Here is a 57,050-nt window from a genome sequence, read left to right as displayed (position 1 = left end):
GTACGGCGATTCGCGTCGTCGCGCAGCTGCGTGAGCGTCGCATCGGCGAGCGCCTCGGGCGTCGCGAAATGCTGCAGCAGCTCGGGCACGACGAAGCGCCCCGCCAGGATGTTCGGCAAGCCGACATACGGCAGGTAGCCCTGCCGGCGCATGATCTGCCCGGTCAGCCAGGGCACCTTGTACGAGATCACCATCGGCTTCTTCAGCAGCGCGGCTTCCAGCGTGACGGTGCCACTCTTCACGAGGATCGCGTCGGCGGCCGTCATCGCGACCTGCGAGCGGCCGTCGGTGATCGTCAATGCGAGTTGCGGATGGGCGTCGACGAGCGGCTGCAGCAGTTCGCGCAGCGCGGGCGTCGCCGCCGGCATCACGAACCGCACGCCGGGCTCACGCTGCTGCATCAGCGCCATCGCCGCGAAGAACGTCGGGCCGATCAGTGCGATCTCCGAGCGCCGGCTGCCCGGCAGCACCGCGATCACGGGGCCGTCGGCCGGCAGACCCAGCGCGATGCGCGCGCCGTGCGTGTCGGGTTCGAGCGGGATGTCGTCGGCCAGCGGGTGGCCGACGTAGGTCGAGGCGACGCCGGCCTTGTCGAGAATCGCCGGTTCGAACGGAAACAGGCACAGCATGTGATCGACGGACTTCGCGATCTTCTTGATCCGGCCGCCGCGCCACGCCCAGATCGACGGGCACACGAAGTGGATCGACGGGATGCCCGCGTCGCGCGCGGCCTGTTCGACGCTGAAGTTGAAATCGGGGGCGTCGACGCCGATGAACGCGTCCGGCCGCTCGGCGAGCAGCTGGCGCTTGAGTTCGCCGCGAATCCGCAGGATCTCGGGAATCTGGCCCAGCGCCTCGACATAGCCGCGCACGGTCAGCTTGTCCATCTGCCAGTGCGAGTCGAAGCCCTGCGCGATCATGCGCTGCCCGCCGATCCCGTAATACTGGGCCGATTCGGGCAGCCGCTCGCGCAGCCCGCCGAGCAGCGACGCCGCGAGCAGGTCGCCCGACGGCTCGCCAGCCACCATCGCGAGCCGGAGCTGATTGGTCGGGAGCGGCATCGCTTAGCGGATGATGCCGCGTTGCGACGCGTCGATGAACTCGACGAGCGCCTTCACCGGTGCATCGCCGTCGCCGCCCGCTCCCGCGAGCTCGCGCAGTTGCACCTTCGCCTCCTCGAGCGACAGGCCGTTCTTGTACAGCACGCGGTACGCGCTGCGCAGCGCCGAGATCGCATCGGCCGAGAAGCCTCGCCGGCGCAGCCCTTCGACGTTGATCCCGTGCGGCTCGGCCTTGTTGCCCGCCGCGATCACGAACGGCGGGATGTCCTGCACGAGCGCCGACGCGCCGCCCAGCATCGAGTGCGCGCCAATGCGCACGAACTGGTGCACGCCCGACATCCCGCCGATGATCGCGAAGTCGCCGATCTCGACGTGACCGGCCATCTGCGCGTTGCTCGACAGGATCACGTTGTTGCCGACGCGGCAGTCATGGCCGATGTGCACGTAGGCCATGATCCAGTTGTCGTCGCCGAGCGTCGTCACGCCGACGTCCTGCACGGTGCCCGTGTGGATCGTCGTGAATTCGCGGATCGTGTTGCGGTTGCCGATCACGAGCTTCGTCGGCTCGTCCTTGTACTTCATGTCCTGCGGACGACCGCCGACCGACGCGTAGTGGCCGATGCGGTTGTCCTCGCCGAGCGTCGTATGGCCTTCGATCACGCTGTGCGAGCCGATCGTCGTGCGCGCGCCGATCGTGACGTGCGGGCCGACGATCGCGTACGGGCCGATCTCGACCGATTCGTCGATCTGCGCGCCCGGCTCGACGATCGCGGTAGGATGAATCCTGGTCATGCGCCGTTGCCTCTCGATATGATGTGTCGCGTTGCTCGCGTTACGTTATCCATGCGTGCCGCGTCGCTCAGGGCGCCGCGTCGGCCGTCTTGACCGTGCACATCAGTTCGGCTTCCGCCGCCACCTTGCCGTCCACTTCCGCCACCGCCTTGAACTTCCAGATGCCGCGGATGTAGCGCTCGAACGTCACGTTCAGAATCAGCTGGTCGCCCGGTTCGACCACGCGCTTGAAGCGCGCGCCGTCGATCCCGACGAAGTAATACAGCGTGTTCTCCGGATCCTTCGGCTGCTCTTCCGCGAACGTCAGCAGCGCCGCGGCCTGCGCGAGCGCCTCGAGGATCAGCACGCCCGGCATCACCGGCCGCTTCGGGAAATGCCCCTGGAAGAACGGCTCGTTGATCGACACGTTCTTCAGCGCTTTGATCCCTTTGTGCGGTTCGAGTTCGAGCACGCGATCGACGAGCAGAATCGGGTAGCGATGCGGCAGCAGCGTGAGGATCTTGTGGATGTCGAGGTTGATTTTTTCAGTGCTCATGATGGTTCGTCTCACGCAGAGGCTGCGCGGTGGTGATGCAAAGGCTGAAGCGGGCCGCCGCGCGGCCCAGTCTGGCAAACCGGGCCGGTTGCGCTGGCCGTGCCCGGTTCGTGGTCTCGCATGATGCGCTCAGGCGTGGGTGCCGCCCTGGGCGGCGAGCGCGGCTTCGAGCGCCTTGATGCGCTCGCGCAGCTTGTCGAGGTTGCGCACGAGCGCGGCGCTCTTGTTCCATTCGCCGTGGTCGACGGCCGGGAACGCGCTGGTGTAGATGCCGGCTTTCGGCAGCGACTTCGATACGCCCGACTTCGCGGTGATGATCACGTAGTCGCCGAGCGTCACGTGGCCGGCGATCCCGGCCGCGCCACCGATCATGCAGTGGCGGCCGATCGTCGTGCTGCCCGCGATGCCGGCGCTGCCGGCGATCACGGTGTACGCGCCGATCCGGCAGTTGTGGCCGATCTGGACCTGGTTGTCGATCTTCACGCATTCCTCGATGACGGTATCCGCCATCGCGCCGCGATCGATCGTCGTGTTCGCGCCGATTTCGACGTCCGGGCCGATCGTCACGCCACCGACCTGCGGGATCTTGACCCAGCTGCCGGTGCGCGCGTCGCCGTCGCCGACGAAATCCGGTGCGAAGCCGAAGCCGTCGGAGCCGATCACGGCGCCCGCATGGACGATCGCGCGCGGGCCGATCTTGCAGCCGTGGTACACCGATGCATTCGGATAGAAATGAGAGCCGGCGCCGATCGTCGTGCCGCGGCCGACGAATACGTTCGCGTCGAGCTGCACGCCGTCTTCGATCACCGCGCCGGCCTCGATCGTCACGTGCGGGCCGATCACCGCGGTCGCGGCGACCGTCGCGGCCGGATCGATCGTCGCGCTCGGATGCACGCCGGCCGCGCGCGGCGGCGTGGCCAGATCGATGAACATCTGCGCGACGCGCGCGAAGTACGCGTACGGATTCGGCGTCACGATGAAATTGCGACCGGCGGCGGCCGCGCCCAGCTTTTCCAGATCCTTCGGTGCGATCAGGACCGCACCGGCACGGGTCGATTCGACCTGCGACAGGTACTTCGGGTTCGCGAGGAACGCGAGCTGTTGAGGGCCCGCCTGGTCGAGCGGTGCGAGCCCGCCCACCTTGCACTGTGCGTCGCCGGCGATCTCGCCGCCGAACCGTTTTACGAGTTCCTCAAGCGTCAATGCCATTCGTCGTCTGCTCCGTTCAGTTCGTCGAGCCGGACGCGAGCGCCTTGAGCACCTTGTCGGTGATGTCGATGCGCGGGCTGACGTACACGGCTTCCTGCACGATCAGGTCGTAATTCTGCTGCTCGGCGATCTGCTTGATGACCTTGTTCGCCTTGTCCAGCACGGCCGCCAATTCTTCGTTGCGACGCTGGTTCAGGTCTTCGCGAAACTCGCGCTGCTTGCGCTGGAAGTCGGTATCGAGCTGCGCCAGATCACGCTGCTTCTGCGCGCGATCGGCCGCCGACAGCGACGTGCCGTTCTTGTCCAGCGAATCGGACATCGACTTCAGGCGTGCCGCCAGGTCCTGCAGATCCTTGTCACGCTTCGCGAACTCGGCTTCGAGCTTCGTCTGCGCCGCCTTCGCGGGTGCCGACTCGCGCAGGATCCGATCCGAATTGACCGCCGCGATGCGGGCGACGTCCTGTGCGTGCACCGTTGCCGCGCCCAGGGCCAGCGCAACGGTCAGCGCGCACATCACTCGTTTCGAAAACTTACCGGTTAGCAAAATTACCCTCTCGTTGCTGTTGTCATGCGTTCGTTCAGAACGCCGTCCCGATCTGGAACTGGAATTTCTGGTACTGGTCGCCTTCGTGCTTCTGCAGCGGGAAGCCGAGGCTCAGCTTCAGCGGGCCGATCGGCGAGATCCACGCGAGACCCACACCGTAGCCGTAGCGCAGGCCGTTGGCGCCCGTACTCGTGCCGCCCGGCGCGTTGCCCCACACGTTACCGCCGTCGAGGAACGTGAACACGCGCAGCGTGCGGTCGTAACCGGTGCCCGGCAGCGGGAACGTCAGCTCGATGTTGCCGACCAGCATCTTCGAACCGCCGATCGGGTCGTTCGTCTTCGTGTCGCGCGGGCCCAGCGAGCTCGGCTCGTAACCCCGCACGGAGCCGATACCGCCCGCGTAGTAGTTCTTGAAGATCGGGTACGGGTTGCCGATACCGTTACCGTAGCCGCCTTGCAGGTTCAGGCCCAGGATGAAGCCGCGCGAGAACGAATAGTAGTACTGCGCCTGCAGGTCGGCCTTGTAGTACTGGATCTTGCCGACCGGCACGCCGTATTCGATGTTCGCCTGCGTGAAGTAGCCGCGGCTCGGAATCAGCGCGCTGTCACGCGCGTCGCGCGACCATGCCACCGTCAGCGGCACCGTGTTCGACACGCGGCCGAACTCGTTCACGTAATCCTGGTAGCTCTGCGGCGTGTTCGAATCGACGTCGAGGCGGTTCTGCTCGAAGCCCGCACCGAAGTACACGGTGTCGACTTCCGAGAACGGAATGCCGAACTTCAGGTTGCCGCCCGCGCTGATGATCCGGAAGCTCGAGCTCGTCGAGTAGTAAAGCGGCTGGTACGTGCGGTAGTAGACGTCCGTGATCCGCTTGATGCCGTCGACCGTGAAGTACGGGTCGACCTGCGTGACGGTCAGCGTGCGGTAGCTCTTCGCGGTGTTGACGTTCACCGACAGGCTCGTGCCCGAACCGAACACGTTGTCCTGCGACACGCCGGCCGACAGCACGACCTTGTCCGTCGACGAGAAACCGGCACCCAGCGTGATCGCGCCGGTCGGCTTTTCGTCGACCTTCACGTTCACGTCGACCTGGTCGTTCGTGCCGTCGACCGGCACCGTCGTCACGTCGACGTTGGTGAAGTAGCCGAGGCGGTTCACGCGGTCCTTCGACAGCGCGAGGCGGTTCGAGTCGAACCACGAGCTTTCGAGCTGGCGCATTTCGCGGCGCACCACTTCGTCGCGCGTGCGCGTGTTGCCGACCACGTTGATGCGGCGCACGTACACGCGGCGGCTCGGATCGACGACGAGGTTCAGGTTGACCTTGTGGTTCGCCTGGTCGATGTCCGGCTGCGCGTTGACGGTCGCGAATGCGTAGCCGTATTCACCGAGCTTGTCGACGATCGACTTGGTGGTCTGCTGCAGCTTTTCGGCCGAGAAACGGTCGCCCGGCTTGATCTTGATCAGCTTGTTGAGTTCGGCCTCGCGATCGAGCAGGTTGCCCGACAGCTTGATGCCCGACACCGTGTACGGCTCGCCTTCGTGCAGCGTGACCGTCAGGTACATGTCCTTCTTGTCCGGCGAGATCGACACCTGGGTCGACTCGATGTTGAACTCGAGGTAACCGCGGTTCAGGTAGTACGAGCGCACCGCTTCGAGGTCGCCCGTGAGCTTTTCCTTCGAGTACAGGTCGTTCTTCGTGTACCAGGAGAACCAGTTCGGCGTCGACAGCTGCATCTCGTCGCGCAGCGTGCTGGTGCTGAACGCCTTGTTGCCGATGAAGTTGATCTGGCGGATCTTCGCGCTCGGGCCTTCGGCCACCGCGAACAGGATCGACACGCGGTTCGCGTCGACCGGCGTGATCGTCGTCTTGACCTCGGCCGCATAGAAGCCGCGCGTCAGGTACTGGCGCTTGAGCTCCTGCTCCGCCTTGTCGACGAGCGCCTTGTCGTAGTAGCGGCCATCGGCGAGGCCGACCGCGCGCAGCGCCTTCGTCAGGTTGTCCTTGTCGAATTCCTTCGTGCCGGTGAAGTCGATCGACGCGATGGCCGGACGCTCCTGCACCTGCACGATCACGACGTTGCCCTGCGTGGCGATGCGCACGTCGTTGAAAAAGCCCGTCGCGTACAACGCGCGGATTGCTTCGGATGCCTTGTCGTCCGTGAAGGTATCGCCCTGCTTGATCGGCAGATAGGCGAACACCGAACCCGCTTCGACGCGCTGCAGCCCCTCGATCTTGATGTCTTGCACCACGAACGGTGCCGCTGCATGCGCCGCGAGGCCGTGCGCGGCGAGCGCGGCCGCTGCAACTGTCTTAGGTACAAAGCGATGAGGTTTGAACAACATGCATCCCCAATATTTAGCTGCATCAAATCGGGCGGCTGGCCAGCGGCCGCCGCCTGACGCTTCAGAAATGGATTAACCGAGCCAGATCGTTGAACAGCGCGATCGCCGACAATGCGACGATGCAGATCAACCCGGCTCTTTGCAGAATCAGCTGCCAGCGCTCCGAGACGGCTTTCCCGGTCGCGGCTTCAACCGCATAATATAACAGATGCCCCCCGTCCAAAACGGGAATCGGCAACAAGTTCAGGACGCCAAGGCTAATGCTGACAAGGGCGAGGAACGACAGGAACGCCGACGGACCGAGCCGCGCGCTCTTGCCTGCGTAGTCGGCGATCGTCACCGGGCCGGACAGGTTCTTCAGCGACGCGTTGCCCGTGATCATCCGCCCGAACATCTTCAGCGAATACACGGAAATGTCCCACGTGCGGTGCGCGCCGAGCCGCAGGCTCTCGATCGGCCCGTAGCGCACGTCCACCGACGGGGCGTGCATCGACAGCGCCGCGCCGATGCGACCGACCTGCTGCCCCGATTCGTCGTCGCGCTGCATCTGCGGCACGATCGCGACCGTCTGCGCGGCGCCGTTGCGTTCGATCTGCAGGTCGAGCGGCTTGCCCGCATGGTGCTTCACCGTGTCGATGAAGCGCGACGCGCCGCCGATCGGCTTGCCGTCGAGCGCGACCAGCTTGTCGCCGACCTTCAGGCCGGCCTGTTCCGCCGCGCTGCCCGGCTGCACCGACGCGACCGACAACGTGCCGCCGCCGGCCTCGAAGCCCAGATGGGCCATGAAGTCGTCGTCGAGCTGGCTGTCGGGTACGTTGCGGAGATCGACGCGGAAATCGAACGTCGCATTGCCGTCGCGCGCGCCGAGCACGACCTCGCGATGGTCGAACGCGGCCGACAGCAGCTTCCAGCGCAGGTCCGACCACGATCGCACCGGTTCGGACTCGCCGCCCTGCGCATTGCGGATCGACACGATCGTCTCGCTGCCGTCGAAGCCCGCGCGGGCCGCCGCGGTGCCGGCGGCCGGCGGCGCGACGATCGCGGTCGGTTCGGTCACGCCGGTGGCGAATACGAGGGAGAACAGCGCGATTGCCAGCAGGAAGTTCGCAATCGGCCCGGCCGCGACGATCGCGATGCGCTTGTAGACCGACTGGCGGTTGAATGCCTGGCCGAGCACCTCGGGCGGAATGCCGGGGCCCGGATCGCGCTCGTCGAGCATTTTCACGTAGCCGCCGAGCGGCAGCGCGGACAGCGTCCACTCGGTGCCCGTCCGGCGGCTGACCCAGCGCGCGACGGGCTGGCCGAAGCCGATCGAGAAACGCAGCACCTTCACGCCGCACCAGCGCGCGACGCGATAATGTCCGTACTCATGCACGACGACCAGTACCCCGATCGCCACCGCAAACGCGACCAGTTCGACCAGCACGTTCATGAGCACCCCATTCAGACAGTACGCTCCACGCGTGGCGCAGGCGCTTTCGCAATGATCGCGGCGGCGAGGCGGCGAGCCTCGGCATCCGCCGCGAGGACGTCGTCGAGCCCGTCGGGCGCGCGGTTCGGCAGCGTGTTGAGCACGGCGTCGACCGTCGCCGCGATCGCCATGAAGCCGATCCGGCGCTCGAGAAATGCTTCGACCGCGACTTCGTTCGCCGCGTTCAATGCGGCGCTCGCGATACCGCCTTCCTCGAGTGCCTTCAGCGCGAGCGCGAGGCACGGGAAGCGCGCGTAATCGGGCTTCTCGAACGACAGCTGGGCGATCTGCGCGAGGTCGAGCTGGTCGACGCCCGCGTCGACGCGCTCGGGAAACGCGAGCGCGTGCGCGATCGGCGTGCGCATGTCGGGGTTGCCGAGCTGCGCGAGCACCGAGCCGTCGCGGTACGACACGAGCGAATGGATCACGCTCTGCGGGTGGATCAGCACGTCGATCCGGTCGCCGGGCAACCCGAAGATCCAGTGCGCCTCGATCACCTCGAGGCCCTTGTTCATCATCGTCGCGGAATCGACCGAGATCTTGCGGCCCATCACCCAGTTCGGGTGCTTGCACGCTTCGTCCGGCGTGACGTCGACCAGCGTGGCCGGTTCGCGCGTACGGAACGGGCCGCCCGACGCGGTCAGGATGATCTTCGAGATCCCGCCGTGCTCGGCCGCGTCGCGCGGCATGCACTGGAAGATCGCGTTGTGTTCGCTGTCGACCGGCAGCAGGATCGCGCCATGGTCGCGTACGGCGTCCATGAAGATCGCGCCCGACATCACGAGCGCCTCCTTGTTCGCGAGCAGGATCCGCTTGCCGGCGCGTGCGGCCGCCAGGCTCGGCGCGAGGCCAGCCGCGCCGACGATCGCCGCGACCACCGTGTCGCAGCCGTCGCTCTTCGACACGTCGACGAGCGCCTGCGGCCCGTGCAGCACGACCGTCTTGCTGCCGGCCGCGCGCAGTTTGGCGTCGACGTGCGCGGCCGTCGCGGCATCGCCGACCACCGCCACTTCAGGCGCGAAGCGCAGACACTGCTCGACGAGCTTGTCGCCGTTGCGGTGCGCGGTCAGCGCATAGACCGAGAAGCGCTCGGGATGGCGCGCGACCACGTCGAGCGTGCTGTCTCCGATCGAGCCCGTGGAACCGAGCAATGTCAGACGTTTTTGCATAACAGGAATAATGGTTTAACCAAGCAGCAGCATCGCGAGCGGCAGCACCGGCAGCAGCGCGTCGACACGATCGAGCACGCCGCCGTGGCCCGGCAGCAGTCCGCTCGAATCCTTCACGCCCGCCTGCCGCTTCAGCAGCGACTCGAACAGGTCGCCGATCACGCTGTACGCGACCAGCAGCGTCAGCGCGGCCCATGCGCCGGGCATCCCGTAGCGCATGGCGAATGCAGAAAACAGGGTCGGTTCGAACGCATGCACGGCCATCGCGACACCGGCGACGGCCATCACCGCGAACCAGCCGCCGATCGCACCCTCCCAGCTCTTGCCGGGGCTGATCGTGATGGCCAGTTTACGCTTTCCGAAGGCCTTGCCCGCGAAGTATGCGCCGATATCGGCCAGCCAGACGACCAGAAGCAGCGACAGCACGAACGGCACGCCCTGCGCGCGGGCTGCCACGAGCGCATGCCAGCAGGCGGCGAACACGACGAGGCCGGCGGCCAGCAGGAACGGCCGCCACACGCCGCCCGCGAGGTCGGGCTTGCGCCGCAGCGCGAACGGGCCGACCAGCAGCCAGAACACGCCGGCCGCCATGAAAAGGGGACGGGACGATGCCGCATCGACGCCGAGCGGCGCGGTGGCCGCGAGCGTGAGCGCCGCGACGAGCGCATAGACGACCGGGCCGGCGCCGCCGAGCTTGAGCAGGCGCGCCCACTCCCACGCGGCGAACACGAGTACGACGCCGATCAGCGCACCGAACCCGGCGAGCGGCGCGAACAGCGTCACCGGCAGCAGCACTGCCAGCATCACGATCGCCGTGATCACACGGGTTTTCAGCATGAAAGGGAGTCGGCGTTCTGCGATTGCGGTTCGAGCTGCGCACTCGTGCGCCCGAAACGGCGCTCGCGCTCGGTATACGACGCCATCGCGTCGGCCAGTGCCGCGCCGTCGAAATCCGGCCAGTACTTGTCGGTGAAATAGAATTCGGCGTACGCGAGCTGCCACAGCAGGAAGTTGCTGACGCGCTGCTCGCCACCGGTGCGGATGAAGAGATCGGGCTCCGGCGCATAGGCCATCGCCAGGTGCGGCGCGAATGCATCCTCGGTCACTTCGATCTCGCGACCTTCGCGCACGGCCTGCTCGACGAGCTTCTTCGTCGCCTGCAGGATGTCCCACCGGCCGCCGTAGTTGGCCGCGATGGTGAGCGTCAAACGGGTATTGCGCGCCGTCTTGGTTTCGGCGCGGCGAATCAGTTCGCGGATGCGCGGCTCGAAACGGTCGAGATCGCCGACGACACGCAGGCGGATCCCGTTCGCATGCAGCTTGCCCACCTCGCGCTCGAGCGCGGTGATGAACAGCCGCATCAGGAACGACACTTCGTCGTTCGGCCGGCGCCAGTTTTCCGAACTGAACGCGAACAGCGTCAGGTACTCGACGCCGGCGCGCGCGCAGCCTTCGACCACCGCCCGCACGGCATCGACGCCGCGGGTGTGCCCCGCGACGCGCGGCAAGCGGCGTTCGGTCGCCCAACGGCCGTTGCCGTCCATGATGATCGCGATGTGACGCGGCACGACGCCGACGTCAGGCACGCGAACGGTAGAGCTGGTATAGGTCATGGCCGTTGAGACAGTAATGCGGGAAGAAGGCGGCGCGCGAGGACGGTCGTCAGACCGTCATGATCTCGGCTTCCTTGGTCTGCACGAGCTTGTCGACTTCGGCAACGTGCTTGTCGGTCAGCTTCTGCACGTCGTCGCTCGCACGGCGCTCGTCGTCTTCCGAGATTTCCTTGTCCTTCACGAGCTTCTTCAGCGCTTCGTTCGCGTCGCGGCGCAGGTTGCGGATCGCGACCTTGGCCGTTTCGCCTTCGCTCTTCACGACCTTGGTCAGCTCGCGGCGGCGCTCTTCCGTCAGCGCGGGCATCGGCACGCGGATCAGGTCGCCGGCCGTTGCCGGGTTCAGGCCCAGATCGGCTTCGCGGATGGCCTTCTCGACCTTCGCGACCATGTTCTTTTCCCACGGCTGCACGCCGATCGTGCGCGCGTCGACGAGCGTCAGGTTCGCGACCTGCGAGATCGGCACCATCGAGCCGTAGTAGTCGACCTGCACGTGATCGAGCAGACCGGTGTGCGCACGGCCCGTACGGATCTTGGCCAGATCGTTCTTGAACGCTTCGATCGAGCGCTGCATCTTTTGCTCGACGCCCTTCTTCACATCAGCGACACTCATTTCAACCTCCGAACCTTCAAACCTTCAAAGAACGCGGGCCCCGCCCGGCGCATGTCGCGCGCCGCGGCCGGCAACCCGCGCCGGTCGCCCGCATCCGCGGGAGTTTACACGTGGACGAGCGTACCTTCGTCCTCGCCCAGCACGATGCGCTTGAGCGCGCCCGGCTTGTTGATCGAAAACACGCGAATCGGCAGCTTCTGGTCGCGGCACAGCGCAAACGCCGTCGCGTCCATCACCTGCAGGTTGCGGCTGATCGCCTCGTCGAAGCTGATCGTCGTGTAGCGCGTGGCCGACGGATCCTTCTTCGGATCGGCAGAATATACGCCATCGACCTTGGTCGCCTTCAGCACGACTTCGGCGCCCACTTCCGAGCCGCGCAGCGCGGCGGCGGTATCCGTCGTGAAGAACGGGTTGCCGGTGCCGGCCGCGAAGATCACGACGCGGCCTTCCTCGAGCTGACGGATCGCGCGGGGCCGGATGTACGGCTCGACGACCTGGTCCATGCGCAGCGCGGACTGCACGCGCGCCTCGATGCCCGCGTGGCGCATCGCGTCCTGCAGCGCCAATGCGTTCATCATCGTCGCCAGCATCCCCATGTAGTCGGCCGTCGCGCGGTCCATGCCGGCCGCGCCGCCCGCGACACCGCGGAAAATATTACCGCCACCGATCACGACCGCGAGCTGCGTGCCGAGACGCACGACTTCGGCGATATCGGCCACCATCCGTTCGATCGTCGCGCGATTGATGCCGAAGGCATCGTCGCCCATCAGCGCTTCGCCGGAGAGTTTGAGGAGGACGCGTTTATAGGCATTGGACATAGGGGCTTCCGAGCGACGAGAGGATGACAACCACGAACTGTAGGGGCGAAATACTGATTCGGGCAAGCGCCGCCGACCGGACCGGGGTTCCCGGCCGGCCGGCGACGCCGCCGGCCGCGGCGGAGCGGACGCCCGCCGCGGATACTGCCTGACTGCTTACTGCTGCTTTGCTGCTGCGACTTGCGCGGCCACTTCGGCGGCGAAGTCGTCCTGGCGCTTCTCGATGCCTTCGCCGACGACGAACAGCGCGAACTTCTGCACCGCCGCATTCGCTGCCTTCAGCATCTGCTCGATCGTCTGCTTGTCGTTCTTCACGAACGTCTGGTTCAGCAGCGACACTTCCTTCAGGTACTTCTGGACGCTACCGTCGACCATCTTCGCGACGATTTCGGCCGGCTTGCCCGATTCCGCGGCCTTCTGCTCGGCCACGCGGCGTTCCGTCTCGATCAGTTCCGCCGGCACGTCGGCCGACGACAGCGCGACCGGCTTCATCGCCGCGATGTGCATCGCGACGTCCTTGCCGACCTGCTCGTCCGCGCCCGTGTACTCGACGATCACGCCGATACGCGCGCCGTGCAGGTACGTCGCGATCTTGTTCGCGGTTTCGAAACGGACGAAACGGCGGATCGACACGTTCTCGCCGATCTTGCCGATCAGCGCGAGGCGGACTGCGTCGACGGTCGAGCCGTCGAGCGGCAGCGCCGACAGCGCGGCCACGTCGGCCGGGTTCTGCGTCGCGACGAGTTCCGCGACCGTCTTCGAGAATGCGAGGAAGTCGTCGTTCTTCGCGACGAAGTCGGTTTCGCAGTTCAGCTCGACCAGCGCGCCCGCGTTGCCGCCGACGAACGAGGCGACGACGCCTTCAGCCGTCACGCGCGATGCGGCCTTGCTCGCCTTGTTGCCGAGCTTGACGCGCAGCAGTTCTTCAGCCTTGGCCAGATCGCCGTCGGCTTCCGTCAGCGCCTTCTTGCACTCCATCATCGGTGCGTCGGTCTTCGCGCGCAGTTCTGCCACCATGCTTGCGGTAATTGCCGCCATCATTCGCTCCTTGAGTCTGTATTCACAACGCCGCCCGCTTGGACGCGAACGGCCGAGATTCGTTTCCGGACCCGCGCCGATTCGGCGCGATCAGGTCCGGCGCACAAGCTTAAAAAAAGGGGGCCTGTTGAGAGCCCCCTTTTTGCGCCGGCTCGGGGCCAGTTACGCGTTTTCCTCGACGTACTCGTCGTCGCCGCGTGCGGCCTGGACCACTTCGTTGACCGCGTTCGCACGGCCTTCGAGGATCGCGTCGGCCACGCCTTCGGCGTACAGCGCGACTGCCTTGCTCGAGTCGTCGTTACCCGGGATCACGTAATCCACACCTTCCGGCGAGTGGTTCGTATCGACCACGGCGATGACCGGCACGCCCAGCTTGTTCGCTTCCGTGACGGCGATCTTGTGGTAGCCGACGTCGACGACGAAGATCGCGTCCGGAATGCCGCCCATGTCCTTCACGCCGCCGATCGACTTCTGCAGCTTGGCGATTTCGCGTTCGAACAGCAGCGCTTCCTTCTTGCTCATCTTCTCGAGCTCGCCCGCCTCGACTGCCGCTTCCATGTCCTTCAGGCGCTTGATCGACACCTTCAGCGTCTTGAAGTTGGTCATCATGCCGCCGAGCCAGCGTGCGTTGACGTACGGCATGCCCGCACGTTGCGCTTCCTGGGCGATCGTGTCACGCGACTGGCGCTTCGTGCCGACGAACAGGATCGTGCCGCGGTTCGCTGCCAGCTGGCGCACGTACTTCTGTGCGTCCGTGAACATCGGCAGCGTCTTTTCGAGGTTGATGATGTGAATCTTGTTGCGGTGACCGAAAATGAACGGAGCCATCTTCGGGTTCCAGAAGCGCGTCTGGTGACCGAAGTGGACACCCGCTTCCAGCATTTGGCGCATCGTAACTGCCATGTAAATTCTCCACGAGGGTTGGGTCTTAAGCCGGCTGCCGTACCGCCGCGCGAACCCGCCACGAAGGCGTGAATTCCGCACGGACGGCACCCTGGTTGCGCCGGCTTGCGATTCGGCACGCGCAAAACGCCCGTGCCGTAAGCCTTTCACCGCGATGCCGCCCCAACTTGGGGCAAATTCGGCATTTGGATATCGACTTAGCCAAAGAGTATAGCACGCGGATTTGTCCGCTCTCAAGTCGCTCGGCACTTTCGCTTGCCGCGCGGCAGCGGGCCGGGCAATCCGCGAAAACCCGCATCCGCGCGGCCCGCAGGGGCTGCGAGGCCCGCCATAAGGTGCGATAATCCGTCAATTCACCGCATTCCAGGCATACCTCGATGGCTATTACGCTCAAAAACGAACACGATATCGCGGAGATGCGCGTCGCCTGCCGTCTCGCGAGCGAAGTGCTCGACTTCATCACGCCGCACGTCGTCGCGGGCGTCACGACCGCCGAACTCGACCGCCTCTGCCACGAGTTCATGCTCAACGAGCAAGGCACGATCCCCGCGCCGCTGAACTACCAGCCGCCCGGCTATCCGCCGTACCCGAAGGCCACCTGCATTTCGGTCAACGACGTGATCTGCCACGGCATTCCCGGCGAGAAGGTGCTCAAGAACGGCGACGCGCTGAACATCGACATCACCGTGATCAAGAACGGCTATTTCGGCGACACCAGCCGGATGTTCATCGTCGGCGAGGGCTCGATCCTCGCGAAGCGCCTCGTGCAGACCACCTACGAATGCATGTGGCTCGGCATCGACCAGGTCAAACCCGGCGCGCATCTCGGCGACATCGGCCATGCGATCCAGAAGCACGCGGAGGCGCAGGGCTACAGCGTCGTGCGCGAATATTGCGGCCACGGCATCGGCACGGTGTTCCACGAGGATCCGCAGGTCGTCCACTACGGCCGTCCGGGCACCGGCATCGAACTGAAGGCCGGGATGATCTTCACGATCGAGCCGATGATCAACGCCGGCAAGCGCGACATCCGCACGATGCCCGACCAGTGGACGGTCAAGACCCGCGACCGCAGCCTGTCCGCGCAGTGGGAGCACACGGTGCTCGTCACCGAAACCGGCTACGAAGTGCTGACCGTGTCTGCCGGCACGCCGGCGCGCCCGGTGTTCGCACAGCCGGCCGCCGCCGTCTGAGCGCCGTCGCGCCCCGCCCGCCCCACTTTCGCACCTGAACGGCCGCCCATGAGCGCTCACGCTGCCCCCTCGCCCGAAGCGCTGTCGCGGCGCGCCGAATTCAAGGCCGCCAAGACGGAGATGCTCGAGCGCTTTCGCCGCGCGGCGAACGTCGCGTCGCTGATGCACGCGCTGTCGAAACTCACCGACGATGCATTGAAACGCGTTTGGGACGACTGCGGACTGCCCGCGACGCTCGCGCTCGTCGCCGTCGGCGGGTACGGGCGCGGCGAGCTCGCGCCCTATTCCGACGTCGACATCCTCGTGCTGCTGCCGGATGCGCACGACGCGGCGCTCGACGCGCGCATCGAGCGCTTCATCGGCATGGCGTGGGATCTCGGCCTCGAGATCGGCAGCAGCGTGCGCACGGTCGCGCAGTGCATCGAGGAGGCGTCGCAGGACGTCACGGTGCAGACCTCGCTGCTGGAAGCGCGCCGCATCGTCGGCAGCACCGCGCTGTTCGAGCGCTTCACCGTGCGCTACCACGAAGCGCTCGACGCCCGCGCGTTCTTCACCGCGAAGGTGCTGGAGATGCGCCAGCGCCACGCGAAGTTCCAGGACACGCCGTACAGCCTCGAACCGAACGTGAAGGAAAGCCCGGGCGGGCTGCGCGACCTGCAGACGATCCTGTGGATCGCACGCGCGGCCGGCTTCGGCAGCAGCTGGCGCGAACTCGACACGCGCGGCCTGATCACCGACCGCGAAGCGCGCGAGCTGCGCCGCAACGAAGGGTTCCTGAAGACGCTGCGCGCGCGGCTGCACGTGATCGCCGGGCGTCGCCAGGACATGCTCGTGTTCGACCTGCAGACGCAGGCCGCCGAAAGCTTCGGCTACCAGCCGACGCAGGCCAAGCGGGCGAGCGAGCAGCTGATGCGTCGCTACTACTGGGCCGCGAAAGCGGTCACGCAGCTCGCGACGATCCTGATCCAGAACATCGAGGCGCAGCTGTTCCCCGCGACGAGCGGCATCACGCGCGTGCTGTCGGCCGATCGCTTCGTCGAGAAACAGGGGATGCTCGAGATCGTCGACGACGGCGTGTTCGAGCGCCATCCCGACGCGATCCTCGAAGCCTTCCTGCTGTACGAAACGACGCGTGGCGTGAAAGGCCTGTCCGCCCGCACGCTGCGCGCGCTGTACAACTCGCGCGAGATCATGAACAACGCGTGGCGCCGCGATCCGCGCAACCGCGACACGTTCATGCGGATCCTGCAGCAGCCCGAAGGCATCACGCACGCGTTCCGGCTGATGAACCAGACGAGCGTGCTCGGCCGCTACCTGCTGAATTTCCGCCGCATCGTCGGGCAGATGCAGCACGACCTGTACCACGTGTACACGGTCGACCAGCACATCCTGATGGTGCTGCGCAACATCCGCCGCTTCGCGGTAGCCGAGCATGCGCACGAATACCCGTTCTGCAGCCAACTGATCGGCAACTTCGAGCGCCCTTGGGTGCTGTATGTCGCGGCACTGTTCCATGACATCGCGAAGGGCCGCGGCGGCGACCACTCGACGCTCGGGATGGCCGACGCGCGGCGCTTCTGCCGCGAGCACGGCATCGCCGGCGACGATGCGGCGCTGATCGTGTGGCTCGTCCAGCATCACCTGACGATGAGCCAGGTCGCGCAGAAACAGGACACGAGCGACCCCGAAGTCATCAAGCGCTTCGCCGAGGTCGTCGGCAACGAGCGCTATCTCACCGCGCTCTACCTGCTGACCGTCGCCGATATCCGCGGCACGAGCCCGAAGGTGTGGAACACGTGGAAGGGCAAGCTGCTCGAGGATCTGTACCGCATCACGCTCGCGGTGCTCGGCGGCGCGAACCCCGACGCGCATTCGGAGCTGAAGTCGAGACAGGAGCAGGCGCTCGCGCTGCTGCGCCTGGAAACCGTGCCGGACGATGCGCACCGCGCGTTGTGGGATCAGCTCGACGTCGGCTTCTTCCTGCGTCACGACGCGGCCGACATCGCATGGCAGACGCGTGTGCTGTACCGGCACGTGAACGCCGAAACCGCGATCGTCCGCGCGCGGCCGTCGCCGATCGGCGACGCGCTGCAGGTGCTCGTGTACGTGAAGGACCGCCCCGACCTGTTCGCGGGCATCTGCGCGTATTTCGACCGCAACGGGCTGTCGGTGCTCGATGCGCGCGTCAGCACGACGCGGCACGGGTATGCGCTCGACAACTTCATCGTCACGCAGACCGAGCGCGACGTGCGCTACCGCGACATCGCGAACCTCGTCGAGCAGCAGCTCGCGGCGCGGCTCGCCGAAACCGCCCCGCTGCCGGAACCGTCGAAGGGCCGCCTGTCGAGGCTGTCCCGGACGTTTCCGATCACGCCGCGCGTCGACCTGCGGGCCGACGAGCGCGGTCAGTACTACATCCTGTCCGTGTCGGCCAACGACCGGCCGGGCCTTCTCTATTCGATCGCGCGCGTCCTCGCCGAACATCGGATCGGCGTCCATGCGGCGCGGATCAATACGCTCGGCGAGCGCGTCGAAGACATCTTCCTGCTCGCGGGCGCCGGCCTGTCCGATAACCGCCTGCAGATCCAGCTCGAAACCGAATTGCTGCGTGCGATCGCAGTCTGAATGAATCCCAGCGTTTATGCGCACCAAATTAACCGTCAAGAATCCGAAGCCGGCGTCGCCGACTCGCGCCCCTGTCCGCTCCGGCAGCCTCGTCGCCCGCAAGGCGGTGCGTCCCGCCGCGCCGCCCGCAGGCGACAAGCCGGCCCGCCCGAAGAAGGCGCCCGCGGCCGCCGCCACCGGCGAGCGCTCGTTCAAGCCGCGCGGCGCCGCCGGCGCCGAACGCCCGGGCGCGGATCGCGCGCCGGCCAAGCGCGCGCCGCGTGACGGCGGTGCCGAGCGCGGCACGCGCGCGCCGTACCGCGACAATGCAGCCGGTGAAGGCGCGAAGCGCAGTTTCGGCGACCGTCGCACGTCGTCGGATCGCCCGCCGCGCCACGATGACGATGCGCGTCCGCGTCGCGCGGGTGGCGACGAAGGCAAGCGCCCGTCCTATCGCGACAACGCATCCGGTGAAGGCGCGAAGCGCGGCTTCGGCGAGCGTCGCACGTCTTCCGATCGACCGCCGCGCCGTGATGACGACGCACGTCCGCGCCGCGCAGCGGGCGCCGACGACAGCAAGCGTCCGTCCTACCGCGACAAGGCCGCCAGCGAAGGCGCGAAGCGCAGCTATGGCGACCGCCGTACGTCGTCGGATCGCCCGCCGCGCCGTGATGACGACGCACGTCCGCGCCGCGCAGCAGGCGGTGACGACAGCAAGCGCCCGTCGTACCGCGACAAAGCCACCGGCGAAGGCGCGAAGCGCAGCTATGGCGACCGCCGTACGTCGTCCGATCGCCCGCCGCGCCGCAGCGACGACGATACGCGTCCGCGCCGTGCAGCGGGTGGTGACGACAGCAAGCGCCCGTCGTACCGCGACAAGGCCGCCGGCGAAGGCGCGAAGCGCGGCTTCGGCGACCGCCGCACGTCGTCCGATCGCCCGCCGCGCCGTGATGACGACGCACGTCCGCGCCGCGCAGCAGGCGCCGACGACAGCAAGCGTCCGTCCTACCGCGACAAGGCCGCCAGCGAAGGCGCGAAGCGCAGCTTCGGCGACCGCCCCGCCCGCCCGGCGCGCGACGGCGACCGCCGTTCGTTCGGCGCGGTGAAGACCGCGCAACCCGTCAAGCGCGCGACGGCCGACGTCGACTACGGCGACGAAACGGGCCTGATGCGCCTGTCGAAGCGGATGTCCGAGCTCGGCATGTGCTCGCGCCGCGAAGCCGACGAATGGATCGAAAAGGGCTGGGTGCTCGTCGACGGCGAACGCATCGACACGCTCGGCACCAAGGTCCGCGCCGACCAGAAGATCGAGATCGACGAGCGTGCGAGCGCCGCGCAGGCCGCGCAAGTGACGATCCTGCTGCACAAGCCGGTCGGCTACGTGTCGGGCCAGGCGGAAGACGGCTACGAGCCGGCGGCCGTGCTGATCACGCGCGCGAACCGCTGGAGCGGCGATCATTCGCCGGTGCGCTTCTCGCCGCAACACCTGCATGCGCTTGCGCCGGCCGGCCGTCTCGACATCGACTCCACCGGCCTGCTGGTGCTGACGCAGAACGGCGTGATCGCGAAGCAGCTGATCGGCGAGCAGTCGGACATCGACAAGGAATACCTGGTGCGCGTGCGCTTCGGCGAACGACTGATCGACATCGACCAGCACTTTCCGGCGGAATCGCTCGCGAAGCTGCGCCACGGCCTCGAACTCGACGGCGTCGCGCTGAAGCCCGCGATGGTGAGCTGGCAGAACGGCGAGCAGCTGCGCTTCGTGCTGCGCGAAGGCAAGAAGCGCCAGATCCGCCGCATGTGCGAACTGGTCGGCCTCGACGTGATCGGCCTCAAGCGCGTGCGGATGGGCCGCGTGATGCTCGGCGCGCTGCCGCAGGGCCAATGGCGCTACCTGTCGGCCGACGAGACGTTCTGACCGCAGGCACCCGGTACGCCATCCAATGAAAAAGCCCGCTCGAGCGGGCTTTTTTCTTGTCTGCCGAAAACGGGCCGATCAGTCGTCGTCGGCCGGATCGAGCCCCGGGAACAGCACCTCGGTGAAGCCGAAGCGCGTGAAATCGGTGATCCGCATCGGATACAGCTTGCCGATCAGGTGATCGTATTCGTGCTGGACCACGCGCGCGTGGAACCCCTCGGCGACACGATCGATCTTCTGGCCGAACTGGTCGAAGCCGCTGTAGCGCACCTTCGCGTAGCGGCTGACGACGCCGCGCATCCCCGGCACCGACAGGCAACCTTCCCAGCCCTCTTCCATGTCCGGCGGCATGTACTCGATCTTCGGGTTGATCAGCACGGTTTCGGGCACCGGCGGCGCATCCGGGTAGCGGTTGTTGTTGCCGAAGCCGAAGATGATGATCTGCACCCCGATGCCGATCTGCGGCGCGGCCAGCCCGGCGCCGTTCGCGTGGTGCATCGTCTCGAACATGTCCGCGACGATCTCGTGCAGCTCGGGTGTATCGAACCGCTCGACCGGTTGGGCGACTTCGAGCAGGCGCGGATCGCCCATCTTCAGGATCTCGCGAATCATGGCGTATTACCCTCCAGGAGTTGGTGCAGACCGTCTTCGTCCAGCACGGGGATGCCGAGTTCCTCGGCCTTCGCGAGCTTGCTGCCGGCTTCGGCGCCCGCGACCACGTAATCCGTCTTCTTCGATACCGAGCCGGCCACCTTGGCGCCCGCCGCTTCGAGCATTTCCTTCGCCGCATCGCGCGTCAGATTCGGCAGCGTGCCGGTCAGCACGACCGTCTTGCCGGCGAGCACGCCCTGCGGCGCTTTCGGCGCGGGCGGCCCTTCCGGCCACGTGACCTTGCCCGGCGCGCGCAACTGCTCGATCACCGTCCGGTTGTGCTCTTCCGCGAAGAACTGGTGAATCGACTCGGCGACGATCGGTCCGACGTCGTTCACTTCGAGCAGTTCCTCGATCGACGCGTCCATGATCGGCGTCAGCGAGCCGAAATGCTTCGCGAGATCCTTCGCGGTCGATTCGCCGACATGGCGGATGCCGAGCCCGTAGATGAAGCGCGCGAGCGTCGTGTGCTTCGCCTTCTCGAGCGAATCGAGCAGATTCTGCGCGGACTTCTCCGCGAACCGGTCGAGTTCGGCCAGCGTCGCGAACCCGAGATTGAACAGGTCGGCCGGCGTGCGCACCAGATTCAGTTCGACAAGCTGATCGATGATCTTCTCGCCGAGACCGTCGATGTCGAGCGCGCGGCGTTGCGCGAAATGCCACAGCGCCTGCTTGCGCTGCGCCGGGCAGAACAGCCCGCCGGTGCAGCGCGCGATCGCCTCGTCCGGCAGGCGCTCGATCTTCGAGCCGCACACCGGGCATTCGGTCGGCATCACGAATTCGGCCGCGTCTGCCGGGCGCCGGTCGAGCAGCGCGCCGACCACTTCCGGAATCACGTCGCCCGCGCGGCGCACGATCACGGTGTCGCCGATCCGGATGTCCTTGCGGCGCACTTCGTCCTCGTTGTGCAGCGTCGCGTTGGTCACGGTCGCCCCGCCGACGAACACCGGCTCGAGGCGCGCGACCGGCGTGATCGCGCCGGTGCGGCCGACCTGCACGTCGATCGCGACGAGCTTCGTCAGCGCTTCCTGCGCGGGGAACTTGTGCGCGAGCGCGAAGCGCGGCGCACGCGACACGAAGCCGAGCCGCTCCTGCTCGTCGCGCCGGTTGACCTTGTAGACGACGCCGTCGATGTCGTATGGCAGCGACTCGCGCTTCTCGCCGACCTTGCGGAAGAAGTCGAGCAAACCTTCGGCGCCGTGCACGACCGCGCGCTCGCGGTTCACCGGCAGGCCGAACGCCTCGTACCAGTCGAGCAGCGCGCTGTGCGTGTCGGGCATCGGCATCCCGTCGAGCACGCCGATCCCGTACGCGAAGAACGACAGCGGCCGCTGCGCGGTGATCTTCGAGTCGAGCTGGCGCAGGCTGCCGGCCGCCGCGTTGCGCGGGTTCGCGAATTCGCGCTGCTCGGCCGCGCGCTGGCGTTCGTTCAGGCGTGCGAAATCGCGCTTGAACATCAGCACCTCGCCGCGCACGTCGAGCACGGCCGGCACGTGCTTGCCCTTCAGTTTCAGCGGAATCGAGCGGATCGTGCGCACGTTCTCGGTCACGTCCTCGCCCGTCGTCCCGTCGCCGCGCGTCGCGGCCTGCACGAACACGCCGTTCTCGTAGCGCAGCGAAATCGCCAGGCCGTCGAACTTCAGTTCGCACGCGTATTCCACGGGGTCAGTCACCGAGCCGGCGAGATCGGTCGCCTTGGCGAGCGCATCAGCGACGCGCTTGTCGAACGCGACGATGTCCTCGTCGGCGAAGCCGTTGTTCAGCGACAGCATCGGCGCATCGTGGACGACCGGCGTGAAGCCGCCGGCCGCTTCGCCGCCGACGCGCTGCGTCGGCGAATCGGGCGTCACGAGTTCGGGATGGTCGGTTTCGAGCTGCTGCAGCTCACGGAACAGCCGGTCGTATTCGGCGTCGGGCAGATCCGGCTGGTCGAGCACGTAATAGGCGTAGTTCGCCCGCTCGAGTTGGTCGCGCAGCCACGCGGCGCGCGCGTCGGGCTGGCTGGCTGGCGGTTCGGCTTGGGTTCGGGCCATGCTGGCGGCAGAGTCGTTCTGAAAAAAATCGGATGCCCGATTATCTCAGTTTGACGCCTCAGCGGGGCACGCAATGCGGGCCGGATGACGTGCTGCAGCGCACATGAAACGTGCTCGCCGCAGCGACGAACGACGGTGTCGAATACCGCCGTCCGCGCCCGGCGCGTTACTGGCTGAAGAGGCGGCGCGTGACCGGCGAACCGGCCGGGATGCCCGCTTCCTCGAGCTTCGCGTACAGCTTCATCAGTTGCTGCTCGATCGCGAGCAGCGTCGACTCCGGCAGCGGCCGGCGCGAGTCGTCGACGACGCGTGCGCCGATCCGCTCGGACAGCGACTTCGCGTAATCGCACATCAGCCGGAACGGCAGGATGTCCTCTTCGGCCACCGGCACGTCGAGCACCAGCGTGATCATGTTGCCGCCCTTGTACGTCAGGTCGTCGCGCAGGAAGTTCGTATCGCCGAACTGCAGCATGAACACCGGGTTCTGCTTCGCGTCGAGCTTCACGAAGCGCGTGCCGTCGCGCGACAGCAGCAGCCCGTCCTGCGACGCGACCGCCTGCACGTAGTTCGCGGACCACGGCGCACCGTCCGACATCACGTTGATCGACAGTTGCGCGTCGCACTGCGCGGCAAACGCGTCGAGCTCGCGCGCCATCGCGACCGTTTCCATCATGTCCGGGAATTCCGGCGCGCCGTCGATCGCGTCGGCGAACTGCTGGACGCCCGTCACGAATTCGGAGAATTCGAGCTCGTTCAGTGCGCCGCTGCGGTTCGCAAGCTGCGCGGCCGCGCGCAGCTCTTCGTAGCGCACGCCGTTCTGCAGCAGCTCCCACTGGCCGCCTTCCGGCTTGCCTTCGATGTGCACGGGCTTGCTGCCCGCGCGGCGCAGCCGCTGCGCGACCGGCAGGATCTTGTCGCCCGGCAGCGGGCCGGTGAGGCGGATCGGCACGATGCAGTCGATCCGGCGATCGACGATCGCGGGCGGCGCCGACGAGACCGTCGTCGCGGCCGGCATCACCGGTTCGGTCGGCTCGGCCGGTTCGGCCGCCGCGTCATGCGTGGCGGCGGGCACGGCCTCTTCGCCGGCAGCCGGTTCGCTCGATTCGGCCGACGTGTCGACGCCCGTCGCCTCGGCCTGCAGGTCGGCCGGCGTATCGGCCGGCGCGGCCCCGCCGAACGTCGGCTCGACGCGCGCGGTTTCGGCCGCCGCCGTCGCCGCCGCGACCGGCGCCGCGGGCTCGCGGCGCACCGGCTGACGCACCGGCTCGATGAACGGCAACTCTTCGTCGCGCTCGGGGCGGTTCATCGCCTCGGCCGCTTCTTCCGGCATCGGGCGCGGCATCCTGCGGCGCACTTTCGCGCCCTGCCATGCGTTGTAGACCACGACGCCGCCCACCACGACGGCGCCCGCGCCGATCAAACCGAGTGTCAACTCGTCCATGCACGCTCCATCAGCAATTCTTTTTCGTCGGGACCGCGAACGGGCGCCCATGCGCCGCGCGAACGCGGTCTGGTTTCGTCAAACGTCAATTCTGGGCAAAACCCGCGGCGGTTTCCATGTCCACCGCAACGATCCGCGACACGCCCTGTTCCTGCATCGTCACGCCGATCAGTTGCTGCGCCATTTCCATCGCGATCTTGTTGTGCGAGATGAACAGGAACTGCGTCTTGTCGGACATCGCGCGCACGAGATTCGCGAACCGCTCGGTGTTCGCGTCGTCGAGCGGCGCGTCGACCTCGTCGAGCAGACAGAACGGCGCCGGGTTCAGCTGGAACATCGCGAACACCAGCGCGGTCGCGGTCAGCGCCTTTTCGCCGCCCGACAGCAGGTGAATCGTCGCGTTCTTCTTGCCGGGCGGCTGCGCCATCACCTGCACGCCGGCATCGAGAATCTCGTCGCCCGTCATGATCAGCTTCGCCTGGCCGCCGCCGAACAGGCGCGGGAACAGGTCGCTGAAATGACGATTGACCTCGTCGAAGGTACCCTGCAGCAGCGTGCGGGTTTCCTGGTCGATCTTGTGGATCGCATCCTCGAGCGTCGTGATCGCGTCGATCAGGTCGGCCGATTGCGCGTCGAGGAACACCTTGCGCTCGCTCGCGGCCTTCAGCTCGTCGAGCGCGGCCATGTTCACCGGGCCGAGCGCGTTGATCGCGTTGTTCAGGCGCGTGACTTCGCCCTGCAGGTACGACGGCTTCAGATCCGGCGTGAGCTTCGCGGCCAGCGCGGCCTCGTCGACCTCGGCGGTCGCGAGCTGCTCGGCGAACTGCTCGACGGACAGACGCGCGGCCTGCTCCTTCAGTTGCAGCTCGGTGATGCGGTCGCGCAGCGGCTGCAGCGAACGCTCGGCGACGAGCCGCTGCTCGTCCGACGCGCGCAGCTTCGCGGTCAGGTCGTCGAGCTCGATCCGCGCGGCCTGCAGCGCCTCTTCCTTCACCGCGCGAATCTCGAGCGCGTCCTGCAGGCCGGTGTGCGCGGTCTGCTCGTTGATCGTCTCGAGTTCGGCGCGCGCGTCTTCCAGCGACGCGGCGACGCGCTCGCTCTGTTCGTGCGCCACCTGGATCGTGCGCTTGAGCTCGTCGATCCGGGTCACCGCATTGCGGGCGGCGAAGCGCGCGTCGTTCGCGCCGCGCTCCAGGTCGCGCGCTTCCTGACGCGCCTGCGTCAGCGATTCGTCGAGCGACTCGAACGCGAGCTGGTTGTCCTCGAAACGCGCCTGCAGTTCGGCGAGCTCGCCGTCGAAGCGCTCGAAATTCGCTTCCGACTCCGCGCGCAGCGCACGCTGCTCTTCGATCTGCGCGCCGATTTCCTCGAGCTCCTCGCGGATCTGCGTGCTGCGCTGCGTATAGCGTTCATGCGCCTGCGCGAGCTTCAGCACGTCCATCTGCAGCGCATGCACGCGCTGCGTCGCCCGTTCGGCCTGGGCCCGGACGTCGCCGAGCGCCTGCGTGGCCTGCGTGTGCGCGGCTTCCGCCCGCACGGCGGCCGTGCGCGCCTCGTCGGCGAGCAGCGCCTGCGCCCGCACCTGGCGCGCCAGGTTCTCGATTTCCTGCTGGCGGGCCAGCATCCCGGCCTGCTCCGAATCGGCGGCGTACAGCTGCACGCCGACACGCGTGACGATATGGCCGGCCTTGACGACGAACGCGCCGCCTGCCGGCAGCTGCGTGCGCGTCGCGAGCGCCTGCGCGACGTCGTCGGCGACATAGACGTTGCCGAGCCAGTCGTTCAGCACCGCGCGGATGCCCGCGTCGTCGATGCGCACGAGCGACAGCACCGGCCGCAGCCCGGCCACCGCGGCAGGCGGCTCACCGGCCGCGGGCGGCGCGTAGAACGCGAGCTTCGCGGGCGGCGCATCGCTCGCGAAGGCCTTCACCCAGTCGAGATTCGATACTTCGAGCGCGGCGAGACGCTCGCGCAGCACGGCCTCGAGCGCCGCTTCCCAGCCGGCCTCGACGTGCAGCTTCTTCCACAGACGCGGCAGCGCGCCGAGCTCGTGCTTGTCGAGCCACGGCTGCACCTTGCCTTCGGTCTGCACGTTCTCCTGCAGTTGCTTCAGCGCGGCGAGGCGCGCTTCGAGCTGGTGGATCTGCGCGGCCTCGGCCTGCACACGCTCCTGCGCGGCGCGGCGTTCACCGTCGAGGCGCGGCACCGTTTCCTGCGCGTCCGCCAGGCGTGCCTGCGCTTCCGCGAGGATCTCTTCCTGTTCGGCCAGCTGCATGCGCAGCTCTTCGAGTTGCGTCTCGTCCGGCGCGTCGAGCCCGCCCGCTTCGCTCTTCAGGCGCTCGTGGCGCTGCTGGAGCTGCTGGAGCTGCTGGTCGGCGTTGCGCTGGTGCGCGGCTTCGAGCTTCAGCGACTGCTCGGTCTGCGCGATCCGCGCGCGCTCGTCGTTGAGCTGCGCCTGCGCGTCGCGCCACTTCGCTTCGAGCGCCGGCAGCGCATCGTGCTTCGCGGCCGCGTTGTCCTCGGCGAGCGCGGCCTTTTCGTCGGCCATCGCGCGCGCCTCTTCGGCTTCCTCGAGCTCGTCCTGCGACTTCTCGGCCTGCGCGCGCCACTGCTCGCGCTGCGCGTTGAGCGCGGCGATCTGCGCCTGCACGCGGTTGCGCGATTCGACGATGAACTTGATCTCGGCTTCGAGGCGGCTCACCTCGGCATTCGCCTCGTAGAGCGCACCCTGCGCGCCCTGCATCGCGTCGCTCGCCGAGTAATGCGCGACGCGCAGCGTCTCGAGCTGCGCCTCGACTTCGCGCAGCTTCGCCGTCTGCGCCTCGAGGTCGATCTGCGCCTGTTCGATCGCGCGCTGCTGCTTCTGCTGCTCGCCGGCCGCCTCGTTCTTGCGCAGCAGCCACAAGAGGCGCTGCTTCTCCTCGCCGTCGGCGACGAGTTCCTTGTACTTGGTCGCGACCACCGCCTGCGCCTCGAGCTTCTCGAGGTTCGCGCCGAGTTCGCGCACGATGTCCTCGACGCGCGTCAGGTTCTCGCGCGTGTCGTGCAGGCGGTTCTCCGTTTCGCGGCGGCGTTCCTTGTACTTCGACACGCCGGCGGCCTCCTCGAGGAACACGCGCAGCTCTTCGGGCTTCGCCTCGATGATCCGCGCGATCATGCCCTGCCCGATGATCGCGTACGCACGCGGGCCGAGGCCGGTGCCGAGGAAGATGTCCTGGATGTCGCGACGGCGCGCCGGCAGGTTGTTGATGTAGTAGCTCGACGTGCCGTCGCGCGTCAGCACGCGCTTGACGGCGATCTCGCCGTACTGGCCCCACTGCCCGGCCGCGCGGCCGTCGGAGTTGTCGAAGATCAGTTCGACGCTGGCCCGGCTGCCGGGCTTGCGGGCGGTCGAACCGTTGAAGATCACGTCCTGCATCGATTCGCCGCGCAGCTCGGACGCGCGCGACTCGCCGAGCACCCAGCGCACGGCATCGATGATGTTGGACTTGCCGCATCCGTTCGGGCCGACCACGCCGACGAGCTGGCCCGGAACCTGGAAATGCGTGGGATCGACGAAGGATTTGAAGCCAGCGAGTTTGATCGAGCTCAGACGCACGGCGGTATCGGATGTGAAGAAGGTGTGAAACGGACGGGGCCGCACGGCGCGGGGCCGGAGAGCCCCTGCGCGCCACGCGCCCCGGAATTCAAAAACGGGGCCGCGCGCATCCCGCGTTGGCCCCGCAAACGGCTTCCATCATACCATCGCGCGTGCGCCGTCCCGACCGTCGCCGGGTTTGCCCGGTGCCGGCGCGGCACGATGGACCCGGCTCGACAGCAGCGTCGCCAGCACGATGCACGCGCCGCCCGCCCACTCGCGCGCGGTCGGCAACTCGTTCGCGAACACCCACGCCGACAGCGCGGTGATCACGATCTCGAACAGCATGATGATCGACGCGCGGTTCGCCGGCACGCGCGCGAGGCCGTACTGGACGAGCAGGTTGTTCGACGCCATCGTCACGCCGATCGCGGCGATGATCAGCGCGGCCACGCCGAGCTGGCCGCTCGCCGGCACGGCCGGCAGCCCTTCGAACAGCGACGCGATCGCGCCGAACACCGCCGCGCCGCCGAACAGCGTCGCGGTGCGCATTTCCGCGCGCATCTCGGGCAGCTCGCGGCTCGCCTTGATCACGAGCACGTTGCTCATCGCGAAGCTCAGCCCGGCGGCGAGACCGGCCCATTCGGCCGGGTTGGCCGGCAGCGGCAAGCCGAGCTTCGGCGACCACAGCATCAGCATCGCGCCGCCGATCGACAGCGCCGCCAGCCCCGCGCCGGCCCAGGTCAGCCGTTCGCGCAGCAGGAAGTGCGCGTAGATCGCGGTCCAGGCCGGGGTCAGGTAGAACAGCAGCATCACCCGCAGCACCTCGCCGTGGATCGTGCCCCATACGAACCCGAGGTTCGTCACGCCGGCCGTCACCGCGATGCCCGGCAGCACCCAGTGCCAGCGCAGCGTCGCGATCGTGCGGTGGCGCGCGACGATCACGAACAGGAACGCGACGAGGCTCGTCAGCGCGCTCGCCAGCGTGCCCGTCACGCCGAGCGACGCGAGGATCCGCAGCGGATACCAGATCAGGCCCCATACCGACGCGCCGATCAGGATGGCCAGCGTCGGCAGACTGCCGCGTACCGCGTTGTTCATTTGGTTCGATACCCTTTATTCGACCGGCCCGGCCGCCGTTCCGGCAGGCCGTGACCGCATTCCGTCACGCTATAATCGTCCGCTGCGACCCGCGCGCCCGACGCGCCCGTTCGCAGCCGCGCGGCGCGCCCGCCGCTTCTTTCGCTCCAACCGGCCGCGATGGCCGCTTCGCCCGTGAACCCTCGACTCGACTCGCTCCAGCCCTATCCCTTCGAAAAGCTGCGCGCCCTGTTCAAGGACGTGACGCCTTCCGGCGACCTCAAACCGATCAGCTTCGGCATCGGCGAGCCCAAACACGCGACGCCGGCGCTGATCCGCGACGCCGTGGTGGCCGCGCTCGACGGCCTCGCGTCGTACCCGGCCACCGCCGGCTCGGACGCGCTGCGCACGTCGATCGCGCACTGGCTCGAGCGCCGCTACGGGCTGCCGGCGGTCGATCCGGCCACGCAGGTGCTGCCGGTGTCGGGCTCCCGCGAGGCGCTGTTCTCGCTCGCGCAGACGGTGATCGACGCGCGCCCGGCCGCGGACGGCAAGAAGGCGATCGTACTCTGTCCGAATCCTTTCTATCAAATTTACGAAGGCGCGGCGCTGCTGGCCGGCGCCGAACCCTATTTCGCGAACAGCGACCCGGCCCGCAACTTCGCGTGCGACTACGCGGCCGTGCCCGATGAAGTCTGGGCGCGCACGCAGCTGCTGTACGTGTGCTCGCCCGGCAACCCGACGGGCGCCGTGCTGACGCTCGACGACTGGCGCGAGCTGTTCGCGCTGTCCGACCGCCACGGTTTCGTGATCGCGTCCGACGAGTGCTATTCGGAAATCTATTTCGATGAAGCGGCGCCGCCGCTCGGCGGCCTCGAGGCCGCGCACCGCCTCGGCCGCGGCTTCGAGCGGCTCGTGATGCTGTCGAGCCTGTCGAAGCGCTCGAACGTGCCGGGCATGCGTTCGGGCTTCGTCGCCGGCGACGCCGCGCTGCTGAAGCAATTCCTGCTGTACCGCACGTACCACGGCGCCGCGCTGTCGCCCGTCTGGCAGCACGCGAGCATCGCCGCGTGGAACGACGAGGCGCACGTGCGCGAGAACCGCGCGCTGTACCTGCAGAAATTCAATACGGTCACACCGATGCTCGCCGACGTAATCGACGTGAAGCTGCCCGACGCCGCGTTCTACCTGTGGGCCAACGTGTCGCGCACCGGCCTGTCGGACACCGAGTTCGCCCGCCGCCTGTACGCCGACTATAATGTGACGGTTCTGCCCGGCTCGTACCTGGCGCGCGATGCGCACGGCACGAACCCGGGCCGCGATTTCATCCGGATCGCGCTCGTCGCGGGCACCCCCGAATGCGTCGAGGGCGCGCAACGCATCGTCGATTTCTGCCGCGCTCTCGCGCGGTAAGACGTCCATCCCGATCAATTCCATCCATCTCCTGCGAAAACGAACATGTCGCAACAACTTCAGCAAATCATCGATACCGCCTGGGAAAACCGCGCCGAGCTGTCGCCGAAGGCCGCGCCCGCCGACGTCCGCGAAGCCGTCGCTCACGCGATCGAGCAACTCGACAAGGGTGCACTGCGCGTCGCCGAGAAAATCGACGGCAACTGGACGGTCCACCAGTGGCTGAAGAAGGCCGTGCTGCTGTCGTTCCGCCTGGAGGACAACGCGCCGATGCCGGCCGGCGGCTACTCGCAGTTCTACGACAAGGTGCCGTCGAAGTTCGCGAACTACACGGCCGAAGACTTCGCCGCGGGCGGCTTCCGCGTCGTCCCGCCGGCCATCGCGCGCCGCGGCTCGTTCATCGCGAAGAACGTCGTGCTGATGCCGTCGTACACCAACATCGGCGCGTACGTCGACGAAGGCACGATGGTCGACACGTGGGCCACGGTCGGTTCGTGCGCGCAGATCGGCAAGAACGTGCACCTGTCGGGCGGCGTCGGCATCGGCGGCGTGCTCGAGCCGCTGCAGGCGAACCCGGTCATCATCGAGGACAACTGCTTCATCGGCGCGCGCTCGGAAGTCGTCGAAGGCGTGATCGTCGAGGAAAACTCGGTGATCTCGATGGGCGTGTACCTCGGCCAGAGCACGAAGATCTACGATCGCGAGACGGGCGAAGTCAGCTACGGCCGCATCCCGGCCGGCTCGGTCGTCGTCGCCGGCAACCTGCCGTCGAAGGACGGCTCGCACAGCCTGTACTGCGCGGTGATCGTCAAGAAGGTCGACGCGAAGACGCGTGCGAAGGTCGGCCTGAACGAGCTGCTGCGAGGCGACTGATGGCGAAGCCGCACACCGTGGTCGTCTACGGCATTCCGAACTGCGACACCGTGAAGAAGGCCCGCGTGTGGCTCGACGATCACGGCGTCGAATTCGAGTTCCACGATTTCAAGAAGCTCGGCGTCAGCGCGCCGCTGATCGAAGACTGGCTGAAGGACGTGTCGCTCGACGCGCTCGTGAACAAGCGCGGCACCACGTGGCGCGGCCTGGACGACGCGATGAAGGCGGCTGCCGAAACGAAGACCGGCGCGGTCGCACTGATGATCCACAAGCCGTCGGTCATCAAGCGCCCCGTGCTCGTCGTCAACGGCCGCGTGAAATCGCTCGGCTTCGTGGCCGATCAATACGCGGCGCTGTTTGCCGCATAGGGTTGCCCGCGCTGCGCCCACGGGCGCCGCCCTGTCGCTGCCGGCCACCGCGCCGGCATTTTTTATCGAAAGTGGTCCGAACCATGTCCGCCACCCTAGCCCTTACCGAACAGCTGATCGCCCGCGCGTCCGTGACGCCCGACGACCAGCACTGCCAGCAGATCATGACCGAGCGCCTCGCCGCGCTCGGCTTCGAATGCGAGACCATCGCGTCGCACGGCGTGACCAACCTGTGGGCCGTCAAGCGCGGCACCAATGGCCGCGACGGCAAGCTGCTCGCGTTCGCGGGCCACACCGACGTCGTGCCGACCGGCCCGCTCGAACAGTGGACCTCGCCGCCGTTCATCCCCGCCCATCGCGACGGCAAGCTGTACGGCCGCGGCGCGGCCGACATGAAGACGTCGCTCGCGGCGTTCGTCGTCGCGTCCGAGGAATTCGTCGCGGCCCATCCCGACCATCGCGGCGCGATCGCGTTCCTGATCACGAGCGACGAGGAAGGCCCGGCCACCGACGGCACCGTGAAGGTCGTCGAACTGCTGCAGGCACGCGGCGAACGCCTCGACTACTGCATCGTCGGCGAGCCGACGTCGACCACCGAGCTCGGCGACGTCGTCAAGAACGGCCGCCGCGGGTCGATGTCCGGCGAACTGGTCGTCAAGGGCGTGCAGGGCCACATCGCGTATCCGCACCTCGCGAAGAACCCGATCCACCTGCTCGCGCCGGCGCTCGCCGAGCTCGCCGCCGAGCAATGGGACGCCGGCAACGAATACTTCCCGCCGACCACCTGGCAGGTGTCGAACCTGCACGCCGGCACCGGCGCGACCAACGTGATCCCCGGCCACGCCGACCTGCTGTTCAACTTCCGCTTCTCGACCGCGAGCACCGTCGAAGGCCTGCAGGCCCGCGTGCACGCGATCCTCGACAAGCACGGCCTCGAATACACGCTGAAGTGGTCGGTGAGCGGCCTGCCGTTCCTCACGCCGCGCGGCGAACTGTCGGGCGCGCTGGAACACGCGATCCGCACCGAAACCGGCATCACGACCGAGCTGTCGACGACGGGCGGTACGTCGGACGGCCGCTTCATCGCGCGCATCTGCCCGCAGGTGATCGAATTCGGCCCGCCGAACGGCAGCATCCACAAGATCGACGAGCACATCGAGGTGCGCTTCGTCGACCCGCTGAAGAACGTGTACCGACGCGTGCTCGAACAACTGATCGCCTGACGGAGCCTCGCATGACGACACCTTTTGCCACAGTCCGCGACCTGCTGCGCTACGCGGTCACGCGCTTCTCGAAAGCGAAGCTCGCGTTCGGCCACGGTTCCGACAACGCGTACGACGAAGCGGCCTACCTCGTGCTGCATACGCTCGATTTGCCGCTCGACACGCTCGAGCCGTTCCTCGACGCGCGCCTGTTGCCCGACGAAATCGCGGCCGTGCTCGCGGTGATCGAACGACGCGCGACCGACCGCGTGCCGGCCGCGTACCTCACGCATGAAGCGTGGATGCACGGCCACCGCTTCTATGTCGACGAACGCGTGATCGTGCCGCGCTCGTTCATCGGTGAACTGCTCGACGACGGACTGCAACCGTATGTCGCCGACCCCGAGCAGGTCGGCGCGGTGCTCGAACTGTGCACCGGCTCCGGCTGCCTCGCGATCCTCGCGGCGAGCGCGTTCCCGAACGCCGAGATCGACGCGGTCGACCTGTCGGACAAGGCGCTCGAAGTCGCGGCGATCAACGTGCGCGACTACGGCCTCGAAGATCGCATCGGGCTGCACCGCGGCGACCTGTACGCACCGTTGCCCGCGTTCCGCACCGACCCCGACTCGCGCTACGACGTGATCCTGACGAACCCGCCGTACGTGAACGCCGCGTCGATGGCCGCGCTGCCGCCCGAATACCGGCACGAGCCGGAGATGGCGCTCGCCGGCGGCGACGACGGGATGGACATCGTGCGACGTATCGTCGCCGAAGCGCACCGCTGGCTGCATGACGACGGCGTGCTCGTCGTCGAGATCGGCAACGAGCGCGAGCACGTCGAAGCGGCATTCGGCGGCCTCGAGCTCACGTGGCTGCCCACCAGCGCGGGCGACGACGCCGTGTTCCTGATCCAGGCGTCGGACCTGCCGCGCAAGGCCTGAGCGTTCCCCGCCCGCCCGCCGTGCGGCGCACCACTGCGTTGCACGGTTGGGTAAGATGCGCGTAGGCGGCCGCCCGGCCGCACGACCTGCGGAATCCCCTCGGGAGTCCGCTCGGGAGTCCTTTGCGCGCCCATGACCCTCGACTGGCTACATCTCGGCACCCTGATCCTGACCGTCCACGTGCTCGGGATCGTCGCGGCGTGCCACGCAATCATGAACACGCGTACGTCGCAAGGCGCGATCGCGTGGGCCGTCTCGCTCACGGCCATGCCGTACCTGACGCTCGTCCCGTACCTGTTCCTCGGCCGCAGCAAATTCTCCGGCTACGTCGACGCCCGGCGCCACGAGCTGGAAATGTTGCGCACGCACACACCGCGCTCGCCGTGGCGCACCACCGACGCGACCGACGGGCCCGCCGCCGACGCACTCGGCCAAGCTGCCGTACTCGCGCTCACGCGGCTCGGCGGCATGCCGTTCCTCGGGGGCAATTCGGTGCGCACGCTCGTGAACGGCGACGCGACGTTCTCCGCCATCCTGTCGGCGATCGACGCCGCGCGCGACTACGTGCTCGTCCAGTTCTTCATCGTGCGCGACGATGCGCTCGGCCGGATGATGCGCGATGCGCTGCTTGCTCGCGCGGCGGCCGGCGTGCGCTGCTGCCTGCTGTACGACAGCATCGGCAGCTTCGACCTGCCGCACAGCTACGTCGACGCATTGCGCCGGGGCGGCGTCGAGGTCCATCCGTTCGCGACCAACCGGAAATTCGTCAACCGCTTCCAGCTGAACTTCCGCAACCATCGCAAGATCGTCGTCGTCGACGGCAATCGCGCGTTCGTCGGCGGCCACAACGTCGGTGTCGAATATCTCGGCGCGAAGCCGCGCCTGTCGCCATGGCGCGACACCCACATCGAGATACGCGGCCCCGTGGTGGCGAGCATCCAGTACGTGTTCGCCGAAGACTGGCACTGGGCGACGCAGAAGCTGCCGCCGATCGCGCTACCGCCGCCCGCGCAGCCCGGCGACGGCATGCACTGCCTCGCGGTGCCGATGGGGCCGGCCGACAAGCAGGAAACCGGCTCGCTGTTCTTCGTCGAATCGATCAATGCCGCCCGCGAGCGGGTCTGGATCACCACGCCGTACCTGGTTCCGGACGAAGCCGTGGTTTCCGCGCTGAAGCTCGCCGTGATGCGCGGCGTCGACGTGCGCATCCTGATCCCGAGCCGGCGCGATCACTACGTCGTGTTCGAGGCGTCGAAGCTCTACGCGCGCGACCTCGTCGATGCCGGCGTGAAGGTGTTCCGCTACCGGCCCGGCTTCCTGCACCAGAAAGTCGTGCTGATCGACCGCATCGCGGCGGCGATCGGCAGCGCGAATCTCGACAACCGCTCGTTCCGCCTCAATTTCGAGGTCATGGTCATGACCGTCGACCGCGCGTTCGCCCACGAAGTGGAGGCGATGCTCGATGCCGACTTCGCGCAGGCCTACGAGGTCGATGCGGACGAATACCGGCAGTCGCCCGCCTGGCGGCGCATCGCGATGCACGTCGCGCGGCTGTTCGCGCCGATCCTTTGACGGCCAGCGCGAGCCGCCCCCGCACGATCCGCACCGGCGCGGCGCACGCCGCCCCGCGCCGTCACAGCAGCTTGTCGATGTCCGCCGCGATTTCGTCGGGCTTGGTGGACGGCGCGTAGCGCTTGACGATCCGCCCTTCGCGGTCGATCAGGAATTTCGTGAAATTCCACTTGATCGCCTTGAGGCCGAGAATGCCGGGCGCCGCGTCGGTCAGGTAGCGATACAGCGGATGCGCATGGTCGCCCTTCACGTCGATCTTCGCGAACATCGGAAACGTGACGCCGTAGTTGCGTTCGCAGAACGCGCCGATCTGCGCGGCGTCCCCCGGCTCCTGCTTGCCGAACTGGTTGCACGGAAAGCCGAGCACGAAGAAACCGCGCGCCGCGTACTGGTCGTACAGCTTCTGCAGACCCGCGTACTGCGGCGTGAAACCGCACTCGCTCGCGGTATTGACGATCAGCAGCACCTTGCCGCGATACGCGTCGAGCGATACCGGCGCACCGGCGAGCGTCTCTGCGCTGAACGAATACAGGGTGGACATCGGGCACTCCTTTTACGAAACCGGATCGACGTGGAGTCTAGGCGAAATTGCGCCGTTGCGGCATCCGCCGGACGGCCGATGCCCGGCGCGACCGGCGCGCGGTCTAGAATAGCGGTTTTGGCCAGCCATTTCCGCCGTGATCCGTTTCAATCAGTTCAGCCTTGCGCGCGGCACGAAGCCGCTGTTCGAGTCGACCTCGTTCGTGCTCAATCCCGGCGAGAAAGCCGGCCTGATCGGCGCGAACGGCGCCGGCAAGTCGACGCTGTTTTCCGTCCTGCGCGGCGAGCTGCACTCGGACGCCGGCGATTTCTCGATGCCGCCGTCGTGGCGGATCGCCCACGTGTCGCAGGAAACGCCCGCGGTCGACCGCTCGGCGCTCGACTACACGCTCGACGGCGATACCGCGCTGCGCGAGATCGAGGCCCGCATCGCCGCCGCATCGGCCGCGCATGACGGCGCCGCCGAAGCCGACGCGCACGCGGCGTTCGCCGATGCCGACGGCTACACCGCGCCGGCCCGCGCCGAAGCGCTGCTGCTCGGCCTCGGCTTCACGCTCGCGCAGACGCGCGAATCCGTCGCGAGCTTCTCCGGCGGCTGGCGCATGCGGCTGAACCTCGCGCAGGCGCTGATGTGCCGCTCCGACCTGCTGCTGCTCGACGAACCGACGAACCACCTCGACCTCGACGCGATCGTCTGGCTCGAAGACTGGCTGCATCGCTACCCCGGCACGCTCGTCGTGATTTCACACGACCGCGAATTCCTCGATTCGATCTGCAACGTCACGCTGCATCTGGAAAACCGCCAGGTGAAGCGCTACGGCGGCAACTACTCGCAGTTCGAAGTGCTGCGCGCGCAGCAACTGGCGCTGCAGCAAAGCGCGTACGAAAAGCAGCAGAAGACGATCGAGCACCTGCAGAGCTTCGTCGACCGCTTCAAGGCCAAGGCGACCAAGGCCAAGCAGGCGCAAAGCCGGATGAAGGCGCTCGAGAAGATGGAGCTGATCGCGCCCGCGCACATCGCGTCGCCGTTCACGTTCGAATTCCGCACGCCCGATGCCGCGCCGAACCCGATGATGGTGATGGAAGACGTCCGCTGCGGCTACCATGCCGACGACGGAACGGACATCCCGATCGTCGAGCGCGTCGCGCTGTCGATCCAGAACGGCCAGCGCATCGGCCTGTTGGGCGCGAACGGCCAGGGCAAGTCGACGCTGATCAAGACGCTGGCCGGCACGCTCGCACCGCTGTCGGGGCACGTGCGCGACGGCAAGGGGCTGACGATCGGCTATTTCGCGCAGCACCAGCTCGAAACGCTGCGCGAGGACGACTCGCCGCTCGCGCATCTGGCGCGGCTCGCGCCCGACACGCGCGAGCAGGAATTGCGCGACTTCCTCGGCGGCTTCAATTTCTCGGGCGACATGGCGACCAGCCCGGTCGGGCCGTTCTCGGGCGGCGAAAAAGCCCGCCTCGCGCTGGCGCTGATCATCTGGCAGAAGCCGAACCTGCTGCTGCTCGACGAACCGACGAACCACCTCGACCTCGAAACGCGCCACGCGCTGACGATGGCGCTCGCGCAGTTCGAAGGCACGCTGATCCTCGTGTCGCACGATCGCCACCTGCTGCGCGCGACGACCGACCAGTTCATGCTGGTCGCGAAGCACCGGCTGCAGCCGTTCGACGGCGACCTCGACGACTACCGCGACTGGCTGCTGCAGCACGCGGCCGAGCAGCGCGCGGCCGCCAAGGCCGACAGCGCGGCCGCCGCGGGCGCCGATCCGGGCGTCAACCGCAAGGATCAGAAGCGCCAGGCGGCCGAGGAACGCCAGCGGCTGTCGCAGCTGAAGAAGCCGCTGCAGAACCGCATCACGAAGCTCGAAAAGGAAATGGAAACGCTGCACGCTCAGAAGGCGCGCCTCGATGCGTTCGTCGCCGATCCGGCCAGCTACGAGGCCGCGCGCAAGACGGAGCTGACCGAGGCGATTCGCAAGCTCGGCGAGGTCAACACCCGGCTCGAGACGGTCGAGGCGGACTGGCTCGCCGTGCAGGAAGAACTCGAGCAGATCGGCTGAGCGCGGCCGCCGGCGCGCCATCAGCCGATGATCGCTTCATCGGTGGTGCAGCGCGTCGGGACGTCACCGCCCCACGAATCCGCCGGGCCGCGCCGCATCCGGAAACGATGAGGCCGGGCGCGCTGGCCCGGCCTCGTTTTCATTGCGTTTGACGTAGTTGCCCGGCCCGTCGGCCGGCCGCGCGAGCCGCTCAGCGGCGCGGCAGCGTGTCGCGCGGCATCTGCTCGTCGTCGCCCATCAGGTGCCGGCGCCCTTTGATCGGCCGGCGGATCGCCGCGGCGACTTCCGCTTCCGTCACATCCTCGGATACGACCTTGCGCGCCAGGCGCCCTTCTTCGTCGATCCATTCGACGATCCGGCATCCGCCGCCCCACGGCTGGCGAATCGGCTCCGACACGCGGCAGCCGCGCAGGTTGTAAAGGCGTCCGCCAGGCGCTTCCCCGTACGATTTCAACATAGGTTCCCTTCGCATTGCGCGGTTCGACAATCCGGCAAAGGATAGGGAAAAGCGATGTCCGGCGGGTTACAGCAGCCTACATATTCTTTACAGCGAATTACGCGACAGATCGCCGGGCGATGTACGGTCCGCGCGCGGGCCCGCGCCGCTCATTCAAGATCGCGCACGCGGTCGATCGCCTGCTCGAGCCGCTCGACGGCCATCACGTTCAGCCCTTCGATCGGCTGTTTCGGCGCATTCGCCTTCGGAATCAGCGCGGACGTGAAGCCGAGCTTCGCCGCTTCGCGCAGCCGTTCCTGCCCGCGCGGGGACGGCCGGATCTCGCCCGCCAGCCCCACCTCGCCGAACACGATCAGCCCTTTCGGCAGCGCCTTGTTGCGCATCGACGAGTGAATCGCCAGCAGCACCGCGAGGTCGGCGGCCGGCTCGGTGATCTTCACGCCGCCCACCGCATTGAGGAACACATCCTGATCGAAGGCCGCGATGCCCGCGTGGCGGTGCAGCACCGCGAGCAGCATCGCGAGCCGGTTCTGTTCGAGGCCGACCGCGAGCCGGCGCGGGTTCGGCACGTGCGCGGTATCGACCAGCGCCTGGATTTCGACGAGCAGCGGGCGCGTGCCTTCCTGCGTGACGAGCACGCACGACCCGGGTACGACCTGCTCGTGCTGCGACAGGAACAGCGCGGACGGGTTGGCTACGCCGCGCAGCCCGCGCTCGGTCATCGCGAACACGCCGAGCTCGTTGACCGCGCCGAAGCGGTTCTTGAACGCGCGCACGAGCCGGAACGACGAGTGCGTGTCGCCTTCGAAGTACAGCACCGTGTCGACGATGTGCTCGAGCACGCGCGGGCCGGCCAGGTTGCCCTCCTTCGTCACGTGCCCGACCATGATGATCGCGGTGCCCGACTGTTTCGCGATGCGCGTGAGCTGCGCCGCGCATTCGCGCACCTGCGCGACCGAGCCGGGCGCCGACGTGAGCGCGTCCGAATAGACGGTCTGGATCGAGTCGATGACGGCCACGTCCGGCCGCTCCGTATCGATCGCGGCCTGGATCTTCTCGAGCTGGATCTCGGCGAGCAGCTTCAGTTCGGCAGCCGGCGCGCCGCCGTCGAGCAATGCGAGCCGTTGCGCGCGCAATGCGATCTGCGCGGCCGATTCCTCGCCACTGATATAGAGCGCGCGCCGCTCGCTCGCGATATCCGCGAGCGACTGCAGCAGCAGCGTCGACTTGCCGATGCCCGGATCGCCGCCGATCAGCACGACGCCGCCCGGCACCAGCCCGCCGCCCAGCACGCGGTCGAATTCGCCGATGCCGGTGGAGAAGCGCGGGACGTCGGCGGCCTCGATGTCGGCGAGCCGCTGCACCGGCGCCCGCTTCGCGAGCGACTGGAACCGATGGGCGGCCGGCGACTCGGCGACCGATTCGACGAGGGTGTTCCAGGCCTGGCACGACGGGCACTGCCCCTGCCACTTCGGGGTCTGTCCGCCGCACTCGCTGCAGACGTAAACGGTTTTCTGTTTGGCCACGCGCGACGCCCTTATTCCGCTCGCACCGGCACACGGCCGGCGACCGCGCACATCAGCTCGTAGCCGATCGTCCCGCAATGGCGCGCGACGTCGTCGATCGGCAGCGCGTTGCCCCACAGTTCGACCCGCGCGCCGACGCCGGCCTGCGGGCACGGCGTCAGGTCGACGGTGATCATGTCCATCGACACGCGACCGACGATCCGCGTACGGATGCCGTCGACGATCACGGGCGTGCCTTCCGGCGCAACGCGCGGATAGCCGTCCGCGTAACCGCACGCGACCACGCCGATCCGCATCGGCGCCTGCGCGGAAAACGTCGAGCCATAGCCGATCGCCTGGCCCTTCGCGATCGTCTGCACCGCGATCAGCTCGGACGCGAGCGTCATCGCCGGCTTCAGCCCGGTATCCGCGATATCGGACGACAGCCCGGACGGCGACGCGCCATACAGGACGATCCCCGGCCGCACCCAGTCGAAGTGCGTATCCGGATGCCACAGCACGGCCGCCGAATTCGCGAGGCTGCGCGCGCCGGCGATGTTTTCCGCGCCGCGCTCGAACGTCGCGAGCTGCTCGGCGACGCCGCGCTCGTTGTCCGCGTCCGAAAAATGGGTCATCAACGTGATCTGGCCGATGCCGGGGCACGCGCGGGCGCGCTCCCACGCGGCGCGGTATTTCTCCGGCACGTAACCGAGCCGGTTCATCCCGCTGTTCATCTTGAGCTGCACGTTGACGGGCTTCGACAGCCGCGCCGTTTCCAGCATCCGCATCTGCTCGTCGTTGTGGACGGTCGTGGTCAGGCTGTAGCGGTCGATCACGTCGATGTCGGTCGAGCGGAAGAAGCCTTCGAGCAGTAGGATCGGGCCGGCCCAGCCGAGCTCGCGCAGCTTCACGGCCTCGTCGAGGTCGAGCAGGCCGAAGCCGTCGGTGCCGCGCAGGCCCGGAAACACGCGGGCGAGACCGTGGCCGTACGCGTTGGCCTTGACGACCGCCCAGACCTTGGACGGGCCGGCAAAGCGGCGGACGACGGAGAGATTGTTCGCGAGAGCGGCGGTGTGGATGGTGGCGGAGATCGGGCGCGGCATGGGAAATTTACGTAAAGACGCTTGCGAATCATCAGCTTACCGCGCCTTTTGAGCACCGAAGCCGACAATTTGCGGAACGATCGGGGAATCTTGCTAGTCCGAATTCGCGTATTTTCATGTTATAAAGCCGTGCGCACAACCCATTTCGAACGGAATAAGCCGATCGCATACCAGGCGGCCTACGCGGCCCTGCCGCAGCGACGAAAGCATCGCATCAGATGAAAAAAGGTTTTTACACCATCATGGCCGCGCAGTTTTTCTCGTCGCTGGCCGACAATGCGCTTCTCATCGCCGCCATCGCCCTGCTGAAAGACCTCCACGCCCCCAACTGGATGACACCGCTGCTGAAGCTGTTCTTCGTGTTGTCGTATGTGGTGTTGGCGGCGTATGTCGGTGCCTTCGCGGATTCGCGCCCGAAGGGCCGCGTGATGTTCATCACCAACTCGATCAAGGTGATCGGCTGCCTGATCATGCTGTTCGGCGCCCACCCGCTGATCGCGTACGGGATCGTCGGGTTCGGCGCGGCGGCCTACTCGCCCGCCAAATACGGAATTCTCACCGAGCTGCTGCCGGCCGACCGGCTGGTCGCCGCGAACGGCTGGATCGAAGGCACGACCGTCAGCTCGATCATCCTCGGCACCGTGCTCGGCGGCGCGCTGATCAGCCCGCACATCGCGTCGCACGTGATCGCGCACACGCCCGCCTGGATCGGCACGCCGGCCGAAGCCGCGATGGCGATCATCATGGCCATCTACGTGGTCGCCGCGCTGTTCAACCTGCGCATTCCCGACACCGGCGCCCGCTACCCGAAGCAGGAACGCGGCCCGGTCAAGCTGCTCACCGATTTCGCCGACTGCTTCATGGTGCTCTGGCGCGACAAGCTCGGCCAGATTTCGCTGGCGGTCACCACGCTGTTCTGGGGCGCGGGTGCGACGCTGCAGTTCATCGTGCTGAAGTGGGCCGAGGTGTCGCTCAACATGTCGCTGTCCGAAGGCGCGATCCTGCAGGCCGTGGTCGCGGTCGGCGTCGCGGCCGGCGCGATCGCCGCGGCCGCCCGGATTCCGCTGAAGAAGTCGCTGACCGTGCTGCCCGTCGGCATCGTCATGGGCATCGCGGTGATGCTGATGGCGTTCTACACGCGCGACCTGTTCCCGTCGCACTGGGCCGTGCACTTCGGCCATCTGCGCCTGCCGTTCTACCTGATCGTCGCCTACATCTTCCTGATCGGCGTCGGCGCGCTGTCCGGCTACTTCGTCGTGCCGATGAACGCGCTGCTGCAGCATCGCGGCCACGTGCTGCTGTCGGCCGGCCACTCGATCGCGGTGCAGAACTTCAACGAGAACCTGTCGGTGCTCGTGATGCTGTGCCTGTACGCGGTGCTCGTGTGGCTCGACGTGCCGGTCGGCGTCGTGATCGTGCTGTTCGGCACGTTCGTGTGCCTGACGATGTGGCTCGTGATGCGCCGCCACCAGGCGAACCAGCGTCAGTTCGACTCGGTCGCGCTGATCGGCGAATCGCGGCACTGACGCTACACTCTCCGTTTCCGTCCGCCGGCGCCGGGCCTCGAACCGGCGCGTTGCCCTCATGACGCACCCGATACCCAACATCCTGACGATCGCCGGCTCCGATTCGGGCGGCGGCGCAGGCATTCAGGCCGACCTGAAGACGTTCTCCGCGCTCGGCGCGTACGGCGCGAGCGTGATCACCGCGCTGACCGCGCAGAACACGCGCGGCGTGACGGGCGTGCATGCGCCGGACGCCGCGTTCGTGACCGCGCAGCTCGACGCGGTGTTCGGCGACATCCGCATCGATGCGGTCAAGATCGGGATGCTCGCGAACGCAATGATCGTGCAGGCGGTGGCCGACGCGCTGCGCCGTTACGCGCCGCGCTTCGTCGTGCTCGACACGGTGATGATCTCGAAGAGCGCCCACGCGCTGCTCGCACCCGATGCCGTCGACGCGCTGCGCGACACGCTGCTGCCGCTCGCGACGGTCGTCACGCCGAACCTGCCCGAAGCGGCCGCGCTGCTGAACGACGCACCCGCCACCACCGAAGACGAGATGGTGCGGCAAGGCCGCGCGTTGCTGCAGACGGGCGCCCGCGCGGTGCTGATGAAGGGCGGCCACCTGCCCGACGCGTCCGCCAGCCCCGACTGGCTCGTCGAAGCGACGCGCACCGTGCGGCTCGACGGCGCGCGCGTGCCGGTCAGCAATACGCACGGCACCGGCTGCACGCTGTCGTCGGCGATCGCCGCGCTGCTGCCGCAGCAGCCCGACCTCGAAAGCGCGGTACGCGAAGCAAAGACCTACCTGACCGGTGCGATCGCCGCGAGCGGCCACCTCGACGTCGGCCACGGCGTCGGCCCGGTCCATCACTTTCATCGCTGGTGGTGAGCGCCCGCTGACGCGGGGTCAGTGATCCTGCGCCGCGAACGCCTGCGCGCGCACCGGCCAGTCGTCGGGCACGACGAAACCGCGCGCCGTCTCGCGCCACGTGCCGTCACTACCCTTCTCATGGACCGCGATCAGATCAGGCGCTTGGCGCGTCGCCAGCACGGGCGGCAACGCCAGCGCGCGCGCCAGCGGCTCGGGCGCGAAACCCGCGTCGGCGGCAGCCCGCCGCGGCGCCAGCCACGCCAGTCTCGGCAACACGCTCCATGCCGCGCCGTCCCGCTGCGCGGCCGCCCACGCCGGCCACTGCGCGTGCGTCAGCCAGAAACCGCGCGGGTGATCCGGCGCGATTTCGGCGGACACCGGGGGCACCGGCGCACCGTGCGGATGGAACAGCCAGCCCTTGATGAACATCTGCGCATCGGACGGCGCGCCGTAGCCGAGCCGGGCAAAGCCGTCGTGTTCGCCGAGCCGCAACTGATGGTCGAGCAGCCGGCTGCGCTTGCGATCGAACCGGTCGACGAGATTGGGGCCGACGAAATCGGCGAGCGACGCGCCGTCGCGGACCGGCGCGCACAGATAACACTTCACCGCGAGTTCCCAGTGCAGGCGCCGGCCGTCCGGCGCATCGACGAGAAAATCGACTTCGCCGAGCGTGCGGCCGTTGCTGCGCAGTGGCAGATTGGCCGCGACGAGCCGCAGCGACGGCCCGTGCGTCAGGAAGTACTCGAGCAGGCATTCGGCGTAGCGGCCCAGCCGGGTGGGCCGAAATCCGTCGAGCGCGCGATGCAGCGGCCCCGGCTGCGCATCGAGCGCGGCGAGCCACGCCTCGACGGCCGCTTGGCCCGCCGCATCCGGCCATGGGCACGCGAGCGGCGCGCCCGGTACCGCGGTGAGCAGGCTCGGGCTGGCCAGCAGCCAGCCCAGATCGCGCACCGCGACGTCATGCAGCGTGTCGACGAATGCGAACGCCGCGTCGCTCGTCATTGCCCGGCCGGGCCGTTCGCGTCGGCGCCTTCCGCACGCCGGAACGTATTGCGCGCGAGGCACAGGTCGGCCCACGCCTTCGACTTGTCCTGCAGGCTGCGCAACAGATAGGCCGGGTGGTAGGTGACGATCACCGGCACGCCTTCGTACGCATGCACGCGGCCGCGCAGCGACGCGATGCTCGCGTCTGTCTTCAGCAGCGTCTGCGCCGCGAAACGGCCGAGCGCGACGATCAGCTTCGGCTTCACGAGCGCGACCTGGCGCTGCAGATACGGCTCGCAGCTCGCGACTTCGTCCGGCTCCGGGTTGCGGTTGCCGGGCGGCCGGCACTTGATCACGTTCGCGATGTAAACGTTGTCGCCGCGCTTGAGCGACAGCGACTGCAGCATGTTGTCGAGCAGCTTGCCGGCCTGGCCGACGAACGGCTCGCCCTGCTTGTCCTCGTTCTCGCCCGGCGCTTCGCCGATCAGCATCCAGTCCGCTTCGCGATCGCCGACGCCGAACACGGTGTTGGTCCGCTTCTCGCACAGACGGCACAGCGTGCAGTCGGCCACGCGGGCGGCCAGCGCATCCCAGTCGAGCGCGGCGACCGGCGTGCCGGCGGGGCGCGATTCGGCGGCCGGCACGGGCACGGATTCGCCCGGCGGCGCCGCGTCGAACCACGCGAAATCGTCGTCTGCCGCCGGCGGCGCATCGCCCGTCGGCGGCATCGTATCGGTCGATGCGGGCGATGCAGCCTGCGCGCGCGGACGATCGCCGTCGACGACACCGTGCGCCGGCGCCCGCGACTCGCGCGCCGGCAAGCCCTCGGCAGCGCCACGCGGGACCGCCGTCGGCGCATCGCCCTGCACCGGCGCATGCGCTGCACGCACCGGCCGCTCGACCGCGACGGCCGAACCGTCGTCGGCCGCCGCGGTTGGTGCGACGGCAGGCGCTTCGGCTGCCGCGCCTTCATCCGCGCGCTGCCCGCGCCGCACCCAGATCTGCGCGAGGCCCAGTTCCTCGAGCGCCGCTTCAGCCCATGCCATGCGCGTCCCCCTCGTCCTTGTTCAGCGTCAGACGCATCACGATCGCGTCCTCCCGGCTGCGATGCTTCGCCGGATAGTAGTTCTTGCGCCGGCCGATCGTCACGAAGCCGAAGCGCTCGTACAGATGAATCGCGCGCGGATTGGACGGCCGCACTTCGAGCAGCACGCCATCGAGCCCCTCCGCGCGCGAAATGCGCACGGCCTCGCGCAGCAGCGCGAGGCCCGCGCCCGCATGCTGCGCGGCCGGCGCGACGCACAGGTTCAGCAGATGCATCTCGTCGATCACGGGCATCAGCACGCAATAGCCGACGAGCGACCCCGTCACGTGCCGCAGGCATACGCCCAGATAGCCGTTGCGCAACGAATCCTCGAAGTTGCCGCGGCTCCACGGGAACTCGTACGCGACGTGCTCGATCGCGACGACCTCGTCGAGATCGGCGTCCGTCATCGGCGCCAGATAGCGGTCGCTCAGCAGGACGCCCGTCATCCCTTCGCTCCGCCCGGTTGCGCGGCCCGTGCCGCGATGCGCTCGGCAGTCGTCTGCGCGACCTTGTCGCGCACGTACTCGGGCGCGGCCTGGTCGGCCGGCACCGCACGTCCGGCACGGAACGCGCGCAGCGCCGCATGCGCGACCGCCAGTGCGTGCGGCATCGCGTCGCCGTCGATCGCGGCCGCCCGTGCGGCGGCCGGCAACTGCGCGCCGAACGCGGCAGCCGCATTGCCGGCGAGCGTGAACGGCACGTCGGGTACGCCGACGGCGCCCGGTGCGTCGAGCGACGCCGGCTGCAGCGTGCGCCAGTCGCCGATGCCGTCGTCCCACGCGAAATCCGCCCAGTACGCTTCATCCATCCGCGCGTCGAGCGCGGCGAGCACGCGGGTCGTGCCGGGTGCGCGCAGGCGCGCATGCTCGGCGCACGCGAGCAGCGTGCCGATCGGCACGACCGGCAGCCCGGCCCCGAACGCGAGGCCCTGGGTAATGCCCGTCGCGGTCCGCAGGCCGGTGAACGAGCCGGGGCCCGCGCCGAACGCGATCGCGTCGCAATCGGCGAGCGTCAGCCCGGATTCGGCGAAGAGTTCCTGGATCGCCGGCAGCACGCGCGTGCTCGACACGGCGCCCGTCGGCTCGTGACGGACCCAGGTTTGCGGGGTGGAAACGGCGTCATCGGCGTGGGCCGAGCGCAGCAGCGCGACCGAGCAGTATTCGGTCGACGTATCGATGGCGAGGAGCACTGTTTGCGTCATGGCCGACATTGTAATGCGCCGCCCCGCTCCCACGGGCGATCGGGCCCGATCTGTGCGCACGGGCGGCGCCGGCGGCGGTTTGGAAGGATCGCTCGACCCCGCGCGACGGTCCGCTTGTTAAGATCGGCCGATCTGAAACCCTTACGGAGACACCCGATGAGCGAACTCACCGCCCAATTCGACCAGGCCCAGATCGACGTCAAGCAACTGACGGAACGGCCGGGCAACCTGACCTTGCTGCGCCTGTACGCGCTCTTCAAGCAGGCGACCGACGGCGACGCGCACGGCGACAAGCCGGGTTTCACCGACATCGTCGGCAAATACAAGTACGATGCCTGGGAAGCGCTGAAGGGCACATCGCAGGATGCGGCGAAGCAGCAGTACATCGAACTCGTCGAATCGCTGAAAAACGGCACGGCGTCCTGACGGAATCGACGCCGCCGCAATCGGCAATCAAATCAGTGGCGCAGCGCAGCAAATTTCTTTATAATGCGGCCTGCGTCACCTCCCGCGCTCGGCTCGCAAGCCGTTCCGGCCCGACGCCTCGTAGCGTTAAGCTCCAATCCGGTTTAGAACCTGTCCCCTCCTGCTTCGACCCTTGCGGTCGTCAACTAGGCTGGCGGCCCCGCTCCTGAAGCGCGCCGCACCCAAAACAGCTTCTAATGCCTCATCCGCCGACGGTTCGGCGGATTGCACCCGTTTCCCGATTTGCTCGCTGAATCCGACGACTTGGGTATGCGCGATTGGCGCCGACGTTTCACCCACTGTGTTTCAAGGATTGTTATGACTTCGAGCATCAACTCCAGCCCGCTCAACGCGATCGCCGACCAGGCGCTCGGTCTCGACGACGCCGCCGCACCGGCCGCGGTCGAACCGGCGTCGGACGAGCCGAGCTTCGCGTCGCTCGGGTTGTCGCCGGAGATCGTCTCCGCGCTGCAGGCCGCCGGCTACGTGAAGCCGACGCCGGTCCAGCAGCGCGCGATTCCGGCCGGCATCGCCGGCCGCGACCTGCTGGTGTCGAGCCCGACCGGTTCGGGCAAGACCGCCGCATTCATGCTGCCCGCGATCGAACGTTTCGCGCAGCTCCAGAAGACGCAGGCGCAGCAACCGCGCGCGCCGCGTGAACCGAACCAGGGCGACCGCCGCGCGCGCCGCCCGCAACCCGTCGCGCGCCCGGGCCTGCTCGTGCTGACGCCGACCCGCGAACTCGCGATGCAGGTCACGACGGCCGCCTCGACGTACGGCAAGCACCTGAAGCGCCTGCGCACGGTCAGCATCCTCGGCGGCGTCGCGTACGGCCAGCAGCTGATGCTGCTCGCGAAGAACCCGGAAATCCTGGTTGCCACGCCGGGCCGCCTGCTCGATCACCTCGAGCGCGGCCGCATCGACCTGTCCGAACTGAAGATGCTCGTGCTCGACGAAGCCGACCGCATGCTCGACATGGGCTTCATCGAAGACATCGAAACGATCGTCGACGCCACGCCGGACACGCGCCAGACGATGCTGTTCTCGGCCACGCTCGACGGCAAGATCGGTTCGCTGACGAGCCGCCTGCTGAAGGACCCCGAGCGCATCGAGATCCAGCAGCGCCTGGAATCGCGCGCGAACATCGCGCAGACCGTCCATTACGTCGACGACCGCGATCACAAGGATCGCCTGCTCGATCACCTGCTGCGCGACGACGCGCTCGACCAGGCGATCATCTTCACGGCGACCAAGATCGATGCCGACCAGCTCGCCGGCCGTCTTGCCGACGCAGGTTTCGAATCGGCCGCGCTGCACGGCGACCTGCCGCAGGGCGCGCGTAACCGCACGATCCGTGCGCTGCGCGAGCGCCGCGTGCGCGTGCTGGTGGCCACCGACGTCGCGGCACGCGGCATCGACATCCCGGGCATCACGCACGTGTTCAACTACGACCTGCCGAAGTTCGCGGAAGACTACGTGCACCGTATTGGCCGTACCGGCCGCGCGGGCCGTTCGGGTATCGCGGTGAGCCTCGTGCACCACGCCGAGCAAGGCGCGCTCAAGCGCATCGAGCGCTTCGTGCGCTCGCCGCTGCCGGTCAACGTGATCGAAGGTTTCGAGCCGCGCAAGGCGCCCCCGCGTAACGGCGGCAACGGCGGCCGCGGCCGTCCGGGCGGCGGTAACGGCGGTCGTCGTTTCGGCGGCAAGCCGGGCGGCGGTTATGGCGGCAACGGCAACGGCCGCAGCTACGGCGGCGGCAATGGCGGCGGCTGGAGCGGCAAGCCGGGCGGCAGCCGTGACGGCGGCCCGCGTCGCGACGGTCAACGCAGCGGCGGCCCGCGCCGCAGCAATTCGGCATCGTAAGCACACCCGGGCGGCCCCGCGGCCGCCCCGCGGATCGGCGCCCTGCCCATCCAGCCAACCGGCGCATCCGCGCCGGTTTTTTTTCGCCTTGTCGAAATTTCACGATGCGGGAAATTTTTTTGTGTCGTAAAAAATCATGCTGCACGGCACAACCCGTGTGATTGCGGGATAGGAAAATGCATTTCTTATCTCGAAATGATGCAAGCAACCCATTGATTCAAAACAACTAAAAAAATCGACACTTCCCGCGATAGCCCCTGTTTCGCTCCCGACGATTTGCCTAGACTCTTATACAAGACCTCGCGGAACGGAACGCCTCGCTTCCCTCGCGAACAGCATCACCCCGTCGGATTCGGACCGTCACGCATACCTCGCATCAAGGAGCTCATCATGTCGCGTCAGCAACAGGCACAGGAACTGCAGCAGCAATGGGAAACCGATCCGCGCTGGAAGGGCATCAAGCGCGGCTACTTGGCTGAGGACGTGGTCCGCCTGCGCGGCTCGATCCCGATCGAGCACACGCTGGCCAAGCGCGGCGCGGAAAAACTGTGGAACCTCATCAACAACGAGCCGTTCGTCAACGCACTCGGCGCGCTGACCGGCAACCAGGCGATGCAGCAGGTCAAGGCCGGCCTGAAGGCCATCTACCTGTCCGGCTGGCAAGTCGCCGGCGACGCGAACGTCGCGGGCGAAATGTACCCGGACCAGTCGCTGTACCCGGCGAACTCGGTGCCGCTCGTCGTCAAGCGCATCAACAACACGCTCACGCGCGCCGACCAGATCCAGTGGTCGGAAGGCAAGAATCCGGGCGACGAAGGCTACGTCGATTTCTTCGCGCCGATCGTCGCCGATGCGGAAGCCGGTTTCGGCGGCGTGCTCAACGCGTTCGAACTGATGAAGGCGATGATCGAGGCCGGTGCGTCGGGCGTTCACTTCGAGGACCAGCTCGCGTCGGTGAAGAAGTGCGGCCACATGGGCGGCAAGGTGCTCGTGCCGACGCGCGAAGCCGTCGCGAAGCTGTCGGCCGCGCGTCTCGCGGCTGACGTGATGGGTACGCCGACCGTGCTGGTGGCCCGCACCGACGCGGAAGCCGCCGACCTGATCACGTCCGACGTCGACGACAACGACAAGCCGTTCCTGACCGGCGAGCGCACGGTCGAAGGCTTCTTCCGCACGAAGCCTGGCCTCGAACAGGCGATCTCGCGCGGCCTCGCGTACGCACCGTACGCCGACCTGATCTGGTGCGAAACCGGCAAGCCGGATCTCGAGTACGCGAAGAAGTTCGCGGAAGCGATCCACAAGCAGTTCCCGGGCAAGCTGCTGTCGTACAACTGCTCGCCGTCGTTCAACTGGAAGAAGAACCTCGACGACGCGACGATCGCGAAGTTCCAGAAGGAGCTCGGCGCGATGGGCTACAAGTTCCAGTTCATCACGCTGGCCGGCTTCCATGCGCTGAACTATTCGATGTTCAACCTCGCGCACGGCTATGCCCGCACGCAGATGAGCGCATTCGTCGAACTGCAGCAGGCCGAGTTCGCGGCCGCCGACAAGGGCTTCACGGCCGTCAAGCACCAGCGCGAGGTCGGCACGGGCTACTTCGACGCGGTCACGCAGACGGTCGAGCGCGAAGCGTCGACGACCGCGCTGCACGGGTCGACCGAGGACGAACAGTTCTTCGACGGCAAGAAGGTCGCGTAACACGCCCAGGCGTGACGCCGATGCCTGCCGCGTCTCGCGACGCCGCGGCATCGGCCACTGGAACAACAATCAGGGAGGAGACGGCAGGCGCGCGATACCCATCGCGCGACCGGCCGCGCGGCCTGCGGGCCGCCAGCAACGATGCGCGCCGGCTTCGTCCGGCGCGCCCTTTTTCTACGGTGCAGCCCGCCTGGCCACGGCCGGCGCTGCCCTACCGATAGACGATCACCGGAATTTTCGTATGGGTCAGCACGCGCTGCGTCTCGCTGCCGATCAACAGGCTGCCGAGCCCGCGGCGTCCGTGGGACGCCATGAAGATCACGTCGCACCCCCCGCGTTCGGCCGCCTCGATGATGCCGAGATACGGCGACGGGTGCACGCTCGTCCACGTGTCGCACTCGACCCCGGCCGCCTGCGCGGCCGCTTCCACCTCGTCGAGATGCGCACGCGCCTCGCGCTCGCTGCGCGCGCGGAAATCGGCGGGCGGCTCGATGATCACTTCGGAAAACGGCGAGTACGGATATTGCGGCAGGCACGCGTAGGCCGTCACGCGCGCGCTGACCGCACGAGCCAGGTCGATCGCACCGTCGATCGCCTTCTGCGACAGTTCGGAACCGTCGGTTGGAACGAGGATGTGCCGGAACATCGCGCCCTCCTTCGTCAATCGCACGCCGCGCGCCGCGGCTCCAGCCGAGCCGGCCGCGACACGACGCGCATGCCTCTTACGATTGTAGTGTGCGAAATCGCGCCAGCCGCACCGCCAGCGGGTTCGCCCTCATATCGGAAACACGCGGGCGCGCGTCGCCCCCGCCTATTCGCCCCAATAACCGGGCCGCTCGTACGTGTGCTGCAGGTAATCGAGAAACAGGCGCACCCGCAGCGGCAGATGCCGGCGCTGCGGAAACACCGCGTGGATGCCGATCGGCGGCGCGGCGAACGCGTCGAGCACGCTGACGAGCCGCCCGGCCGCGATGTCCTCGCCGACTTCCCACCACGAGCGCCACGCGAGGCCATGGCCTGCGAGGCACCACTCGTGCAGCACCGCGCCGTCCGAGCATTCCATCGTGCCGTTCACGCGGATCGACACGACCTTGTCGTCCTCCTGGAACGCCCAGCCGCGCTGCTGGTTCGCGTTCGCCGCCAGGGCCAGGCAGTTGTGCCGCGCCAGTTCCGCGAGCGTGACCGGCGTGCCGCGCCGCGCGAGATATGCGGGAGACGCGACGCACACGCGGCGATTCTCGCCGAGCTTCAGCGACACCAGCGACGAGTCGGGCAGCTCGCCGAGCCGCACCGCGCAATCGAACCCTTCGTTGACGAGATCGACCATCCGGTCGGACAGGTCGAGCGTGACCGACACGTCGGGGTGCCCGACGCTGAATTCGGGCACGAGCGGCGCGACGTGCCGGCGGCCGAAGCCGGCCGGCGCGGAAATCCGCAGGTGGCCGCTCGCCTTGACGCCGCCGGCGGACACGCTCGCTTCCGCGTTCTGCATGTCGTTGATGATGCGCTGGCAATCCTCGAGGAATGCCGAGCCCTCGAACGTCAGCGTGAGCTTGCGCGTCGTGCGCACCAGCAGCTTGACGCCGAGCCGCTCCTCGAGCGCGTCGAGGCGGCGCCCGATGATCGCCGGCGCGACGCCTTCCGCATGCGCCGCCGCCGACAGGCTGCCTTTCGCCGCGACCGCGGCGAACGTTTCGATCTGTTTGAACCGGTCCATGACTCTCGGCGACGGCATCGCCGCCCTTCAAATAGCGTGAGCCGCTCAAGATTAGGTATATAAAAGTAAAAGATCAAGTGATGATTAGCGTCTTTTTTAGCACCTTCGATCACGAATAGAATCGACCCGACCTCTGAAACTGGAGCGCAAGGCTATGTCGGCCACAACGACACTCTCCTCTCCCGACGCCATTCTCTTCGACGCTTTCGGCACGTTGTTCGACGTGCGTGCCGTGCTGGCCGCGGCAGAGCAGATGTTTCCCGGTCACGGGGAACGGTTGTCGCAGCTGTGGCGACGCAAGCAGATCGAATACTCGCAGTTGCGCACGCTCGCCGATCCGGCCGGCGCCCGCTACCGCCCGTTCCGGGACATCACGCTCGATGCGCTGCGGTTCGCCGCGCGCCGGCTCGGGCTCGCGCTGAACAGCGCGGCCGAGAAGCGCTTGATGGACGAATACGCGTGCCTGTCGACCTATCCCGACACGGTGCCCGCGTTGCGCAAGCTGCGCGCGCTCGAACCGCGCCCGCCGCTCGCGATCCTGTCCAACGGCACCCCGCAGATGCTCGACATCGCGATCAAGAGCGCCGGCATGTCCGGGCTGTTCGATCGCGTGCTGTCGGCCGACACCGTGCGCGCGTACAAGCCGAGCCCGGCCGCCTACGCGCTCGGCACCGCCGCGTTCGGGGCGAACCGGCGCGGCATCGTGTTCGTGTCGTCGAACGCGTGGGACGTCGCCGGCGCCACCTGGTTCGGCTACACGACGTTCTGGCTCAACCGCACGGGCGCGCCCGCCGAGGAACTCGGCGCGCCGCCCGACGGCACGGGCACCGGCATGGCCGACCTGCTCGCCTTCCTCGCCACCCCGGCTCCGTCCGGCAAACCTGCGAACCGCACGCGCCCCGGCCCGGGTGCATGACGCTCGCAGCTGCCGCCTTCCCCCTTCACCGAAACCGCAACTGACCGACCAAGGAGATGAGACTCATGAGCACCCCGATCACGCTGCCGCAAGGCATGACGATCACCGGCGAAATCAAGCCGGGTTACGAAGCCATCCTGACGCCCGACGCGCTGGCACTCGTCGCGGCGCTGCACCGCACGTTCGAGCCGCGCCGCCAGGCGCTGCTGCAGGCGCGCGTCGAGCGGACGAAACGCCTGGACGCAGGCGAGCGCCCCGACTTCCTGGCCGAGACGAAGGCGATTCGCGAAGGCGACTGGAAGGTCGCGCCGCTGCCGGCCGACCTGCAATGCCGCCGGGTCGAGATCACGGGCCCCGTCGAGCGCAAGATGATCATCAACGCGCTGAACTCGGGCGCCGATTCGTACATGACGGACTTCGAGGATTCGAACGCGCCGAGCTGGACGAACCAGATCGACGGCCAGATCAACCTGAAGGACGCGGTCCGCCGCACGATCTCGCTCGAACAGAACGGCAAGTCGTACAAGCTGAACGACAAGGTCGCGACGCTGATCGTGCGTCCGCGCGGCTGGCACCTCGACGAAAAGCACGTGACGGTCGACGGCCAGCGCGTGTCCGGCGGCATCTTCGATTTCGCGCTGTTCCTGTTCCACAACGCGAAGGAACTGCTCGCGCGCGGGTCGGGCCCGTACTTCTACCTGCCGAAGATGGAAAGCCATCTCGAGGCGCGCCTGTGGAACGACATCTTCGTCGCCGCGCAGGAAGCGGTCGGCGTGCCGCGCGGCACGATCCGCGCGACGGTGCTGATCGAGACGATCCTCGCCGCGTTCGAGATGGACGAGATCCTGTACGAACTGCACGAACACAGCTCGGGCCTGAACGCCGGCCGCTGGGACTACATCTTCTCGGCGATCAAGAAGTTCAAGAACGACCGCGACTTCTGCCTGGCCGACCGCTCGAAGATCACGATGACGGTGCCGTTCATGCGGGCGTACGCGCTGCTGCTGCTGAAGACCTGCCACAAGCGCAACGCGCCGGCGATCGGCGGGATGAGCGCGCTGATCCCGATCAAGAACGATCCGGAAGCGAACGACAAGGCGATGGGCGGCGTGCGCTCGGACAAGCAGCGCGACGCGACCGACGGCTACGACGGCGGCTGGGTCGCGCACCCGGGCCTCGTGCCGATCGCGATGGAAGAGTTCGTCAAGGTGCTCGGCGACAAGCCGAACCAGATCGCGAAGCAGCGCGACGACGTGCAGGTCGAAGGCAAGAACCTGCTCGACTTCCAGCCGGAAGCGCCGATCACCGAAGCCGGCCTGCGCAACAACATCAACGTCGGGATTCACTACCTCGGCGCGTGGCTCGACGGCAACGGCTGCGTGCCGATCCACAACCTGATGGAAGATGCGGCGACGGCCGAGATTTCCCGCTCGCAGGTGTGGCAGTGGATCCGCTCGCCGAAGGGCGTGCTCGACGACGGCCGCAAGGTCACGGCCGAACTCGTGCGCGAATTCGCGAAGATCGAGCTCGACAACGTGAAGCGCGCGGTCGGCGGCAACACGCAGCCGTACGAACGCGCCGCGGCGATCTTCGAGCAGATGTCGACGTCGGAAGGCTTCACCGAATTCCTGACGCTGCCGCTGTACGAGGAAATCTGACGCGCCTGTCCGATGCGCTCGACGGCCGGCCCACGCTGTGCCGCCGCTCGCATGCGGTGACGGCATGAAAAAAGCGCCCCGCGGGGCGCTTTTTTTCTTGTGTGGCGAATTCAACCGCCGCCGGCAGGCGCGCTCAGGCGGCTTCCTGCTCGCGCCGGTGCTGAACCCAGTCGCCCGACGCGATGCGCGGACGCCCGGCTGCCGCATGTGCGGCGACCGGATAATACAGGCAGGCATATTGCCGGCCGCCGAGCTCGACGATCACCTCTTCCGGCTTGAACAGCGAGTCGACGCCCGGATACACGCGCTCGATCTCGTCGAGCACCGGGACGAGCTGCTCGTCGACCTCGTAGACGTCGCCCCACACCAGTGACTTGCCGGCCGGCCCGGCGATCATGCCCGGATACGTGCCGAAATCGTACAGTTCGCCCGGCAGCGCGGCCGCGCCCAGCAGCGTCGGCGCGGCGATGCCGTGGCGGGCGGCCGCATGGCCGATGTCGTTGGCCTGTCCGGCTCTCAAGGTGCCATAGACGAATACGTGGCGCATCGTGGTTCTCCTCTTCGATTCGTGTGTTGCCGTATTTGCGTGCGATCGGCGCGCGATGGGCCCGACATGGCGCACGCATCGATAGACCCCGATACCGGCCCGATGGTTCGAACCGTCGGCGCGCGCCGACGTGGGGAGCCGCCCCGCATGCGCCAAGGCCCACACAAAGTTCATTTGCACCCGGCATGATGGCCCGAAAACCGCCGCATGCGCTTGCGCTGCGCCTTCTAAAATAACGGCATCGCCGCCGCGCCGCCCGAACCGTTCATGAATCCGCCCGCCCCAGCCGACGTATCGAAACCGTACGACGTCATCGACATCCCGCCGGAATTCGCGCCGACCGCCGTCCATCCGATGCGTGTGCGCGCGCGGCAGGTCGATGCCGGCCGCCGCATCCCGCTGCACACGCATGCGTGGGCGCAGCTCGCATACGCGTCGCGCGGCGTGCTGCGCGTCGCGACGACCGGCACGACCTGGATGGTGCCGCCGTCCCGCGCGATCTGGGTGCCGCCGCACGTGACGCACGAGGTCGTGATCGTCGAAGAGGCCTATTTGCGCACGCTGTATATCGACGAGTCGATCGTGCCGGACGGGCTCGATGCATGCCGCGTCGTCGAGGTGACGGGGTTGCTGCGCGAACTGATCGTCGCACTCGACGCACGCGACCTGAGCACTGCGCGCGAGCGCCTGCTGTGCGGGCTCGTGCTCGACGAACTGAGTCATGCCGAGCCGCTGCCGCTCGCGGTGCCGATGCCCGACGAGAAACGGCTGCGCCTGCTGTGCGAATCGGTACTCGCGCATCCCGCGCATGCGGAGTCGCTCGAACACTGGGCGAGCGAGGTCGGCGCGAGCACGCGCACGATATCGCGGCTCTTCAAGCAGGAACTGGGCGTGAGCTTTTCGCAGTGGCGCCAGCAGGCGCTGCTGGCGCGGGCGATTCCGCTGCTGAACCAGGGGCGTCCGCTGTCGCATATCGCGCGCGAGCTCGGCTACCAGAGCCAGAGCGCGTTCTCGGCCATGTTCCGCCGGGCCTTCGGCGAAAGCCCGCGCGCGTTCATGCTGCGCGGCTACGAGCATCGCGGCCCGGAAGGCAGCGTCGCGGATAACGAGACGCCGGACGACGACGACGGCGCGCTCGACACGATGCGCTGAATGCGCGCCGTGGCGTGCCGGATCGTCAGACCGGCCGCACCATATGACGGATCGAGCCGAGCTGCGCGAGCCGCGGCCCGGTGACCTGGTAGCCCATGCGCAGGTACAGACGCGCGGCAGGGTTGTCGACGAATACGCGCAACTGCAGTTCATGCAGACCGCGCGCCCGTGCCCAACGATGCGACATCTCGAGCATGTAGGTGCCGGCGCCCTGGCCGCGATGGCCGGCCGCGATCTGCACGTCGCGGATGTGCAGCGAATCGCCCTCCTCGGTCACGCGCAGCACGCCGATGCGCTCGCCGTCGGCCTCGAGGATGAAGTTCTCGGATTCGCGCCAGCTCGCATAGAACAGGTCGCTGCGCCACACGAGCCCATGGCGCTTGTAGTAGCCGCCCATGTTGCCGTGCGTCAACGCTTCGGCATACGGAAAATCGCCGGGCTCCGCGGGCCGGAGCTGATACAGGAGTCGCAGGTCGGTCGGATCGAGCATCGCGCAGGAGTCAGAAACGCATCCCGCCACGATAGCGCAGTCGCGTGCGGATGCAATCGCGAATTTCTCGTAGGACGCGGTGCGCGATGTAGCACGCGTGGTGAGGGGCGAACGGAAGGCACGACGCACGATGCAAATGAAAAAGCCCGCACGAGTGAACTGCACCCCAAAAGTTGGACACCGATCCAACCTTTGGGGTGTTTTTCATGGCGAAGTACGCTGAGCGGTTTCGACTGCAGGTAGTTCAGG

At 67.6% G+C, this 57,050-nt stretch carries 49 protein-coding genes (1 of these 49 running past the window's edge); 18 read left to right on the top strand and 31 right to left on the bottom strand.

Features of this window, described 5'->3' with window-relative positions; all coding sequences use genetic code 11:
• From lpxB to rpsB, 14 genes are all read right to left on the bottom strand, one after another.
• Positions 1–1,061 carry the 5' portion of a lipid-A-disaccharide synthase gene (lpxB, locus tag DFS13_RS35020; protein ID WP_006483810.1) on the bottom strand. It extends 109 nt beyond the left edge of the window, so the window shows 1,061 of its 1,170 coding nt (coding positions 1–1,061); it begins with the start codon at positions 1,059–1,061; its stop codon lies beyond the left edge, outside the window.
• Between the two features lie 3 nt (positions 1,062–1,064).
• Positions 1,065–1,853 (bottom strand): acyl-ACP--UDP-N-acetylglucosamine O-acyltransferase, encoded by a 789-nt coding sequence (lpxA, locus tag DFS13_RS35015; protein ID WP_006483825.1) that lies wholly within the window; start codon positions 1,851–1,853, stop codon positions 1,065–1,067.
• 67 nt (positions 1,854–1,920) lie between these two features.
• Entirely contained in the window at positions 1,921–2,388 is a 468-nt protein-coding gene (gene fabZ / locus DFS13_RS35010) for a 3-hydroxyacyl-ACP dehydratase FabZ (protein ID WP_006495559.1), read from the bottom strand.
• A gap of 129 nt (positions 2,389–2,517) precedes the next feature.
• Positions 2,518–3,597 (bottom strand): UDP-3-O-(3-hydroxymyristoyl)glucosamine N-acyltransferase, encoded by a 1,080-nt coding sequence (gene lpxD, locus DFS13_RS35005; RefSeq protein WP_006483817.1) that lies wholly within the window; start codon positions 3,595–3,597, stop codon positions 2,518–2,520.
• 16 nt (positions 3,598–3,613) lie between these two features.
• Entirely contained in the window at positions 3,614–4,111 is a 498-nt protein-coding gene (locus DFS13_RS35000; RefSeq protein ID WP_006495557.1) for an OmpH family outer membrane protein, read from the bottom strand.
• A 64-nt stretch (positions 4,112–4,175) separates the two neighbouring features.
• Positions 4,176–6,485, bottom strand: a complete 2,310-nt coding sequence (gene bamA, locus DFS13_RS34995) for an outer membrane protein assembly factor BamA (protein WP_006493237.1) — start codon at positions 6,483–6,485, stop codon at positions 4,176–4,178.
• Between the two features lie 61 nt (positions 6,486–6,546).
• A complete protein-coding gene (gene rseP, locus DFS13_RS34990; protein ID WP_006483829.1) occupies positions 6,547–7,917 on the bottom strand; it encodes an RIP metalloprotease RseP in 1,371 nt (456 codons plus the stop codon).
• Positions 7,918–7,928: 11 nt separating this feature from the next.
• Positions 7,929–9,125: a 1-deoxy-D-xylulose-5-phosphate reductoisomerase gene (locus tag DFS13_RS34985; protein ID WP_006483824.1), complete on the bottom strand. Its 1,197-nt coding sequence runs from the start codon at positions 9,123–9,125 to the stop codon at positions 7,929–7,931.
• A gap of 15 nt (positions 9,126–9,140) precedes the next feature.
• Positions 9,141–9,962: a phosphatidate cytidylyltransferase gene (locus tag DFS13_RS34980; RefSeq protein ID WP_111442729.1), complete on the bottom strand. Its 822-nt coding sequence runs from the start codon at positions 9,960–9,962 to the stop codon at positions 9,141–9,143.
• Positions 9,956–10,738: a polyprenyl diphosphate synthase gene (uppS, locus tag DFS13_RS34975; RefSeq protein ID WP_034201584.1), complete on the bottom strand. Its 783-nt coding sequence runs from the start codon at positions 10,736–10,738 to the stop codon at positions 9,956–9,958. Before uppS ends, DFS13_RS34980 begins: the two co-directional genes overlap by 7 nt.
• A gap of 49 nt (positions 10,739–10,787) precedes the next feature.
• The gene (gene frr / locus DFS13_RS34970) at positions 10,788–11,348 is read right to left on the bottom strand and encodes a ribosome recycling factor (RefSeq protein WP_006483822.1); all 561 of its coding nucleotides are present in this window, start codon (positions 11,346–11,348) and stop codon (positions 10,788–10,790) included.
• A gap of 104 nt (positions 11,349–11,452) precedes the next feature.
• Complete coding sequence (pyrH, locus tag DFS13_RS34965; RefSeq protein ID WP_006402648.1) at positions 11,453–12,166, bottom strand: UMP kinase; 714 nt, start codon at positions 12,164–12,166, stop codon at positions 11,453–11,455.
• Positions 12,167–12,322: 156 nt separating this feature from the next.
• Entirely contained in the window at positions 12,323–13,204 is an 882-nt protein-coding gene (tsf, locus tag DFS13_RS34960; protein WP_006483826.1) for a translation elongation factor Ts, read from the bottom strand.
• A 162-nt stretch (positions 13,205–13,366) separates the two neighbouring features.
• On the bottom strand, positions 13,367–14,107 hold the full coding sequence (gene rpsB / locus DFS13_RS34955) for a 30S ribosomal protein S2 (protein WP_006483818.1): 741 nt from the start codon (positions 14,105–14,107) through the stop codon (positions 13,367–13,369).
• A 377-nt stretch (positions 14,108–14,484) separates the two neighbouring features.
• On the opposite strand from rpsB, the gene map reads away from it, so the two are divergent.
• From map to DFS13_RS34940, 3 genes are read left to right on the top strand one after another with little or no spacing between them, the layout of a single operon-like run.
• Positions 14,485–15,300, top strand: coding sequence for a type I methionyl aminopeptidase (map, locus tag DFS13_RS34950; RefSeq protein WP_006483813.1), 816 nt, complete (start codon positions 14,485–14,487; stop codon positions 15,298–15,300).
• Between the two features lie 48 nt (positions 15,301–15,348).
• On the top strand, positions 15,349–17,925 hold the full coding sequence (locus tag DFS13_RS34945) for a [protein-PII] uridylyltransferase (protein ID WP_006483828.1): 2,577 nt from the start codon (positions 15,349–15,351) through the stop codon (positions 17,923–17,925).
• A 16-nt stretch (positions 17,926–17,941) separates the two neighbouring features.
• Complete coding sequence (locus DFS13_RS34940) at positions 17,942–19,822, top strand: pseudouridine synthase (RefSeq protein WP_077190685.1); 1,881 nt, start codon at positions 17,942–17,944, stop codon at positions 19,820–19,822.
• A 78-nt stretch (positions 19,823–19,900) separates the two neighbouring features.
• Here DFS13_RS34940 and def read toward each other — a convergent pair whose 3' ends face one another.
• The 5 genes from def to DFS13_RS34915 form a co-directional block, all read right to left on the bottom strand.
• Positions 19,901–20,434 carry a peptide deformylase gene (gene def, locus DFS13_RS34935; RefSeq protein WP_069353284.1) on the bottom strand — a complete coding sequence of 178 codons (534 nt, stop codon included), beginning with the start codon at positions 20,432–20,434 and terminating at the stop codon, positions 19,901–19,903.
• Positions 20,431–22,506: an NAD-dependent DNA ligase LigA gene (gene ligA, locus DFS13_RS34930; protein ID WP_006498678.1), complete on the bottom strand. Its 2,076-nt coding sequence runs from the start codon at positions 22,504–22,506 to the stop codon at positions 20,431–20,433. The genes def and ligA overlap by 4 nt, the downstream gene beginning before the upstream one ends.
• Positions 22,507–22,672: 166 nt before the next feature.
• Positions 22,673–23,947, bottom strand: coding sequence for a cell division protein ZipA C-terminal FtsZ-binding domain-containing protein (locus DFS13_RS34925; RefSeq protein ID WP_006498677.1), 1,275 nt, complete (start codon positions 23,945–23,947; stop codon positions 22,673–22,675).
• Between the two features lie 85 nt (positions 23,948–24,032).
• On the bottom strand, positions 24,033–27,545 hold the full coding sequence (smc, locus tag DFS13_RS34920; protein ID WP_006488233.1) for a chromosome segregation protein SMC: 3,513 nt from the start codon (positions 27,543–27,545) through the stop codon (positions 24,033–24,035).
• A 138-nt stretch (positions 27,546–27,683) separates the two neighbouring features.
• Positions 27,684–28,625 carry a DMT family transporter gene (locus DFS13_RS34915; RefSeq protein ID WP_006488241.1) on the bottom strand — a complete coding sequence of 314 codons (942 nt, stop codon included), beginning with the start codon at positions 28,623–28,625 and terminating at the stop codon, positions 27,684–27,686.
• Between the two features lie 159 nt (positions 28,626–28,784).
• Between DFS13_RS34915 and dapC the strand changes: the two genes are divergently transcribed.
• The 6 genes from dapC (at position 28,785) to cls (ending at position 34,973) form a co-directional block, all read left to right on the top strand.
• Entirely contained in the window at positions 28,785–30,017 is a 1,233-nt protein-coding gene (dapC, locus tag DFS13_RS34910) for a succinyldiaminopimelate transaminase (RefSeq protein WP_006488235.1), read from the top strand.
• A gap of 45 nt (positions 30,018–30,062) precedes the next feature.
• Positions 30,063–30,890 (top strand): 2,3,4,5-tetrahydropyridine-2,6-dicarboxylate N-succinyltransferase, encoded by an 828-nt coding sequence (gene dapD, locus DFS13_RS34905; protein WP_006478479.1) that lies wholly within the window; start codon positions 30,063–30,065, stop codon positions 30,888–30,890.
• The gene (locus tag DFS13_RS34900; protein WP_006478478.1) at positions 30,890–31,258 is read left to right on the top strand and encodes an ArsC family reductase; all 369 of its coding nucleotides are present in this window, start codon (positions 30,890–30,892) and stop codon (positions 31,256–31,258) included. Before dapD ends, DFS13_RS34900 begins: the two co-directional genes overlap by 1 nt.
• 83 nt (positions 31,259–31,341) lie before the next feature.
• Entirely contained in the window at positions 31,342–32,481 is a 1,140-nt protein-coding gene (gene dapE, locus DFS13_RS34895) for a succinyl-diaminopimelate desuccinylase (protein ID WP_111442728.1), read from the top strand.
• An 11-nt stretch (positions 32,482–32,492) separates the two neighbouring features.
• On the top strand, positions 32,493–33,401 hold the full coding sequence (gene prmB / locus DFS13_RS34890) for a 50S ribosomal protein L3 N(5)-glutamine methyltransferase (protein WP_006488226.1): 909 nt from the start codon (positions 32,493–32,495) through the stop codon (positions 33,399–33,401).
• 132 nt (positions 33,402–33,533) lie between these two features.
• A complete protein-coding gene (cls, locus tag DFS13_RS34885) occupies positions 33,534–34,973 on the top strand; it encodes a cardiolipin synthase (RefSeq protein WP_034201582.1) in 1,440 nt (479 codons plus the stop codon).
• Positions 34,974–35,034: 61 nt separating this feature from the next.
• Here cls and DFS13_RS34880 read toward each other — a convergent pair whose 3' ends face one another.
• A complete protein-coding gene (locus DFS13_RS34880; protein ID WP_006498673.1) occupies positions 35,035–35,514 on the bottom strand; it encodes a glutathione peroxidase in 480 nt (159 codons plus the stop codon).
• Between the two features lie 136 nt (positions 35,515–35,650).
• Here DFS13_RS34880 and DFS13_RS34875 point away from each other — a divergent pair, with 136 nt between their 5' ends.
• Positions 35,651–37,582 carry an ATP-binding cassette domain-containing protein gene (locus DFS13_RS34875; RefSeq protein ID WP_062911356.1) on the top strand — a complete coding sequence of 644 codons (1,932 nt, stop codon included), beginning with the start codon at positions 35,651–35,653 and terminating at the stop codon, positions 37,580–37,582.
• Between the two features lie 190 nt (positions 37,583–37,772).
• On the opposite strand, the gene DFS13_RS34870 is transcribed toward DFS13_RS34875, so the two are convergent.
• From DFS13_RS34870 to alr, 3 genes are all read right to left on the bottom strand, one after another.
• Positions 37,773–38,039 (bottom strand): DUF2866 domain-containing protein, encoded by a 267-nt coding sequence (locus tag DFS13_RS34870; RefSeq protein WP_006488228.1) that lies wholly within the window; start codon positions 38,037–38,039, stop codon positions 37,773–37,775.
• Positions 38,040–38,188: 149 nt separating this feature from the next.
• Positions 38,189–39,565 (bottom strand): DNA repair protein RadA, encoded by a 1,377-nt coding sequence (gene radA / locus DFS13_RS34865; protein ID WP_006488230.1) that lies wholly within the window; start codon positions 39,563–39,565, stop codon positions 38,189–38,191.
• Between the two features lie 11 nt (positions 39,566–39,576).
• Complete coding sequence (alr, locus tag DFS13_RS34860) at positions 39,577–40,647, bottom strand: alanine racemase (protein WP_006488243.1); 1,071 nt, start codon at positions 40,645–40,647, stop codon at positions 39,577–39,579.
• A gap of 218 nt (positions 40,648–40,865) precedes the next feature.
• Between alr and lplT the strand changes: the two genes are divergently transcribed.
• Together lplT and thiD are read left to right on the top strand one after the other, a co-directional pair.
• A complete protein-coding gene (lplT, locus tag DFS13_RS34855; protein ID WP_006488251.1) occupies positions 40,866–42,173 on the top strand; it encodes a lysophospholipid transporter LplT in 1,308 nt (435 codons plus the stop codon).
• 58 nt (positions 42,174–42,231) lie between these two features.
• Positions 42,232–43,041: a bifunctional hydroxymethylpyrimidine kinase/phosphomethylpyrimidine kinase gene (thiD, locus tag DFS13_RS34850; protein WP_034201581.1), complete on the top strand. Its 810-nt coding sequence runs from the start codon at positions 42,232–42,234 to the stop codon at positions 43,039–43,041.
• 18 nt (positions 43,042–43,059) lie between these two features.
• Here thiD and DFS13_RS34845 read toward each other — a convergent pair whose 3' ends face one another.
• Genes DFS13_RS34845 through tsaB form a run of 4 tightly spaced genes read right to left on the bottom strand, consistent with a single transcriptional unit; the run spans position 43,060 to position 46,304 of the window.
• Positions 43,060–44,025, bottom strand: coding sequence for a DUF1853 family protein (locus DFS13_RS34845; RefSeq protein ID WP_006498670.1), 966 nt, complete (start codon positions 44,023–44,025; stop codon positions 43,060–43,062).
• A complete protein-coding gene (locus DFS13_RS34840; protein WP_006498669.1) occupies positions 44,022–45,053 on the bottom strand; it encodes a uracil-DNA glycosylase in 1,032 nt (343 codons plus the stop codon). Before DFS13_RS34840 ends, DFS13_RS34845 begins: the two co-directional genes overlap by 4 nt.
• The gene (rimI, locus tag DFS13_RS34835; RefSeq protein ID WP_006486170.1) at positions 45,040–45,540 is read right to left on the bottom strand and encodes a ribosomal protein S18-alanine N-acetyltransferase; all 501 of its coding nucleotides are present in this window, start codon (positions 45,538–45,540) and stop codon (positions 45,040–45,042) included. Before rimI ends, DFS13_RS34840 begins: the two co-directional genes overlap by 14 nt.
• Positions 45,537–46,304 (bottom strand): tRNA (adenosine(37)-N6)-threonylcarbamoyltransferase complex dimerization subunit type 1 TsaB, encoded by a 768-nt coding sequence (gene tsaB / locus DFS13_RS34830; RefSeq protein ID WP_034201579.1) that lies wholly within the window; start codon positions 46,302–46,304, stop codon positions 45,537–45,539. Before tsaB ends, rimI begins: the two co-directional genes overlap by 4 nt.
• Before the next feature lie 147 nt (positions 46,305–46,451).
• On the opposite strand from tsaB, the gene DFS13_RS34825 reads away from it, so the two are divergent.
• The 3 genes from DFS13_RS34825 (at position 46,452) to aceA (ending at position 50,321) form a co-directional block, all read left to right on the top strand.
• Positions 46,452–46,721: an acyl-CoA-binding protein gene (locus tag DFS13_RS34825; RefSeq protein WP_006478462.1), complete on the top strand. Its 270-nt coding sequence runs from the start codon at positions 46,452–46,454 to the stop codon at positions 46,719–46,721.
• Between the two features lie 357 nt (positions 46,722–47,078).
• A complete protein-coding gene (locus DFS13_RS34820; protein ID WP_006498667.1) occupies positions 47,079–48,623 on the top strand; it encodes a DEAD/DEAH box helicase in 1,545 nt (514 codons plus the stop codon).
• A gap of 390 nt (positions 48,624–49,013) precedes the next feature.
• Positions 49,014–50,321: an isocitrate lyase gene (gene aceA, locus DFS13_RS34815; RefSeq protein ID WP_006498666.1), complete on the top strand. Its 1,308-nt coding sequence runs from the start codon at positions 49,014–49,016 to the stop codon at positions 50,319–50,321.
• A 211-nt stretch (positions 50,322–50,532) separates the two neighbouring features.
• Here the strand turns inward: aceA and DFS13_RS34810 are convergent, their stop codons facing one another.
• Together DFS13_RS34810 and DFS13_RS34805 are read right to left on the bottom strand one after the other, a co-directional pair.
• On the bottom strand, positions 50,533–50,967 hold the full coding sequence (locus tag DFS13_RS34810) for a universal stress protein (protein WP_006481942.1): 435 nt from the start codon (positions 50,965–50,967) through the stop codon (positions 50,533–50,535).
• 165 nt (positions 50,968–51,132) lie between these two features.
• Entirely contained in the window at positions 51,133–52,038 is a 906-nt protein-coding gene (locus tag DFS13_RS34805; protein ID WP_111442727.1) for a LysR family transcriptional regulator, read from the bottom strand.
• A gap of 154 nt (positions 52,039–52,192) precedes the next feature.
• Here DFS13_RS34805 and DFS13_RS34800 point away from each other — a divergent pair, with 154 nt between their 5' ends.
• On the top strand, positions 52,193–52,954 hold the full coding sequence (locus tag DFS13_RS34800; protein ID WP_006498665.1) for a haloacid dehalogenase type II: 762 nt from the start codon (positions 52,193–52,195) through the stop codon (positions 52,952–52,954).
• Positions 52,955–53,019: 65 nt separating this feature from the next.
• The gene (aceB, locus tag DFS13_RS34795; RefSeq protein WP_111442726.1) at positions 53,020–54,612 is read left to right on the top strand and encodes a malate synthase A; all 1,593 of its coding nucleotides are present in this window, start codon (positions 53,020–53,022) and stop codon (positions 54,610–54,612) included.
• 133 nt (positions 54,613–54,745) lie between these two features.
• Here aceB and DFS13_RS34790 read toward each other — a convergent pair whose 3' ends face one another.
• Positions 54,746–55,159 carry a gamma-glutamylcyclotransferase gene (locus tag DFS13_RS34790; protein WP_006481949.1) on the bottom strand — a complete coding sequence of 138 codons (414 nt, stop codon included), beginning with the start codon at positions 55,157–55,159 and terminating at the stop codon, positions 54,746–54,748.
• A 267-nt stretch (positions 55,160–55,426) separates the two neighbouring features.
• Between DFS13_RS34790 and DFS13_RS34785 the strand changes: the two genes are divergently transcribed.
• Positions 55,427–56,311 (top strand): helix-turn-helix domain-containing protein, encoded by an 885-nt coding sequence (locus DFS13_RS34785; RefSeq protein ID WP_006481946.1) that lies wholly within the window; start codon positions 55,427–55,429, stop codon positions 56,309–56,311.
• 25 nt (positions 56,312–56,336) lie between these two features.
• On the opposite strand, the gene DFS13_RS34780 is transcribed toward DFS13_RS34785, so the two are convergent.
• Entirely contained in the window at positions 56,337–56,801 is a 465-nt protein-coding gene (locus tag DFS13_RS34780; protein ID WP_006481948.1) for a GNAT family N-acetyltransferase, read from the bottom strand.
• Between the last annotated feature and the right edge of the window lie 249 nt (positions 56,802–57,050).

The sequence above is a fragment of the Burkholderia sp. 28_3 genome, assembly GCF_003253915.1.
Taxonomy (GTDB): domain Bacteria; phylum Pseudomonadota; class Gammaproteobacteria; order Burkholderiales; family Burkholderiaceae; genus Burkholderia; species Burkholderia cenocepacia.
This window is presented reverse-complemented; position numbering and strand designations above follow the sequence as displayed.

Bases quoted from the DNA above. Each gene is read 5' to 3' on its own strand.
- DFS13_RS34940 (WP_077190685.1), top strand. From the start codon at position 17,942: ATGCGCACCAAATTAACCGTCAAGAATCCGAAGCCGGCGTCGCCGACT.
- uppS (WP_034201584.1), bottom strand. From the start codon at position 10,738: ATGACCTATACCAGCTCTACCGTTCGCGTGCCTGACGTCGGCGTCGTG.
- DFS13_RS34780 (WP_006481948.1), bottom strand. From the start codon at position 56,801: ATGCTCGATCCGACCGACCTGCGACTCCTGTATCAGCTCCGGCCCGCG.
- rimI (WP_006486170.1), bottom strand. From the start codon at position 45,540: ATGACGGGCGTCCTGCTGAGCGACCGCTATCTGGCGCCGATGACGGAC.
- DFS13_RS34980 (WP_111442729.1), bottom strand. From the start codon at position 9,962: ATGCTGAAAACCCGTGTGATCACGGCGATCGTGATGCTGGCAGTGCTG.
- DFS13_RS34845 (WP_006498670.1), bottom strand. From the start codon at position 44,025: ATGACGAGCGACGCGGCGTTCGCATTCGTCGACACGCTGCATGACGTC.
- map (WP_006483813.1), top strand. From the start codon at position 14,485: ATGGCTATTACGCTCAAAAACGAACACGATATCGCGGAGATGCGCGTC.
- DFS13_RS34880 (WP_006498673.1), bottom strand. From the start codon at position 35,514: ATGTCCACCCTGTATTCGTTCAGCGCAGAGACGCTCGCCGGTGCGCCG.
- dapE (WP_111442728.1), top strand. From the start codon at position 31,342: ATGTCCGCCACCCTAGCCCTTACCGAACAGCTGATCGCCCGCGCGTCC.
- dapD (WP_006478479.1), top strand. From the start codon at position 30,063: ATGTCGCAACAACTTCAGCAAATCATCGATACCGCCTGGGAAAACCGC.
- DFS13_RS34900 (WP_006478478.1), top strand. From the start codon at position 30,890: ATGGCGAAGCCGCACACCGTGGTCGTCTACGGCATTCCGAACTGCGAC.
- aceA (WP_006498666.1), top strand. From the start codon at position 49,014: ATGTCGCGTCAGCAACAGGCACAGGAACTGCAGCAGCAATGGGAAACC.
- DFS13_RS34810 (WP_006481942.1), bottom strand. From the start codon at position 50,967: ATGTTCCGGCACATCCTCGTTCCAACCGACGGTTCCGAACTGTCGCAG.
- rpsB (WP_006483818.1), bottom strand. From the start codon at position 14,107: ATGGCAGTTACGATGCGCCAAATGCTGGAAGCGGGTGTCCACTTCGGT.
- DFS13_RS34945 (WP_006483828.1), top strand. From the start codon at position 15,349: ATGAGCGCTCACGCTGCCCCCTCGCCCGAAGCGCTGTCGCGGCGCGCC.
- DFS13_RS34785 (WP_006481946.1), top strand. From the start codon at position 55,427: ATGAATCCGCCCGCCCCAGCCGACGTATCGAAACCGTACGACGTCATC.
- pyrH (WP_006402648.1), bottom strand. From the start codon at position 12,166: ATGTCCAATGCCTATAAACGCGTCCTCCTCAAACTCTCCGGCGAAGCG.
- DFS13_RS34840 (WP_006498669.1), bottom strand. From the start codon at position 45,053: ATGGCATGGGCTGAAGCGGCGCTCGAGGAACTGGGCCTCGCGCAGATC.
- DFS13_RS34870 (WP_006488228.1), bottom strand. From the start codon at position 38,039: ATGTTGAAATCGTACGGGGAAGCGCCTGGCGGACGCCTTTACAACCTG.
- tsaB (WP_034201579.1), bottom strand. From the start codon at position 46,304: ATGTCGGCCATGACGCAAACAGTGCTCCTCGCCATCGATACGTCGACC.
- lpxA (WP_006483825.1), bottom strand. From the start codon at position 1,853: ATGACCAGGATTCATCCTACCGCGATCGTCGAGCCGGGCGCGCAGATC.
- thiD (WP_034201581.1), top strand. From the start codon at position 42,232: ATGACGCACCCGATACCCAACATCCTGACGATCGCCGGCTCCGATTCG.
- DFS13_RS34805 (WP_111442727.1), bottom strand. From the start codon at position 52,038: ATGGACCGGTTCAAACAGATCGAAACGTTCGCCGCGGTCGCGGCGAAA.
- lplT (WP_006488251.1), top strand. From the start codon at position 40,866: ATGAAAAAAGGTTTTTACACCATCATGGCCGCGCAGTTTTTCTCGTCG.
- aceB (WP_111442726.1), top strand. From the start codon at position 53,020: ATGAGCACCCCGATCACGCTGCCGCAAGGCATGACGATCACCGGCGAA.
- DFS13_RS34925 (WP_006498677.1), bottom strand. From the start codon at position 23,947: ATGGACGAGTTGACACTCGGTTTGATCGGCGCGGGCGCCGTCGTGGTG.
- DFS13_RS34825 (WP_006478462.1), top strand. From the start codon at position 46,452: ATGAGCGAACTCACCGCCCAATTCGACCAGGCCCAGATCGACGTCAAG.
- DFS13_RS34800 (WP_006498665.1), top strand. From the start codon at position 52,193: ATGTCGGCCACAACGACACTCTCCTCTCCCGACGCCATTCTCTTCGAC.
- bamA (WP_006493237.1), bottom strand. From the start codon at position 6,485: ATGTTGTTCAAACCTCATCGCTTTGTACCTAAGACAGTTGCAGCGGCC.
- DFS13_RS34790 (WP_006481949.1), bottom strand. From the start codon at position 55,159: ATGCGCCACGTATTCGTCTATGGCACCTTGAGAGCCGGACAGGCCAAC.
- rseP (WP_006483829.1), bottom strand. From the start codon at position 7,917: ATGAACGTGCTGGTCGAACTGGTCGCGTTTGCGGTGGCGATCGGGGTA.
- alr (WP_006488243.1), bottom strand. From the start codon at position 40,647: ATGCCGCGCCCGATCTCCGCCACCATCCACACCGCCGCTCTCGCGAAC.
- lpxD (WP_006483817.1), bottom strand. From the start codon at position 3,597: ATGGCATTGACGCTTGAGGAACTCGTAAAACGGTTCGGCGGCGAGATC.
- tsf (WP_006483826.1), bottom strand. From the start codon at position 13,204: ATGGCGGCAATTACCGCAAGCATGGTGGCAGAACTGCGCGCGAAGACC.
- def (WP_069353284.1), bottom strand. From the start codon at position 20,434: ATGATTCGCGAGATCCTGAAGATGGGCGATCCGCGCCTGCTCGAAGTC.
- dapC (WP_006488235.1), top strand. From the start codon at position 28,785: ATGGCCGCTTCGCCCGTGAACCCTCGACTCGACTCGCTCCAGCCCTAT.
- cls (WP_034201582.1), top strand. From the start codon at position 33,534: ATGACCCTCGACTGGCTACATCTCGGCACCCTGATCCTGACCGTCCAC.
- DFS13_RS34915 (WP_006488241.1), bottom strand. From the start codon at position 28,625: ATGAACAACGCGGTACGCGGCAGTCTGCCGACGCTGGCCATCCTGATC.
- DFS13_RS34820 (WP_006498667.1), top strand. From the start codon at position 47,079: ATGACTTCGAGCATCAACTCCAGCCCGCTCAACGCGATCGCCGACCAG.
- prmB (WP_006488226.1), top strand. From the start codon at position 32,493: ATGACGACACCTTTTGCCACAGTCCGCGACCTGCTGCGCTACGCGGTC.
- frr (WP_006483822.1), bottom strand. From the start codon at position 11,348: ATGAGTGTCGCTGATGTGAAGAAGGGCGTCGAGCAAAAGATGCAGCGC.
- ligA (WP_006498678.1), bottom strand. From the start codon at position 22,506: ATGGCCCGAACCCAAGCCGAACCGCCAGCCAGCCAGCCCGACGCGCGC.
- DFS13_RS34985 (WP_006483824.1), bottom strand. From the start codon at position 9,125: ATGCAAAAACGTCTGACATTGCTCGGTTCCACGGGCTCGATCGGAGAC.
- DFS13_RS35000 (WP_006495557.1), bottom strand. From the start codon at position 4,111: ATGTGCGCGCTGACCGTTGCGCTGGCCCTGGGCGCGGCAACGGTGCAC.
- fabZ (WP_006495559.1), bottom strand. From the start codon at position 2,388: ATGAGCACTGAAAAAATCAACCTCGACATCCACAAGATCCTCACGCTG.